Source organism: Burkholderia sp. Ap-955, assembly GCF_011753045.1.
Taxonomy (GTDB): domain Bacteria; phylum Pseudomonadota; class Gammaproteobacteria; order Burkholderiales; family Burkholderiaceae; genus Burkholderia; species Burkholderia lata_D.
The window spans coordinates 1-48810 of sequence record NZ_VWWH01000056.1; the positions used below are offsets into that span (position 1 = coordinate 1).

42 protein-coding genes, 1 pseudogene and 1 riboswitch are annotated in these 48810 nt (G+C 64.1%); of the genes and pseudogenes, 16 read left to right on the forward strand and 27 right to left on the reverse strand.

Annotation, left to right across the window (positions count from 1 at the left end; genetic code table 11):
- The first annotated feature begins 168 nt into the window (after positions 1 to 168).
- Together F3J15_RS24855 and F3J15_RS24860 are read left to right on the forward strand one after the other, a co-directional pair.
- Complete coding sequence (locus F3J15_RS24855) at positions 169 to 2283, forward strand: TonB-dependent receptor (protein ID WP_166894619.1); 2115 nt, start codon at positions 169 to 171, stop codon at positions 2281 to 2283.
- A gap of 53 nt (positions 2284 to 2336) precedes the next feature.
- Positions 2337 to 4454, forward strand: a complete 2118-nt coding sequence (locus tag F3J15_RS24860; RefSeq protein WP_166894621.1) for a TonB-dependent receptor — start codon at positions 2337 to 2339, stop codon at positions 4452 to 4454.
- A 168-nt stretch (positions 4455 to 4622) separates the two neighbouring features.
- Here F3J15_RS24860 and F3J15_RS24865 read toward each other — a convergent pair whose 3' ends face one another.
- On the reverse strand, positions 4623 to 5867 hold the full coding sequence (locus F3J15_RS24865; RefSeq protein WP_166894623.1) for an NADH:flavin oxidoreductase/NADH oxidase family protein: 1245 nt from the start codon (positions 5865 to 5867) through the stop codon (positions 4623 to 4625).
- A 77-nt stretch (positions 5868 to 5944) separates the two neighbouring features.
- Between F3J15_RS24865 and F3J15_RS24870 the strand changes: the two genes are divergently transcribed.
- The 3 genes from F3J15_RS24870 to F3J15_RS24880 all read left to right on the forward strand — a co-directional run bounded on the left by F3J15_RS24870 (position 5945) and on the right by F3J15_RS24880 (position 7764).
- Entirely contained in the window at positions 5945 to 6415 is a 471-nt protein-coding gene (locus F3J15_RS24870) for a MerR family transcriptional regulator (protein WP_166894625.1), read from the forward strand.
- Positions 6416 to 6519: 104 nt separating this feature from the next.
- Positions 6520 to 7224 carry a hypothetical protein gene (locus F3J15_RS24875; RefSeq protein ID WP_166894627.1) on the forward strand — a complete coding sequence of 235 codons (705 nt, stop codon included), beginning with the start codon at positions 6520 to 6522 and terminating at the stop codon, positions 7222 to 7224.
- Positions 7225 to 7443: 219 nt separating this feature from the next.
- A complete protein-coding gene (locus F3J15_RS24880; protein WP_166894629.1) occupies positions 7444 to 7764 on the forward strand; it encodes a DUF1330 domain-containing protein in 321 nt (106 codons plus the stop codon).
- Positions 7765 to 7783: 19 nt separating this feature from the next.
- Here F3J15_RS24880 and F3J15_RS24885 read toward each other — a convergent pair whose 3' ends face one another.
- Positions 7784 to 8620 (reverse strand): NAD(P)-dependent oxidoreductase, encoded by an 837-nt coding sequence (locus F3J15_RS24885; RefSeq protein WP_069250721.1) that lies wholly within the window; start codon positions 8618 to 8620, stop codon positions 7784 to 7786.
- 82 nt (positions 8621 to 8702) lie between these two features.
- On the opposite strand from F3J15_RS24885, the gene F3J15_RS24890 reads away from it, so the two are divergent.
- Complete coding sequence (locus F3J15_RS24890) at positions 8703 to 9806, forward strand: LacI family DNA-binding transcriptional regulator (RefSeq protein ID WP_166894631.1); 1104 nt, start codon at positions 8703 to 8705, stop codon at positions 9804 to 9806.
- A gap of 79 nt (positions 9807 to 9885) precedes the next feature.
- Here F3J15_RS24890 and F3J15_RS24895 read toward each other — a convergent pair whose 3' ends face one another.
- Complete coding sequence (locus F3J15_RS24895) at positions 9886 to 11178, reverse strand: MFS transporter (RefSeq protein WP_166894633.1); 1293 nt, start codon at positions 11176 to 11178, stop codon at positions 9886 to 9888.
- A 321-nt stretch (positions 11179 to 11499) separates the two neighbouring features.
- Here F3J15_RS24895 and F3J15_RS24900 point away from each other — a divergent pair, with 321 nt between their 5' ends.
- Positions 11500 to 12984 (forward strand): DNA-3-methyladenine glycosylase 2 family protein, encoded by a 1485-nt coding sequence (locus tag F3J15_RS24900; protein ID WP_166894635.1) that lies wholly within the window; start codon positions 11500 to 11502, stop codon positions 12982 to 12984.
- A complete protein-coding gene (locus tag F3J15_RS24905; RefSeq protein WP_089432112.1) occupies positions 12981 to 13514 on the forward strand; it encodes a methylated-DNA--[protein]-cysteine S-methyltransferase in 534 nt (177 codons plus the stop codon). Before F3J15_RS24900 ends, F3J15_RS24905 begins: the two co-directional genes overlap by 4 nt.
- A 19-nt stretch (positions 13515 to 13533) precedes the next feature.
- On the opposite strand, the gene F3J15_RS24910 is transcribed toward F3J15_RS24905, so the two are convergent.
- The gene (locus tag F3J15_RS24910) at positions 13534 to 14352 is read right to left on the reverse strand and encodes a helix-turn-helix transcriptional regulator (protein ID WP_166894636.1); all 819 of its coding nucleotides are present in this window, start codon (positions 14350 to 14352) and stop codon (positions 13534 to 13536) included.
- A 77-nt stretch (positions 14353 to 14429) separates the two neighbouring features.
- Here F3J15_RS24910 and panB point away from each other — a divergent pair, with 77 nt between their 5' ends.
- Positions 14430 to 15287: a 3-methyl-2-oxobutanoate hydroxymethyltransferase gene (gene panB / locus F3J15_RS24915; protein WP_166894638.1), complete on the forward strand. Its 858-nt coding sequence runs from the start codon at positions 14430 to 14432 to the stop codon at positions 15285 to 15287.
- 51 nt (positions 15288 to 15338) lie between these two features.
- Here the strand turns inward: panB and F3J15_RS24920 are convergent, their stop codons facing one another.
- The gene (locus F3J15_RS24920; protein ID WP_034181959.1) at positions 15339 to 15830 is read right to left on the reverse strand and encodes an Lrp/AsnC family transcriptional regulator; all 492 of its coding nucleotides are present in this window, start codon (positions 15828 to 15830) and stop codon (positions 15339 to 15341) included.
- Positions 15831 to 15986: 156 nt separating this feature from the next.
- On the opposite strand from F3J15_RS24920, the gene glmS reads away from it, so the two are divergent.
- The 4 genes from glmS (at position 15987) to F3J15_RS24940 (ending at position 25904) form a co-directional block, all read left to right on the forward strand.
- Positions 15987 to 17816 (forward strand): glutamine--fructose-6-phosphate transaminase (isomerizing), encoded by a 1830-nt coding sequence (gene glmS / locus F3J15_RS24925; RefSeq protein ID WP_166894640.1) that lies wholly within the window; start codon positions 15987 to 15989, stop codon positions 17814 to 17816.
- A 691-nt stretch (positions 17817 to 18507) separates the two neighbouring features.
- Positions 18508 to 22917 carry an ATP-binding protein gene (locus tag F3J15_RS24930; RefSeq protein WP_166894642.1) on the forward strand — a complete coding sequence of 1470 codons (4410 nt, stop codon included), beginning with the start codon at positions 18508 to 18510 and terminating at the stop codon, positions 22915 to 22917.
- Positions 22914 to 24359 (forward strand): multidrug DMT transporter permease, encoded by a 1446-nt coding sequence (locus F3J15_RS24935; RefSeq protein ID WP_166894644.1) that lies wholly within the window; start codon positions 22914 to 22916, stop codon positions 24357 to 24359. The genes F3J15_RS24930 and F3J15_RS24935 overlap by 4 nt, the downstream gene beginning before the upstream one ends.
- A gap of 123 nt (positions 24360 to 24482) precedes the next feature.
- Positions 24483 to 25904, forward strand: coding sequence for a hypothetical protein (locus F3J15_RS24940; protein WP_166894646.1), 1422 nt, complete (start codon positions 24483 to 24485; stop codon positions 25902 to 25904).
- A gap of 15 nt (positions 25905 to 25919) precedes the next feature.
- Here the strand turns inward: F3J15_RS24940 and F3J15_RS24945 are convergent, their stop codons facing one another.
- The 20 genes from F3J15_RS24945 to F3J15_RS25035 all read right to left on the reverse strand — a co-directional run bounded on the left by F3J15_RS24945 (position 25920) and on the right by F3J15_RS25035 (position 42458).
- Entirely contained in the window at positions 25920 to 26648 is a 729-nt protein-coding gene (locus tag F3J15_RS24945; protein WP_166894648.1) for a DUF2971 domain-containing protein, read from the reverse strand.
- A 221-nt stretch (positions 26649 to 26869) separates the two neighbouring features.
- A complete protein-coding gene (locus F3J15_RS24950) occupies positions 26870 to 27391 on the reverse strand; it encodes a hypothetical protein (protein ID WP_166894650.1) in 522 nt (173 codons plus the stop codon).
- Between the two features lie 27 nt (positions 27392 to 27418).
- Positions 27419 to 27649 carry a hypothetical protein gene (locus tag F3J15_RS37850; protein ID WP_240159025.1) on the reverse strand — a complete coding sequence of 77 codons (231 nt, stop codon included), beginning with the start codon at positions 27647 to 27649 and terminating at the stop codon, positions 27419 to 27421.
- Positions 27604 to 27771 carry a hypothetical protein gene (locus F3J15_RS37855; protein WP_240159023.1) on the reverse strand — a complete coding sequence of 56 codons (168 nt, stop codon included), beginning with the start codon at positions 27769 to 27771 and terminating at the stop codon, positions 27604 to 27606. Before F3J15_RS37855 ends, F3J15_RS37850 begins: the two co-directional genes overlap by 46 nt.
- Before the next feature lie 115 nt (positions 27772 to 27886).
- Entirely contained in the window at positions 27887 to 28699 is an 813-nt protein-coding gene (locus F3J15_RS24960; protein WP_166894680.1) for a hypothetical protein, read from the reverse strand.
- A gap of 218 nt (positions 28700 to 28917) precedes the next feature.
- Positions 28918 to 29253 (reverse strand): hypothetical protein, encoded by a 336-nt coding sequence (locus tag F3J15_RS24965; RefSeq protein ID WP_166894651.1) that lies wholly within the window; start codon positions 29251 to 29253, stop codon positions 28918 to 28920.
- A gap of 42 nt (positions 29254 to 29295) precedes the next feature.
- Positions 29296 to 29399: riboswitch (SAM-I-IV-variant riboswitch) on the reverse strand.
- A 150-nt stretch (positions 29400 to 29549) separates the two neighbouring features.
- Entirely contained in the window at positions 29550 to 30902 is a 1353-nt protein-coding gene (locus F3J15_RS24970; protein WP_166894653.1) for an ATP-binding protein, read from the reverse strand.
- A 48-nt stretch (positions 30903 to 30950) separates the two neighbouring features.
- Positions 30951 to 31625 (reverse strand): response regulator transcription factor, encoded by a 675-nt coding sequence (locus tag F3J15_RS24975; RefSeq protein WP_069250708.1) that lies wholly within the window; start codon positions 31623 to 31625, stop codon positions 30951 to 30953.
- A gap of 8 nt (positions 31626 to 31633) precedes the next feature.
- Complete coding sequence (locus tag F3J15_RS24980; RefSeq protein WP_166894655.1) at positions 31634 to 32449, reverse strand: MipA/OmpV family protein; 816 nt, start codon at positions 32447 to 32449, stop codon at positions 31634 to 31636.
- A 184-nt stretch (positions 32450 to 32633) separates the two neighbouring features.
- The gene (locus tag F3J15_RS24985; protein ID WP_166894682.1) at positions 32634 to 33722 is read right to left on the reverse strand and encodes a porin; all 1089 of its coding nucleotides are present in this window, start codon (positions 33720 to 33722) and stop codon (positions 32634 to 32636) included.
- Between the two features lie 194 nt (positions 33723 to 33916).
- Positions 33917 to 34252, reverse strand: coding sequence for a Rieske 2Fe-2S domain-containing protein (locus tag F3J15_RS24990; RefSeq protein ID WP_166894657.1), 336 nt, complete (start codon positions 34250 to 34252; stop codon positions 33917 to 33919).
- Between the two features lie 3 nt (positions 34253 to 34255).
- A complete protein-coding gene (locus tag F3J15_RS24995) occupies positions 34256 to 34567 on the reverse strand; it encodes a YciI family protein (protein WP_069250705.1) in 312 nt (103 codons plus the stop codon).
- A 5-nt stretch (positions 34568 to 34572) separates the two neighbouring features.
- A complete protein-coding gene (locus tag F3J15_RS25000) occupies positions 34573 to 34716 on the reverse strand; it encodes a hypothetical protein (protein WP_240159022.1) in 144 nt (47 codons plus the stop codon).
- A gap of 28 nt (positions 34717 to 34744) precedes the next feature.
- Entirely contained in the window at positions 34745 to 35812 is a 1068-nt protein-coding gene (locus F3J15_RS25005) for a maleylacetate reductase (RefSeq protein WP_166894659.1), read from the reverse strand.
- 8 nt (positions 35813 to 35820) lie between these two features.
- Positions 35821 to 37287 carry an aldehyde dehydrogenase family protein gene (locus F3J15_RS25010; RefSeq protein WP_166894661.1) on the reverse strand — a complete coding sequence of 489 codons (1467 nt, stop codon included), beginning with the start codon at positions 37285 to 37287 and terminating at the stop codon, positions 35821 to 35823.
- A gap of 51 nt (positions 37288 to 37338) precedes the next feature.
- Complete coding sequence (locus tag F3J15_RS25015) at positions 37339 to 38358, reverse strand: hydroxyquinol 1,2-dioxygenase (RefSeq protein ID WP_089447029.1); 1020 nt, start codon at positions 38356 to 38358, stop codon at positions 37339 to 37341.
- Between the two features lie 38 nt (positions 38359 to 38396).
- Positions 38397 to 38891 carry a hydroxyquinol 1,2-dioxygenase gene (locus F3J15_RS25020; RefSeq protein ID WP_166894663.1) on the reverse strand — a complete coding sequence of 165 codons (495 nt, stop codon included), beginning with the start codon at positions 38889 to 38891 and terminating at the stop codon, positions 38397 to 38399.
- A 115-nt stretch (positions 38892 to 39006) separates the two neighbouring features.
- Entirely contained in the window at positions 39007 to 39936 is a 930-nt protein-coding gene (locus tag F3J15_RS25025; protein WP_166894665.1) for a LysR family transcriptional regulator, read from the reverse strand.
- 146 nt (positions 39937 to 40082) lie between these two features.
- Complete coding sequence (locus F3J15_RS25030; RefSeq protein ID WP_166894667.1) at positions 40083 to 41336, reverse strand: MFS transporter; 1254 nt, start codon at positions 41334 to 41336, stop codon at positions 40083 to 40085.
- 507 nt (positions 41337 to 41843) lie between these two features.
- Entirely contained in the window at positions 41844 to 42458 is a 615-nt protein-coding gene (locus F3J15_RS25035; protein WP_166894670.1) for an NIPSNAP family protein, read from the reverse strand.
- 199 nt (positions 42459 to 42657) lie between these two features.
- Between F3J15_RS25035 and F3J15_RS25040 the strand changes: the two genes are divergently transcribed.
- Positions 42658 to 44154, forward strand: a complete 1497-nt coding sequence (locus tag F3J15_RS25040) for an aminotransferase class V-fold PLP-dependent enzyme (protein ID WP_166894672.1) — start codon at positions 42658 to 42660, stop codon at positions 44152 to 44154.
- Positions 44155 to 44309: 155 nt separating this feature from the next.
- Here the strand turns inward: F3J15_RS25040 and F3J15_RS25045 are convergent, their stop codons facing one another.
- Complete coding sequence (locus F3J15_RS25045; protein WP_166894674.1) at positions 44310 to 45410, reverse strand: DJ-1/PfpI family protein; 1101 nt, start codon at positions 45408 to 45410, stop codon at positions 44310 to 44312.
- Between the two features lie 88 nt (positions 45411 to 45498).
- Between F3J15_RS25045 and F3J15_RS25050 the strand changes: the two genes are divergently transcribed.
- Both F3J15_RS25050 and F3J15_RS25055 read left to right on the forward strand, forming a co-directional pair.
- On the forward strand, positions 45499 to 46509 hold the full coding sequence (locus F3J15_RS25050) for a helix-turn-helix domain-containing protein (RefSeq protein ID WP_166894676.1): 1011 nt from the start codon (positions 45499 to 45501) through the stop codon (positions 46507 to 46509).
- A 349-nt stretch (positions 46510 to 46858) separates the two neighbouring features.
- Positions 46859 to 48391, forward strand: a complete 1533-nt coding sequence (locus F3J15_RS25055) for an amino acid permease (protein WP_166894678.1) — start codon at positions 46859 to 46861, stop codon at positions 48389 to 48391.
- 121 nt (positions 48392 to 48512) lie between these two features.
- Here the strand turns inward: F3J15_RS25055 and glyA are convergent.
- A pseudogene (gene glyA, locus F3J15_RS25060) lies at positions 48513 to 48810 on the reverse strand (serine hydroxymethyltransferase); the annotation flags it as partial.

Below are 48810 nucleotides of genomic sequence, written 5' to 3' on the forward strand. Positions count from 1 at the left end.
CTCGCGACCGCGCCGCCGCATACCGCGCGGCGCCGTCCGCTTCGCCTGCCCGCCCTGCCGGTGCCCGATGCCGAACCCGCGCGCGTGACCACGCGCGGCGGCCGGCGCCGCGCATGGCGCGCATCGTGTCCGACTCGTCATCGTCACCATAACCATACGTACAACGACATGTTTACCTCGACCCGTATTGCCGCCGCGCTATCCGGCGCGATTTCCGTTCTCTTCGCGTCGGCCGCCTGCGCGCAAGGCGCCGACGCGCCCACCGATGCACCGGCCGCGTCGACGCTGCCCGCGATCCACGTCAACGCAACCCGCGAGATGGACTCGCTGACATCGACATCGACCGGCAAGCTGAAGCGCACGCTCGAGCAGACGGTCGGCTCGGTGGGCTTCGTCGATGCCGACAGCTACCGGAACACCTACGCGTTCACGCTGCGCGACGTGCTGAAGGACGTGCCCGGCGTGTTCGTCGAGAACCGCTACGGCCAGGAGCTGCGGCTGTCGATTCGCGGCTCGGGGATCGCCCGCTCGTACCATACGCGCGGCCTCGAGATTCTGCAGGACGGCATCCCGACCAACCTCGCGGACGGCAGCGGCGACTATTACCAGATCGATCCGCTCGCGCTGCAGGCGGTGCAGGTCTACAAGGGCGGCAACGGCCTCGCGTACGGGGCGTCGACACTCGGCGGCGCGATCGACTTCATCGCGCCGACCGCCCATACCGCCGACGCGCCGAACATCGTGCGCGTGGAAGGCGGCAGCTACGGCACGGTGCGCACCAGCGCGCAGATCTCGCGCGTGCTCGGCCCGCTCGACTTCCTCGCGAACTTCAGCGTCAATCACGCGGACGGCTACCGCGATCATTCGAAGGGGCAATACGAGCAGTTCAACGCGAACGTCGGCTACCGGTTCAGCCCGACGGTCGAGACGCGCTTCTACGTCGGCGTGTACGTCGTCGACCAGTTGCTGCCCGGCACGCTGTCGCTGTCCGACGCGCTGAACAATCCGACCCGGGCCGCGCCGAACGCGATATCGGGCGACCAGGCGCGCAACACCCGCACCGAGCGAATCGCGAACCGCACGACGGTGAAGCTCGATTCGGGCGAACTGCAGTTCGACACGTGGGCGATCCACAAAAGCCTCTATCACCCGATCTTCCAGGCGCTCGACCAGGACGGCTGGACCTACGGCTTCGCGCCGCGCTACACGGGCCACCTGACGCTCGGCGGGATGCGCAACGACCTGATCGTCGGTGCGCGCTTCTTCGGCGGCCGCACGCAGGCGAACCAGTACGTGAACGTCAACGGCAACAAGGGCGCGCAGACGCTCGACTCGACGCAGACGGCGTTCAACTACGAGGCGTACGTGGAGAACCGGCTGTTCTTCGTGCCGACGGTCGCGCTGATGACGGGCGTGAAGGTGCTGCACTCGGTGCGCGAGTACATCGACAACGGCGGGCTGCCGCGCGACCCGAACTACAAGTCGACGAACGCGAGCTACAGCGGCGTCAATCCGAAGCTCGGGCTGCTGTGGCAGCCGGATGCGAACACCCAGGCCTACGTCGACATCACGCGCAGCCAGGACGTGCCCGACTTCACCGACCTCACGCAGACCTTCTCGAACACGACGCGCTTCACGCCGCTCGCGGCGCAGCACGCGTGGACCCTCGAGTTCGGCACGCGCGGCTCGCGCGAGCGCGTGAGCTGGGACGTGACCGCCTATCGCTCGCTCGTGCGCGACCAGCTGCTGCAGTACACGACGAACCCGGATGTCCCGGCGTCGACGTTCAATGCGAACAAGACGGTGCTGCAAGGGATCGAGGCCGGCGCGTCGGTCGAGTTGCTGCGCAACGTCACCGGGCGCGGCGCGGGTGACAAGGTCACGCTGTCGGGCATCTGGAACCTGAACGACTTCCGCTTCAAGAACGACCCGCAGTACGGCAACAACCGGATCGCGGGCGTGCCGCTGAACGTGCTGCGCGCAACGCTGGGTTACGCGCGGCCGAGCGGCTTCCACATCGCGGCGACGCTTGACTGGGTGCCGTCGGGCGCGTGGGCCGACGATGCGAACACGTTGCGCGTGCCGAGCTACACGCTGCTCGGGCTGCAGGCCGGCTACGACTTCCGCAATGGCCTCTCGCTGTTCGTCGACGCGCGCAACCTGACCAACAAGCGCTATGTGAGCGACATCAGCACGGTCGCGGATGCGCGCACGGCGAACGCCGCGATCTTCTATCCGGGCGAAGGGCGCAGCGTGTTCGCCGGCATGCGGTACGCGTTCTGATGCCCGGCCTGACAAGAAACACCGCATTGAACAGATTCAAAGGATACCGAAACATGAAGTTCAGATTGATGCTGCCTGCCGCCGTCCTCGCGGCCTTCTCGCCCGCCGGGCAAGCACAGGAAAGCGATGCCGCGAGCACCGGCGCGACGCTCGCACCGATTCGCGTCAACGCCCAGAAGATGACACCGCTCACGCAGCCGCTCGACACCGGCAGCCGTCTCGGCCTGACTTCGCTCGAAACGCCCGCGAGCGTCGAGCAGATCGATCGCAAGACGCTCGACACGCGCGGCGACAGCGCGATCGTCGACGCGGTGAGCCGCGCCGCCGGCATCAGCGCGTCGCCGCATCCGGGCAACGGCGGCTCGGAGCTCGGCGCGCGCGGCTTCGTCGGCGCGTCGTCGGTCACGCAGCTCTATGACGGCGTGCGGCCGTACGGCGCGATCGGCATCACGTTTCCGTTCGACACGTGGTCGGTCGACCATATCGACGTGCTGCGCGGCCCGGCGTCGGTGATCTACGGCGAAGGCTCGATCGGCGGTGTCGTCAACATCGTGCCGAAGAAGCCGACGCGCGGCGCGATCCGGAACGAGCTGCAGGTCGGCGGCGGCACCGAGGGCACGGCGCGGGTTGCGTTCGGCAGCGGCGGCGCGATCAACGACAAGCTGTCGTACCGCTTCGACATCAGCGGCAACCGTTCGTCGAACTGGGTCGACCGCGGCAATTCGCGCAACCTGTCGATCTCCGGCGCGCTGCGCTACGACGTGACGTCCGACCTGTACGTGACCGCGTCGTACGCGCAGGGCTTCCAGCATCCGATGCAGTATTTCGGCGTGCCGCTCGTGAACGGCGCGCGCGATCGCGCACTCGACAAGAAGAACTACAACGTCGGCGACAGCGACATCGCGTTCCGCGACAGCTGGGCGACGGTGTCGGCGAACTGGCAGCCGAGCGACAGCCTGAACGTGACGAGCACGCTGTACCGGATGAAGAGCAACCGCCACTGGAAGGATGCGGAGTACTACACGTACCTGCCGTCGACCGCGCAAGTGCGGCGCAGCAGCTTCACGGAAATCTTCCACGACCAGGAGCAGTACGGCAACGTGACGGCGGCCACCGTCACCACCGCGCTGCTCGGGATGCGCAACACGTTCTCGATGGGCGTCGAGTTCAATCACACGACGTTCCAGCACGACAACAATTCGCCGTATTCGGGCACGTCGACGGTCGATCCGTTCAACTTCGATCCGGGCAGCTTCATCAACACGGCCGGCACCTATCCGAAGTACCGCAGCCAGGCGAATCAGTACGCGCTGTTCGCCGAGAACCGGCTGGAGATCACGCCGCGCTGGTCGGTGATCGGCGGGCTGCGCTACGACCACGCAAGCGTGAACCGCGACGATCTCGTGAACGGCGGCGCATTCACGAAGGTGTTCGCGAACACGGGCTGGCGCATCGGCACCGTGTACGACGTGCAGCCCGGCCTCGCCGTGTACGGCCAGTACTCGGTCGCGGCCGATCCGATCAGCTCGCTGCTGTCGCTGAATGCGTCGAAGGCGAACTTCACGCTCGCGACCGGCCGGCAGATCGAGATCGGCGTGAAGCAGTCGTTCCTCGGCGGCAAGGCGGAATGGACGCTGGCCGCGTACCGGATCGTCAAGAGCAATCTCCTGAGCGCCGATCCGCTGAACCCGAACCAGTCGATTCAGATCGGCCAGCAGTCGTCGCGCGGGCTCGAGGCCACGGTCGGCGCGGAGATCGCGAAGGATTGGCGGGTCGACGCGAACGTGTCGATCCTGCGCGCGAAATACGACGACTTCCAGCAGACGTCCGGCGGCACGACGGTGTCGCGCGCGGGCAACGTGCCGGTGTCGGTGCCGCAGCGGCTCGCGAACCTGTGGGTGAGCTGGCGTTTCGCGCCGGACTGGATGGGCATCGCGGGCGTCAAGTACGTCGGCAAGCGTTTCGCCGACACCGCGAACCAGCTCGTGATGCCGTCGTACACCACCGTCGACCTCGGCCTCGCGTGGAAGCCGCGCAAGGACACGACGATCACCGCACGTGCGTACAACGTATTCAACCGGCGCTTCGTGCAGTCCGCGTACTACAACGAGACGCAGTACCTGCTCGGCAACGACCGGCGGCTTGAAGTGGTGGCGAACTACCGGTTCTGATGCGGCACGGTGCAATGCGCCGCACCCGCCGCCAGTGCGCATGCACTGCGGCGGGGGCATGCATCGCGACCTCGCCGCGAATGCACGGCCACTCACGCAACCGCATGAACGCCCTGGATCGGCGAACAGCGGCCCGACGCACAACTCGCCGGGCCGCATGACCGCACGTCACGCACGCGTGCCCGCCGCGCGCCCCGCCATCCACTTCCGGTAGCGCCGCGTCTGGCACTGCGCGGCCAGTTGCTGCCTGACCAGCGCGCGCAGCGGCGACACCTGCGGGTGCGTGCGCCTGCCCTCGCTGAGCCGCGTGAGCTGGAACTTGACGACGGCCATGTTGGCCAGCGCGCCCAGCGCCTTGTTCTTCCAGCGGATCGGTTCCAGCACCGGCGCGCTGTCCTTGCCGGCCCGCCAGTCGCGCGGCAGGTTCGGCTCGATCGACAGCGCGGTCGCGATGCCGACCATCGCCACGCCGCTGTCGACCACCTGCTCGGCAACCACGCGACGCCGGATGCCGCCCGTGACCATCAGCGGCATCCGCGCGACGGCCGTGATGTCGCGCGCGAATTCGAGGAAATACGCTTCGCGGGCCAGCGTGCGCCCGTCGCGCGCCTCGCCCTGCATCGCCGGCACTTCATAGCTGCCGCCCGACAGTTCGACGAGATCGACGCCGAGCGGATTCAGCAGTTCGACCACGCGCTTCGCATCCTCCGCGCTGAAGCCGCCGCGCTGGAAATCGGCCGAGTTCAGCTTGACCGCGACCGCGAATTCCGGCGATACCGTCGCACGCACGTCCCGCACGATGTCGAGCAGCAGGCGTGCGCGATTCTCGATGCTGCCGCCCCACTGGTCCTGGCGGCGGTTCGTCAGCGGCGACAGGAACTGGCTCAGCAGATAGCCGTGCGCCGCGTGAATCTCCACGCCGGTGAAGCCGCTCTGCTCCGCGAGTTGCGCGGCACGCACGAAGCGCCGCTGCACGTCGGCGATATCGGCCGGCGTCATCTCCTTCGGCACCGGGAACTGCTTCGACAGCGCACCGAGCGCGAGCGGCACGGCCGACGGCGCGAGCGTCGTCTGGCCGAGCGCCGCCTGCATCTGGCGCCCCGGGTGATTGATCTGCATCCACACGTGCGCGCCGCCCGAGCGCGCCACCTGCGCCCAGCGGCGGAAGCGGTCGAGATGCGCATCGCTCTCGAGCACGACGCCGTTCGGCCCCGTCATCGCGCGGCCGTCCACCATCACGTTGCCGGTCAGGATCAGGCCGACCTGGCCGTCGGCCCACGCCTGGTACAGGCGCAGCAACGCGTCGGACGGTGCGTGGTTCGCATCGGCCATGTTCTCTTCCATCGCGGCCTTGGCCAGACGGTTCGGAATCACCGCCCCGTTGGGCAGTGTCAGCGGTGTAAACAGGTTCATGGAGGGCACCCTCGATTGACGATGCCCAACGATAACTTTAAAGTCAACTTCAAGGTCAAGCCCTTTTGGAGCACCGCATGAAAATCGGCGAACTGGCGAAGGCGAGCGGCCTCGCGGCGTCCCGCATCCGCTTCTACGAAGCGAGCGGGCTGCTCGAACCGGCCCGTCGGCAGGCCAACGGCTATCGGGAATACGGGTCGGAAGCGTTGATGCGGCTCGCGATCATCGACCGCGCGCAGCGCGCGGGCTTTACGCTCGACGAGATCCGCGCGGTGTGTCCGCCCGATCTCGGCGCGTGGCCGCGCGACGAGTTGCTGGTCGCGCTGCGGCACAAGGTCGAGGAAATCGTGCTGCTCGAACAGCGTCTCGCGCAGAACCGGCAACATCTGGAGGTGCTGATCGACGAGATCGAGAACAAGCCGGAGGGCGAGGATTGCGCGGAAACCGCGCAACGGATGCTCGACCGGCTGAGCGCGCAGGCCGACGAAGCGCCGGCGTCGGCACCGGCACCGCTGTCGGCCCCGCGGCCGACACGCAAGCGCGCATGACTGGTTACACTGCGTCACCTGACGAACAACCAACCTTCGCTGCGGCGAGACGGGTCGACGCGTGTGCGCCGGCTTCCGCAGCGCGACTTCAAGACCCGATTCGCATGACGATCCCCGGCATCAAAGGACTCCTCGTCGCCGCACTGCTGACGTTCGGCATCGGCATCGGCAGCGCTTGCGCCAGGACGTGCGCCGATACGCCTGCGTCGTTCGCGTGCCCCGCCGCCCCCGACCTTCCGGACGACATCGTCGCGCAGTTGCCCGCCGGCTACGAAGCGATGGATGCCGCGTCAGGACGACTGACCGACAGCCCCCATGTCGGCTATGTCGTCGTCGCGCATCGGGCCGACGACTCGACGCGCAAGGCGTCGCTGCGTCCGCTGATGATCTTCCTGCCGGGCAAGGACGGGCACTACCGGCTCGCAGCGCGCAACGACACCGTGATCATGAAAGCCGACGAAGGCGGGATGGGCGACCCGTATCTCGATGGCGTCGCCGAGAACGCGCTCACGATCGAACCGCGCACCTTCACGGTCGAACAGGGCGTATTCGCGGGCCATGACCACTGGCGCGACCGTGTCACGTTTCGCTACGACAACGCGCATCGCACGTGGGTGTTCCATCGCGAGGTGTTCCGGAACTGGCGCTTCAACGACGACCCGAACGGCGACGCGCTGAAAGCCGACCCGGTGCGCGTCACGCGCGCCGATGCGGCGAAAGCGGTCACGTTCGAAGCGTGGCGGCCGGGTTACTGGTGTGATTCGGCCGAGCGGCGAGGCACCGATCCGGCTTGCAGCAACGCGCATTGACGGCGACGCCACGCCGCCGCGCCGCGACTGGCGATGCGTGCGGACAAGCGGTATGCGCGGACACTGCCGTGCCGCACGCGCAGTATGTCTGCCGGCACGCGCCTGCCCCCTTTCGCAGCCGCGCAGATTTGCTTACGTCGCAGGTAATCGACGCGCACCGCCCGCGCCGCGATGATGGCTCCATCGACGCATGAACCGCATCACATCGAGGAGCCTGCCATGACCGCCTACGCCATCGCCCACCTGCACGACGTCGAGATGTGCGACGACATCGTCGAATACCTCGAACGCATCGACGGCACGCTCGCGCCGTACGACGGTCATTTCGTGATTCACGGCGCGCGGCCAGACGTGCGTGAAGGCGTGTGGCGCGGCGACCTGATCGCGATCGCGTTTCCCGATCCGGACACGGCGCGCGCGTGGTACGAATCGGATGCGTATCGGCAGATCCAGCCGCTGCGCGCGCGGCACGCGAGCGGCCCGCTGATCCTGATCGACGGCGTCGACGAGCGGCACAAGGCGACCGACATCCTGCGCTGAGGCGCGGCGCCGGCGACGCTTACGACGCGTTGCGCTCCATCGGCTCGCCGACGACGAACCCGCCGCCCTGGAACCGCTGCGCGGGATCGTCGTAGTCGGCAGTCGGCGCCGTCACCGGGAACAGCCCGGCGAACTGCTCGGAGCTGTCACGCGGGCGGAAGCCGAGGAAGCCGGCCTTCGTGTTGTCCCACCACTTCACCGGGTTGTCCGACGCGCCGTACACGATCGCGTGCCCGACGCGGTTCGTCAGCAGCGAGCAGCGCACCAGCTCGATGAAGTCGCGATAGCTGAGGAACGTCACGAGCATGCGCGGATTCTTCGGCACTTCGAACGATGAGCCGATCCGCAGGCACACGGTCTCGATCCCGAAGCGGTCGAAGTAGTAGCGCGACAGCGATTCGCCGAAGCACTTCGTCACGCCGTACAGGCTGTCGGGGCGCAGCGGCGAATCGGCGTCGAGCACTTCCGTGACCGGATGGAAACCGATCGCATGGTTCGAGCTCGCGAACACGACGCGCTTCACGCCGTGCTTGCGCGCGGCTTCGTACAGGTTGTACGTGCCGGTGATGTTCGCGCCGACGAGATCGTCGAACGGCGCGTCGACCGAAATGCCGCCGAGGTGGACGATCGCGTCCACGCCGTCGACCAGCTGCATCACCGCGGCCCGGTCGGCCAGGTCGACGACGCGGGTTTCTTCATGCGCGGCCGCGTCGCCGAGCGTCGCGATGTCGCTGACGCGCACGACGTCGGCCCAGTCGGCGAGCGCGCCGCGCAACTGGCGGCCGAGGTTGCCGGCCGCGCCCGTCAGCAGCAGGCGCCCGAACGGTTTGCGCGCGCCGGTGGATGAGGCGTTCATTGACTCTCCTTGAATCTGACCTGAATTCTGACTGAATCGGAAAACGTTTTCCAACTATACGCGGGCGCACCGCCGAACGTCAATGGCCGAACCCATCCGCAGCCATCCGCACTTTCCCGATATCGGCGCGTGGCCGCGCGCGCCCTTTTTCTGCCACAATCCGGCCTTACGGAACGAAAACGTTACCCTTCGAATGAAAAAAGTTTCCCCGACGATCCGCGACGTGGCGGCGGAAGCAGGCGTGTCGGTCGCGACGGTATCGAAGTACGTGAACGGCACGCAGCGCTTCTCGCCGACCGTCGAGGCACGGCTCAAGGAGGCGATCGACCGGCTCGGCTACCGTTCGAATCCGCTCGCGCGCTCGATGATCACCGGCCGCACGCGCACGATCGGCCTCGTGATCCTCGACATCAGCAACCCGCACTTCACGAACGTGGTGAAAGGCGCGAACCGCGTCGCGCTGCAGCACGACTACACGCTGCTGCTCGTCGATACTGAAGAGAGCCAGGCGCGCGAACGCTCGCTGATCGAGGCGCTCGCGCAGCGCGTCGACGGGCTGATCGTCAGCACGCGGATGCCGGATGAAGAAGCCGGCTGGATGCTCGATCTCAACAAACCGCTCGTGCTGCTGCGTCGCAGCCCCGGCCTGCCGATTCCGAGCGTCGGCATCGACAACCGGCTGTCGACCTACATGCTTGCGCGCCACCTGCTCAATCTCGGCCACACGCGCATCGCGTATCTCGGCTTCGGCACGGCGCGCGTGAACGATGAGCGGATCCAGGGCGCCCGCGACTGTCTCGCGGAAGCCGGGCTCACGCTCGACGTGCACGATGCGCATGCGCCGACCGCCGAAGCCGGCGAGCGTGCGTGTTCGCGCGTGATGCTCGGGCCGCAGCGCCCGCAAGCCGTGATCTGCTACAACGACCTGATCGCGCTCGGCTTCATGAAGGAGGCCACGTCGCTCGGTTTCCGGTTGCCGCAGGATGTGTCGGTCGCCGGCATCGACAACGTGCCGTACGGCGAATACGCGGCGCCCGCGCTGACGACCGTCGACATCCAGAGCGAGAACATGGGCGAGCTCGCGATGCAGAAGCTGATCGACGCGCTCGCGGGTCGCACCGATGCGAGCTATTCGACGTTCGAGCCGCGGCTGATCATGCGCGCGTCGACGGCCGCGGTCGGCTGAGTCCCCCGTTTTCGCGCCTGCAAAAGAAAACGCGCCGCCCAAGGGCGGCGCGTTCGTTTGCGGACACGCGATTACACGATTACGCGGCGAGTTGCGCAGGCTTCATCTTCGGCGTGAGCATGTGCATCACGCCCAACGCGATCAGGTAGGCCGACGCACCGATCGCGAACAGCACCCAGTAGTGGCCCGTGCGTTGCAGCACCTGGCCGATCACTTCCGAGAACAGCACGCCGCCGATCGAACCCGCCATCCCGCCGATGCCGACCACCGATGCCACCGCGCGGCGCGGGAACAGGTCGGACGCCGTCGTGAACAGGTTCGCCGACCAGCCCTGGTGCGCGGCGGCGGCGAGCCCGACGATCAGCACCGCGGCCCACAGGCTCTGCACCTGCGACACGAACGCGATCGGCAGCACGCAGCATGCGCAGATCAGCATCGCCGTCTTGCGCGCGCCGTTCACGCTCCAGCCCGCGCGCAGCAGCGTCGACGACAGCCAGCCGCCGCCGATGCTGCCGACCGTCGTCAGCGCATAGATGCAGACGAGCGGCAGGCCGATGTGCTGCATGTCCATCCCGCGTGATTCGTTGAGCCACTTCGGCAGCCAGAACAGGTAGAACCACCACACCGGGTCGGTCAGGAACTTGCCGATCAGGAACGCCCACGTCTCGCGCTTGCGGATCAGTTCGCCCCAGCGCGGCGCGCCGGCATTCGCGTTCGCCGCGTCGAGCGCTTCCGATTCGTCGCGCGGCTCGTCGTACTCCGCGGCGAGCGCGCGCGTATCGGCCTGACGATAGAGCACGAGCCACACCGCGAGCCACACGATGCCGATCGCGCCGACGATCACGAACGCCGCGCGCCAGCCGTAGGCCACCGCGATCGCCGGGATGATCGCCGGCGCGAACACCGCGCCGATGTTCGCGCCCGAGTTGAAGATGCCGGTGGCGAGCGCGCGTTCGCGGCGCGGAAACCATTCGGCCGTCGTCTTGATCGCGGCCGGGAAGTTGCCGCCCTCGCCGATCCCGAGCAGCGCGCGTACGAACGCGAAGCCCATCACCGAGCCGACCGCCGCGTGCAGCATTGCGGCGATGCTCCACACCAGCATCGCCAGCGCATACGAGATGCGCGTGCCGAGCCGGTCGACGATGCGCCCGAAGCCGAGCAGGCCCAGCGCATAGAACGCGGAAAACGCCATCACGATGCGGCCGTACTGCACCTGACTCCAGCCGATGTCGTGCTGGAGCATCGGCGCGAGCAGGCCGAGGATCTGCCGATCCATGTAGTTGATGACGGTCGCGAAAAACAGCAGCGCACAGACGGTCCAGCGGTAGCGGCTGGCGGCAGCGCGCACGGCGCCGACGACGGCAGATTGCATGAATGTCTCCGATTCGCGGCCGCGCCCGTCGCGCCGCACGATGTTCGTTGACCGGCGACCGGCGCCGGGACGGACAGCGGCGCGCCTGTCGCGCACGACCGATTCCGTCGATCAATCTGGAAAACGTTTTTCAAAGGATAGGTCGTGCGCCGGCGCCCTGTCAGTCGGGGATTTCGATGAGTCATCTCAAAATTGTCACGGCAAAAGAGACGACTGTTTCACTACATGGCATTAACCGTTTTTCCGGGATTTTCCTGGCCGGCGCACCCGAGGACGGCCGCCGAGACACATGTCCGATTCCAGCCAGAATCGGCGGGCGGGATGGTTTACAGTCGTCTCATGCGCCTCGATCCCGACACCTGCTACGACGCCCTGCTTTCGCGGAACCGCCGCTTCGACGGCTGGTTCTTCGTCGGCGTCGCGACGACGGGCGTGTATTGCCGCCCCGTCTGCCCGGTGAAGCCGCCGAAGGCGCAGAACTGCAGCTACTACCCGAGCGCCGCGGCCGCCGAGAAAGCCGGCTTTCGACCCTGCATGCGCTGCCGCCCCGAGCTCGCGCCCGGCCACGGGCTGCTCGACCTGTCCGGCACGCTCGCCGACGCGGCCGCCACGCTGATCGAGGACGGTTTCCTGAACGCCCATTCCGTCGATGCGCTCGCGCAGCGGGTCGGCGTGACCGAACGCCACTTGCGCCGGATCTTCGGCGCGCAGTTCGGCGTGTCGCCGGTCGAGTTCGCGCAAACGCACCGGCTGCTGATGGCCAAGCGGCTGCTGACCGATACCGCGCTGCCGGTGGCCGTCGTCGCGTCCACGGCCGGGTTCGGCAGCGTGCGGCGCTTCAACGACCTGTTCCTGCAGCGTTACGGCCTCAATCCACTCCGGCTGCGCAAAGGAGCCCGCGCGTCGGCCGATGGCGACATGACGTTTCCGCTGCCGTATCGCCCGCCGTTCGCTTGGGACGACCTGATGCGCTTTCTCGCGCAGCGGCAGATCGACGGTGTCGAGCGGATCGATGCGCAGGGTTATGTGCGTGTCGTCGAACTGCCGAACCGGAACGGGAGCACCAACGTCGATAACGGGCGCGTGGCCGGCTGGTTGTCCGTCGCGCACGTGCCGCAGCGCTTCGCGCTGGCCGTCACCGTATCGCCCGCGTTGACGCCGGTCGTACCGGCCGTGCTCGCGCGTGTGCGGCGGCTGTTCGATCTCGACAGCCGCCCCGACGTGATCGACGCGCATCTCGGCGAACTCGCCAGCGGCTCACCGGGCCTGCGTGTCCCCGGTGCGTTCGACGGCATCGAGATCGCGATCCGTGCGATCGCGGGCGAACGGCTTGCGGCGACGCATACGGGCACGCCGGTGCTGGCACGCATCGCCGAACGTTTCGGCACATCGATCGAAGGCGCGCCGCGCGGCCTCACACACGCGCTGCCCTCCGCCGCGACGCTGGCGGCCCTGCCGCCTTCCGCCCTCGAAACGATTGGCATCGCGCGCGAACCCGCACAGGCGATCGTGTCGCTCGCCCGCGCAGTCGACGACGGCACGCTCTCACTCGAACCGATGGCGCCGCTCGACACGACGCTTGATGCATTGCGCGCGCTACCCGGCTTCGACGAACACGCGGTGCAGTACGTCGCGATGCGCGCGATGGCCTGGCCGAATGCGTTCCCGGCCGACGATGCTTGGCTGCCCGCGCGCACCGAACGCGCCCGTGTGCCATCATCCGCGCCGCATGCGGCGCGCTGGGCGCCGTGGCGCGCGTATGCCGCACTGCACGTGTGGCGCCTTCATGGAGATGTGTTGCGATGACACCCGCTCACCTGATTCCGAGCCCGCTAGGCGACATCGCCGTGCGCATCGAGGACGATGCGCTGACGGGCCTCTACTTCGTCGGCCAGAAATACTTCCCGCCGGTTGCGATCGTGACCGAAGCAGACGCGCTCGCGATGTCGCCGCTGGCGCGCAAGGTCGCGGAAGAAGTTGCCGAGTACTTCACCGGCATGCGCGAAACGTTCTCGGTGCCGATACACCTGCGAGGCACCGCGTTTCAACGACGGGTATGGAAGGAACTGCTCGCGATTCCGTTCGGCGAACTCGTGACGTACGGCGACATCACCGAGCGCGTCGGGTTGCCGATGAGTGGCGCGCGCGCCGTGGGCGGTGCGGTCGGCCGGAACCCGGTGTCGATCATGGTGCCGTGCCATCGCGTGGTCGGCGCGTCGGGCAGCCTGACCGGCTATGCGGGCGGCATCGATCGCAAGCGCGCGCTGCTGTCGCTCGAAGGTGCGGGGTTCGAGCGCGGCGCCCACCATCCGGTGCAGCAGGCGCTCGCGTTCTGAGTGGAGGCGTGCGACCGCGTCATGCGTTCAGCACGGGCCGGCGCGCTTCACGCTTCGCATACGCGCCGGGCGTCACCTGGAATTTCGCCTGGAACAGCGCGATGAACGACGACGTCGAGTCGTAGCCCAGTTGCGCGGCCACCGCGCCGATCGGCTCGCCCGCATCGAGCAGCGGCAGCGACGCCAGCAGCCGCACCGCCTGCCGCCATTCGGTAAACGACAGCCCCGTGTCCTGCCGGAACAGCCGCGACAGCGTGCGTCGCGTCGCGCCGACCTGATGCCCCCATTCGTCGAGATTGCGCGTATCGCCCGGATCCGCATGCAGCGCACGCGCGATTTTCAGCAGACGCGGATCCCGCGGCAGCGGCACCGTCAGCGGCGCCTGCCGCATGCGAGCGATCCGGTCGGCGATCAGGCAGACGAGCGCACCGTCCGGCCCCGTCTCGTCGTAGTTCACCGGCAATTCGGCCGTGGCGAGCACCAGCTCGCGCAGCAGCGGCGTCATGCAGAGGATCGCGCAATCGTCGTGCACGTCGTCGCGCGCGATCGCCGCATCGAGATACAGGCTGTGGAACGCGACGCAATCGCGCGTCGACACCGCATGCGGCACGTGCGGCGGAATCCACATCGCATAGTGCGGCGGCAGCAGGTGCCGGCCCGACGGCGTCGATACTTCGAGCACGCCGCTCGTCGCATACATCAGCTGCGCCCACGGATGACTGTGCGCGTCGATGCTCACGTTGCCGGGAATCCCGAACGCACGCACATACAACGGCCTCGGCAGGCGCGCCATCGGCGGCACCGCGTAAGGGTCACCCGATTGTCCCGCCAGCAACATAAGACGTCCTCCGAAGGTCATTGCACGAACGAGCGCGATGCTACCGTGGCGGCTCTTCCTTCACACGGCTTCCGTTCATGAGCGCTCATACCCGCACCACCCGCAAGACCGTCACCGCGATCCGTTCGACCAAGGGCATCGGCAGCCTCGTGTCGCTGACCGCGTATTCCGCGCCGATGGCGAAGCTGGTCGACGAGGTGGCCGACGTGATCATCGTCGGCGACTCCGTCGGCATGGTGCTGTACGGAATGCCCGATACGCTGCGCGTCACGCTCGACATGATGATTGCACACGGTGCGGCCGTCGTGCGCGGCGCTGCGCAGGCATGTGTCGTCGTCGACCTGCCGTTCTCGACGTACCAGGAATCGCCCGCGCAAGCGTATCGCTCCGCCGCGCGCCTGCTCGCCGAAACCGGCGCGCAGGGCGTGAAGCTCGAAGGCGGCAGCGAGATGGCCGATACGATCCGCTTCCTGACCGAGCGCGGCATTCCGGTGATGGCGCACGTCGGCCTCATGCCGCAGCAGGCCAACGCGACGGGCGGCTTCCGCGCGCAGGGGATGGACCCGCGCTCGGCCGCGCAGGTGTTCGACGCCGCGTGTTCGGCGGAACAGGCCGGCGCGTTCAGCGTCGTCATCGAAGGGACGGCCGAAGCGCTTGCGCGCCATCTCACCGAAACGCTGACGATCCCGACGATCGGCATCGGCGCATCGCCCGCGTGCGACGGACAGGTGCTCGTGACGGAGGACATGATCGGCGCATTCGATGCGTACACGCCGCGTTTCGTGAAGCGCTATGCCGATGCGAATGCGGTGATGCGCGATGCGATCCGCCAGTACGCGCACGACGTGCGGCAGCATGTGTTTCCGGAGCCCGCGCATTGCTTCGGGTATGGCAAGCCGCTGCAATTGATGGGCGCGGCTGACGCTGCTGTGTGATGACGTCGCGGAGGCATTCGCGAACGCATGGCGAATGATGGTGCGATCACCTCATGCGCGCTTGCGCATCGCATGCGCGACTCGCGCGTTCGCTTCGAACTTCGCACGATGCGTCGAGAAGAACGTCCGCACGTTGCGGACGTTCGATGCGCCGGTGAACAGCCGTCGCGCGAATTCGTCGTATTCGGCGACGTCGGCCAGATCGGCCACCACCACGAAATCCGGCCCCGGCGACACGCGATAGCACTGCGTGACGGCCGGCTCCGCGCATACGTACGCTTCGAACGCGTCGTAGTCTTCGGCCGTCTGCCGGTCGAGGCTGATTTCGATCAGCGCGGTGACGGCCGTGCCGATCGCCACCGGGTCGAGCACCGCGACTTGCCGGCGAATCACGCCGGCCTCCGTCAGACGGCGCACGCGGCGCATGCAGGTGGGCGGCGACGACAGCGCTCGCTCGGCCAGTTGCAGGTTCGACACCGACGCGTCGTCCTGCAGGATCGCGAGGATGCGCAGGTCGAGATCGTCGAGGGTGATGCCGGCCATTCGCGGCTCCTTCTGGTCAGGACGTGAAATTTAATTTCAACATGATAGACGATCTACCATTTGTTTCATTTGTTCTTGTATTTTGAAATTTAATTCCATTTGGCTCGCCATACCATCGCTCTCACTGATCCAGACAGGACATTTACGGAGCGCGATATGTGTGGAATTGTCGGGGCGGTCGCCCAGCGGGACATCCTGCCGAACCTGGTCGACGGCCTGAAGCGGCTCGAATACCGCGGCTACGATTCGTGCGGCGTCGTGGTCTACCGCGACCGGGCGCTGGCGCGCGCCCGCAGCGTCGATCGTGTGGCCAATCTGCAGCGCGAGATCGCCGAGCATGCGCTGTCGGGCTACACCGGCATCGCGCATACGCGCTGGGCCACGCACGGCGCGCCTGTCACGCTCAACGCCCATCCGCACTTCTCGCCGAGCGACGCCAATGCGCGCATCGCGCTGTCGCACAACGGGATCATCGAGAACTGCGACCAACTGCGCGCGGAACTGCAGGCGCATGGCTATGTGTTCGCGAGCCAGACCGACAGCGAGGCGATCGCGCACTTGGTCGATCACCTGTACGACGGCGATCTGTTCGATGCGGTCCGGCGTGCGGTTGCGCGACTGCGCGGCAGTTATGCAATCGCGGTGATGTGTCGCGACGAGCCGCACCGGATCGTCGGTGCGCGTGATGGCATGCCGCTCGTCGTGGGTGTCGGCGAAGGCGAGAATTTTCTGGCGTCGGATGCGATTGCGCTGTCGGGGATTACCGATCGCATCGCTTACCTCGAGAACGGTGACGTTGCCGATATCCAACTGCATCGCTACTGGATCGTCGATGCGGCCGGCCAGCGTGTCGAGCGCGCGGTGCAGCGGGTCGCCGCGCATAACGGAGCGGCCGACCTCGGGTCGTATCGCTACTACATGCAGAAGGAGATCTTCGAGCAGCCGCAGGCGGTGGCCGATACGTTGCTCGATGTGTCTTCGATCATGCCGGAGTTGTTTGGTGATGGTGCCTGGCGCGTGTTCAATGATGTCGATTCAGTATTGCTGCTCGCGTGTGGTGGTAGCTATCACGCGGCGCTCACGGCGAAGTACTGGATCGAGAGCATCGCGAAGCTGCCGGCCAGCGTGGAAATTGCCAGCGAGTTTCGGTATCGCGATAGCGTGCCGAATCCGCGCACGCTCGTTGTCGCGGTGTCGCAAAGTGGCGAGACGGCCGATGTGCTGGGTGCGGTGCATGTCGCGAAGCGCAGCGGGATGATGCATACGCTCGCGATCTGCAACGTCGCGACGAGTGCTTTGATGCGGGAATGTGCGCTGCAGTTCGTCACGCGTGCGGGCGTCGAAATCGGGGTGGCGTCGACGAAGGCTTTTACGACGCAGCTCGTTGCGTTGTTTCTGCTGACGTTGTCGCTTGCGCAGGTGCGCGGGCGGTTGAGCGACGGCGAAGAGAAGGAGCATCTGCGTGCGCTGCGGCATCTGCCGGATGCAATGTCGAAAGTGCTCGCGCTCGAGCCGCAGATCATGGCTTGGTCGGAACTGCTCGCACGACGCGACAACATGCTGTTTCTCGGGCGCGGGATGCATTATCCGATCGCGCTCGAAGGCGCGCTGAAGATGAAGGAGATTTCGTATATTCACGCGGAGGCTTATCCGGCGGGGGAGCTGAAGCATGGGCCGCTGGCGTTGGTGAGTAACGAGATGCCGGTGATTGCGGTTGCGCCGAATGACATGCTGCTTGAAAAGCTCCGGTCGAACATGCATGAGGTCAGTGCGCGGAATGGACGGCTTTTTGTGTTCGCGGATGTGGACTGCGGACTCGTGCCGAGCGAAGGAATCGAGGTGATTCGGCTCAACGAATACTACGGGCCGCTTTCGCCGATTCTGCATACGGTGCCGATGCAACTGCTCGCGTATCACGCTGCGCTGGCGCGGGGGACGGATATCGATAAGCCGAGGAATCTGGCGAAGTCGGTGACGGTTGAGTGAGAGTCTCCGAATCAGCGATTCGGGTGCTGAGTTGCATTAATTCCGGTTACGGACACCCGATTCAGGTTTGGTTACGACGGTCTTTTGTGCTGCCAAGCCTTTCCTAACAAGGCGTAACTGAAACTGTTGTCAAAGTGGCGCCGGAGCTTTTTTCGGCGCCACTTTATTGCGATTGTCTTGCAGATTTCACAAATTCCACAGGAGCGACGCCCCACTAAGCGGACGTTCGCGGCCTCGTTGCCTGAGCTACCCCTCCGGCCTTTCAACCCCCAATGCCCGTCACCTAGCCGTCAAAGGGCGCCGCCGCTAACGCAGCCCGCACCTTCGGTGCACAGTCATGCTCCGAGCGTGGTGATTGTCTCAAGACGCTCCTTGGCGTTTCAGTCGTGCTCAACTGCGCTCGATGCATTGCATTACTTGCGACGGCCACTTAGGTTTGCTCTCGGGTGCAGTTGTGCCGCGGCCGTCAAAGTGGAAGTCCGTGCCACCGCCGAGGATACCGCAATCGCGCCCCCTTTCGCTCCGGCTCCATGACCGAAGGCACCTTGCGCTTCACCGTTGAATTGTTTGTTCGTCGTCTGTAGCGTCTCGGGGACCTTGACCTTAGAAGGCATGCTAGGGCACATTTCCATTCGATTGCACATCAACTGGCGAGACGAACGTTCTATCAGCGTATGCCGTTATTTTCTCGATGACCTCAGATATCAAGAACACAGCCATACCCGCTGCAGGGTACGTATACCAGACCATGCAGGGCGTGAATTTGTTGTGTGACTGGTTGGACTCTCCCACGCGCTACACGCGCATTCGTTTCGAGTGCGATGAGGATGCTGTAGCACCCCAAGGCCTTGACGACTTGGTCGCTGAACGTCCCGACGGTCGATTTGACCTGTGGCAGGTAAAGTTCACGCCGTCCCCAGATAAGCATGCGTTGGATTGGGAATGGCTACTCGATAAGCCGGGCAAGGCAGGTGGGAGGTCTCGGTCGAACCTTCGCAAGTGGTTCGATGCGTTTGAAGCCATCGAGCGGTCTCGGGTCGGCGAAATCCGTCTACTTACAAACAGGGTTCCGGACCTTCCGATGGAAGCATGCCTAGCCGGCAACTTCATCGACTACAAGTGCGCGCCAAGCGAGGTTCGAAACAAGATTGAGCAGGAACTCAACGGAGCCGATAACGCAGAGCGGCTCTTCAAGGTGTTGGAGGTTCGGCATAGCGATAAGGGCTTTAGTAGCATCGAGGCCCACGTCACGCAAAGACTTAGACGTTATGCCACTGTCGAGGGCACGGAGACGCTCAAGAACAGGGCCGTCCATTGGTCCATTGAGAAGAACCAGCCAGCACCAGATGGTTGGATTACCTTCGACCTGTTGAAGGCCACGTTGAAGGTCGTTGCACCCGAACCGCTCCCCGAAAACTTCGCCATCCCGCCTGGGTATCGGGTGCCTGACAACGCATTCTACCTTTCGTTCATCGCCGCCATTGAGTCAACGCCAAAACAACCGATTGTATTGACGGGTCCACCTGGTCGCGGCAAGAGCACATTCCTGAGCAAGGTATGCGAGCTCTTGCAAAAGAAGGGTATCCCCTTCGCTCGACACCACTACTATCTGTCCCAGACCGACCGCTCGCTCGACCGCCACACCAGTTTTATTGTTGAGGAATCCTTGTTAGCTCAGGTCGATAACTTCCACAGCGAGGTTGTCGTTCACGACAGGACGCTGCGTGCTGCTCTGGCGACCTGTGCCGTTCACTACAAGTCGAAGGGGAAGCCCTTTGTCGTCGTCCTAGACGGCCTGGACCATGTCTGGCGGAACCAGGGACATGACAAGCGTCCTCTCGACGAAGTATTCAACCAAGTTCTGCCGGCCGTTGAGAATCTGGTGATTGTCGTCGGAACTCAACCAGTCGAAGACGTCCAGCTACCGAACCGGCTGCTGACGGAAGCGCCTCGCAGTACGTGGAGAGAACTTCCACCAATGTCAGGCGACGCTGTGCTCCAGTACCTACGGAAGGAGCTTAGCCAGGGACGTCTGCAGATGGACATCAAGGGGGGGCGGGCCGAAGAGGAACTGCAAGCTGCAGCGGCCGAGATGCGTGCACGGACTAACGGCCATCCTCTGCATGTAATTTATGCGACAGAGGAACTCGTCCGCTCCGGCCGCTTGCTGTCCAAGTGGAGTGTCGAACAGCTAGCCGGCGACCTTAGTCATGATGTAAAGAGCTACTACGGTTCCCTCTGGCAACTGCTCACCGCAAGTCAGAAGGATATTCTGAGACTGATTTGCGAGTTCTCGTTCTTCTGGCCCAAGTCGGCGTTTGTCGACATTCCCAGACTTGCCGGCCTTCCCGTTCCCGCAGTGACCGCTGTTGAGCACTTGTTGCACCATTCAGCGGCTGGCCTCAAGGCGTTTCATGAGAGCCTTGTCGTTTTCGTCAAACAGACCGATGAATACAACCGGCGCGTCGCCGCGCTGACGCCTCACGTGGAGACTTGGCTCAGCCAAGCAGCCCCCAACGCTCTGCGCGTCAACTGGTTATGGGCGGTGAAGGCCAAGCAAGGGCGTCCGGAAGAGCTAATCGCTGGTCTCCAGCGCGACTGGGTAATGGAACGGCTTCAGGAGGGTTACCCCACCGAGCTTTTTGAAGGCCTGCTTGGTGAGGCCGAAGAGCACGCCATCCAGCGCGCACAGTACGCGGCAGCGTATCGTCTTCGTCATCTCAAGACGAGGTTGCTGAACAGTTTGTCATACCAGCTCTCAGGTGCGGACGCCGCTCGTCTGAAGGCCTGCACATGGACGCTTGCTCCCGACGTCAGCGTGATTGAAGAGGCAGTCGCGTCGCGACACGAAATGCCAATCGTAGACATGGCTGCCCTTAGTCTGGCACTCGACGCAAGAGGTGACTCGCCGACTGCCGCCAAGTGCGCGGAAGAAGCCTTTCGGCGGTACCGTGGCGAAAGCCGCTTTGTCAGCGGGAACAGGAGCTACGAAGCGCGTGACCAGATGCTTTATCTGGCGAAATCATTTTCCACTCTTGGTGTAATTGGAACTAGCCTGGGTTGGGCGGTTGAAATTGTGGGCGAGCGCAGCCCATCAATTGCGCGCAAGTTTCTGGAAGCGCAAGTCGAGCAAACGAACTTGCGAATACTCGTGAACATCGCAGTCGCGGTCCCGGAGGGCAAGGCCAAGCTGATGGTGTGTGATGCCGCTGTGCGCGCAGCGGCGATGGCAGAGGCAGACCTCACGGCCTGGAACGAGTTCCCGCACCTGAACTGCGGTGTGCTCATCAGTTGCCTGGCGGCACTGGCGGGGAAGGATATGGCTTTCTGGATGAGGCCTCTTGAAGTTGACTGGCTCGGTCGTGACTACGAGGGGCGGCGCGACTCCCTCGCCAGACTTGCATATGACTGGTTCTTTGGTGCGGCGCGCCTCGCGCTCACCGCGAAGGACGATGACTTCTGCCTACTCAATGCTCCGCAATTCAAGGAGCGGAAGAACGTCTCGGACTATCTGAATCGGTTAGGGGAGCTGGCGCGTGACGTCGCCCGACGATGGGCAGCTCGAGAGGCAGTTTCCTTCTCATACGTCTATGAGGCGTTCGATAGCATCGCAGTCCCGGATTTTCGCAACTACGAGCGCGGCCAAGGAGCCTCCGATTTTCGACGTGCTCTGCATACCATTGCGACCGACTTACACCTCCTCGGCTCAAGACTCGGCGCGAGCCCGCAGGTCGGTGCGAGTGAAATGCAGCGCGCCATGAACCTGTCCTGGTTCGATGGAGCCCAGTTCCGGACGCAGTACGTGTCCGGCGGCGTCAAGGCACTTTCCGATGAGGCGGCCGACTTCTTCATTCGGAGCCAGTTGACGGCACTGGATGAGAGCGTCGATGAGGAAACCGGCGTACGCATGATGGCCGTCCTCGAGCTGTGCGAGATGGCGCTGCGACACAACCTCAATTCGCTCGCTGCAGACCTGTGCCGCAGGACATGGGAGCTGGCGCTGGGCTATGGGCAACGGAAGGACCCGGCACTCTCGGATGTCATGGATGCGCTGGAGTACCTTCAGCCTATCGCTCCTGATGAAACTCGCCGGCTTCTGGCCGATATTGCCCCCCAGGTGCACAACGTTTTGGCCTACACGGACGGCAAAGGCACCCGACACGTCCTTGCACAGGCGGATGAACTTCTTGCGAAGTTGAATCGAAGCGCCCTCACGGAGAAGTACAGAGAGCATACGGAAGTCGGCGACTGGTATCACGCGGAAAACAGCCTCAAGGCTTACGTCATAACGGGCGACTCAAGTTCCCCGGTGCTGAAGGCAGTGGTTAGAACTGGGCTTCATGCAGACGCCATAGATTCACTGAAAAAGGCGGCTGCAAATGGGGATTCGGGCGCAGCACAGATGCTTGCTGAGGTCCACACGCATATCGGCGCCGATGTCGGTCAAATCGCCGGGCCTCGGTCGGGCAACTCGGCAGAAGACTGGAAGAAGCCTTTCGCGGGTGACGTGAAAACCTATGCGGTGGACGACCTGCTGCGACTGCAATCAGACCTGAGGGAGCATTACGGTGTCCGCCGGGACGTCCTGCGCGAATGGTACGCCCATTGGGAGACGCAGGGGAATGGCTCGCAGCTCATCGCAGTGCTCGAGCCGAAGTTGCTGTCAGAAAATTGCCGTGACGATGACCTGGCCGGACTGCTCGACTTAGCATTTGCGACAAAGCTGAGGCTTGAGGGCGCCGCTGCCGCGTTTCCATACATCGTGCAGGCACAGCTTTTCAATGGCGGCTGGCTGGGCTCAATGTCCGAGCGCCGAGAAGTGACCGAAGCACGGTTGAGACTCGTGGTTGACAAGTACCATCGACGGTGCGATGAGTTCTTCTTGAAGTCAGCGTTCAGCTGGTACTCCGTGCCTCGTCTGACACGTGTCATCCCGAGCGACATGATGGTCTTCTTTCTGGGTCTTCAACGTCGGACAGCTGAGGCAGTTCAGTTTACTGAGGCCATGGTGCGGAGCGTTCAGGAGGATACGAGGACCTTGCGCCTTGAGCGACCGGACTGGGCGAAAACACTTGCCGGGGCGAAGGGAGGCGCAGCTTGAGCCTGGACCTCGAAATTCTAATTGCTCGTCTTCGCTGGCCAATCGCGTCGACACGATGGTGGGCGATGCAGGAGCTTGCAGCGTTGCTCCTCTCCCCGGAGACCCAGGAGGAGGTAGAAAAGCAACTAATGATGGAGTTGGCCCGCTGTCGCCTGGAAGCTGAGACGGTCGAAGTAATCTGCGTCTTCTGGATGGCAGCGAGGCAGGGCTACACGCCACCGTCGAACTTCGCGTCGATAGTGTCCCACCCGTCGTTGCTAGCGGCGCTCCTGCTGAGCGACATGGGGCGTATGTTAAGTACGGCGCCGAACCCACCACTAGAGATGGTTCCCGAACACTTCAAAGCGCCGGCAAGATTTCGGGAGCTTCAAGGTTTCGACGTACCCCCGATTTACTTCACGCGTCTGGCGCAACTGGAGCGAGAATCGGGACTTCCGTTCGTACGGCAGTGTGCCTTTGAGTGGTCTAGGACGGAGGGGGTATACCCAAACGCGCCTCTCCAAGGTGACCTGGCTTTCTTCGTACGTCCAGTTGGCGATGGCATGGCAGGAGCCTTCGCGGCCAGAGCGATGCTGCGCATGCTGACCGCCTATCAGCGCACACTCGACGTGGCAAGAGCCTACGGGAGCATGCCTGACGAAGCAGCCGTACATTTTGCGGTCGACGCACTCCCCGTTGACCCTACCTTGGCGTTTCTGCGTCCAGTGCGCCCGTCGTGGTTGCCTGCCTTAGGCAAGCAGGTCACCGCTGACTCTACATCGGTAGAAACCTTCATTCGGAGTGCGCTCACCTCGCTAGCCGCGGCTGAGCCCAAGGCAGTGCTGTTATCTTTGGTGTCGCCGACTTATGCGGATGACAAGGAAATCGTCGAACTATCTGTAGTTAGATGGCGTCGCTGGGGAGCCACTGCCGTCGATGCCCGCGATCTGGCCGCCCGCTTCTTTGACAGACAAAAGCATTGGGGTTACGGCACTTGCCAGTCTCCTGGTTGGGGAATGACTACTTTCGTGCCGGTGGCAGACCTTGAAAGCGTACTGGACCATGACGCAAACGCCGCGCCGATGGCTGCTGTGTATGGATTCGACCGAATCGGGTATCTTCAGCGGGACCTGTACCCCACTCGTCTCTACTACCCCGTTGCAACGGGTCTTGACAGTCGACTGACTGTCGAACCACGAGGCGGTGAACTACAAATTTCGTCTGCAAACGGACCAATTGCGACGGCCAGCTATTGGAACGCCGCGTGGTCCCCAGTTCATCCTGCCGCTATGTGCGGATTCTGCGGCACTGCACTGGTCGGAACGGCTGATAGTCTGCAAGCCCAGTCGGAGCCCCCTCCTGATGGCCACTTTTACCTATGGCAGGTCAGTCGACTGCAGCGCTCAAACGGTCATGAACCGTTTGTGGCAGGCGAGCCTGAATGCGGTGTGCTCTTCATTTGAGCACCACGGGTTCTGCTCTATCGCTTATAGCAGGAGCGCGCAGTTCGAAGAGTCTTCGCGTATCGCATCAACAATTGCAGAACTGACGCTATAGTTTGGTTTTTGAAGCGTTAGAGACAGACGATGAGTGGCGTCAAAAAGAAGACTTCGTGGCAAAAGCGAGGGGACGGTCGGAAAGCAGCAGCGAAAGGGGGCGCAGGCCTACTCGTACCAGTGACCTTCATGCGCAACGCGTCACCAACGCCGACGTCAAGTTCAGTCGATTTAGCTGCGCATCTGCGCGACGAGCACACTATTAGCAAGTACGAAACGGTACAACCCGCTGTTCAATACAACGGGGGCGCACTGAGCGTAGATAATATCCGACGCACACCAACTATTCACGCGGTACCTCTGGACGACATTCATTCGCCACCTTACGCCATCGAACCAGACGAAGTCTTTGTAAGGCAGTACGCGAACTATATCCGAGGGCGTACGAACGCCTACTACACCCGGATATGCGAAAAGGACATCTTCGCAGGCTACTATCGAGATGATGCCGAGGCTGCGCCAGTCATACAGTCCACGCCTGACGAAATTGTCGACGCACGATGTGCCCAGATACGGAGTGGCCGGCGTCCGACTATCTTATTGCGCGAGAATCATGGCATTGCGAACGCTCCGCGTTTCTTCTGCTGTGATTCATTAACGGCCCTTGCTGCATATCGCCGGCTAGGCTTTTCGTTGGTTCCCGCCGCGATATTTTCCACCCAGGTTCCACCGGGATTGACGCATTCGGCGTTTGAAGTGAGTATCGCGACAAACTGGGGCGATACAAGTCCGCGCGTTGCGGGATTTCGCCCGTGCAACGTGGATTCCTTATTTGCCACTCGCTTGGACGACCTCACATTTCCAGATGCGCTAGCATTTCTCGAACAACGTGTTGAAAACGTACTCCAAAAGTTGCAGTCATTTCATGCTGAAGGATACGAAACACTACACTATCACGATACGTTGCATTCGACGCTTGTGCGTACGCGCGACTATCTGTCCGGCGCACGACTCCTGCTAAACGCGGGTCTACATAGTCAGGCTGTTTCCCTCTATCGCAGCCTATATGAATTGCACCTCAACTTCTATGTTGATTGGCTGGCCCCCGAAAATTCATGGATGGAATTGGCGTATGCCGTGAATGCAGACAATCTATACCTTAAGCGACTCGTTATGAAACTCTCGGAGGGCTTCTCACAAGGTCGACCGAAACAACAGGCAGACCAACTGACTAAGCGTGCATTACTTCTCGCTCGCTGGTTGGGCGTAGTAGCGAACAAGGCTTCTTTCGCCCCTGTCGGCATTGGGTTGCATGGCGTCTACTACGGCTATCTGTCGAGTGTGCAGCACCAAGACTTCCGTGAAGCTGCAAGCCACGCAAATCGATTTCGATCAGAGCATTATCAAGTCATCGACGAGGGTCGACAAAACTGGCTTCGCCAGCTTGTAAACATCACCGTTACTGAAACACTGGACCTCATCGAGTCGGATATTGGTACGACGGCTCCCTAGCTCGTGGTAGCACGTCTACGTCTTCCGATTAGAACTGGAAATCCTTCCGGTCGCGTTGCGCGAATCGAACTCGAACTCGTCAAATGCGAAATGGGTCGACTCGCTCACACCGAACAGCTCAATTTCGGCAGGGTCGACGTCGTACCTGCTTAGCTTGAAACCATCATCGCGTGAATTCATGCAATAGAACGCAATGTCGTGTTGACCTGCCAGGAGCTTCACGACTGTCGTGATAACAGCCGGGTCACAGCGCAGCCCGAAGTGCACAGAACTCAGATGGAATGGCCGGTCGGCTGCACCGCTTGTCTCCGTGACAGCACGCCATTCCTTTTCATACTTCCATTCGCGCGCCTTCGCGAAGAAATACTGGTTGAAAATCGTCCGCTCAGCGTTAGCAGAGTCGCCGATGAACCAATTGATAAGGTCGCTGACTTTGAGGTAGCGAGTCGAGTCGTAGTTGACTGGCTCGAGTACATCACACCGGTGGTCCTCGGTCGAGTAGCCGATGCAAATGCCCTTATGCTCGTCTGCATAGTGACTCCACATGAGGGGGCAATCCCATTTGGCGGCCAACGAAAGCACGCCGCGCTTGCCGAAGCCCTCCTTTACGTACGTCTCGATATCACAACACAAGCGCGCCACGTAAATGTTTGTCCCGTGGCCACCGTCATCGAAACAGCCACCGTATTCAGTTGCGAAGTAACGATGACGACCAAGGTCTGCTGCAGCTTTGGCCTTAGTCATGCGTGTAGATGCAAGGTGCTTCCAAAGGCGCTCAACTTCTCTTGGCGCAACATCTGACCGGACTGTGGGATTGCAATCAAAAGGGTCATTGAAGGTTGAGGGCTTCGCGAAATACAGCTCAGCCTCGCTCAGCATGCGCAGGGTATTAGTACTGAAAGCCCGGTACTTGAATAGGGTTCGAGGAAGGCGCACGGCAGTCATCGAGAGTGGAGGCTTCGGAATTAGGAAGTGCGCGCGTCCTCGCGCGAGACTCCCCGGGGAACGTTTCGCCTAAAGAGCGTAAACCCGTAACAGCCCGCCGCAAGGTGCCAAGCGGGGCCGAACGGAGACGGCGGCAGCTGACGATAGAAGTTTGAAACGCCGTACAGCGAGAACGCCAAAAATAGCAAACCTGCGAAAGGCAGAACGCAATCTTCAAACGTGTACGTATCGATGTAAACGACAACGTAATCGACCACAAGGACCAGTGCGACGGCCGATACGAACATTGATAAGAGCCAACTGAGCCAATTCAGTGTGGAATACGGTTGGTGAAAGCCAGCCAACGGATGGTCAATCATTAATGCAACTGTACAGAGCGGAATCAACAGAACGAAGGCCATCTTGTCCATGCTCTTGAACATGCTGAATGAGAACATATAAGCTTCCAAAGGCGAGTGTGTGCGCGACGGCCAAATCACGTATGGGCCAAGAAATTCTCGGTCACCTTCCCAAGTCGCAGTGCTGGGGAAATGCGGCTCCACCGATTACTTCTCCGATTCTAGCCTAGACTACTCGGTAAAAAAGTCGCCAGTGTTGAGCGAGTAGTTGCAGTCAACTTCGAGCAGCATCGGCAGTGATGCTGCTCGAATCGCCGATATCGGGCGCAGCGTGGACCGACGGTTATGCAGTGGTGGGGTGGTCGTCGCCACGGCCGCCTGCACCGGCTCGACCGCGCCTACCGCGTTCTTAGCTGCTACTTTCCTAGTATTCCCCGCCAGCTTGCGGATATCGCGCGCCAAGCGCGCCTGATCGAGATACCCGAGAGGGCATGAGCCCGTTCCGCGAGATCGACCGGCTCGCCGCCGGCGAGCCGGTCGGTGGCCTCATGCAATCGGTATCGAGAGATCACCCGCTTCGGCATCACTCCCACATCACTGGAAAAGCACTGCTGCAGCGTGCGCTTGCTCAACCCCGCACGCTCGAAATGTTCCGTTGCGGCGCCCCCTTACCGCCCAAAGACTCGCGCAAGCAACCCGCTATTTCGAGAGACTCAGCTTCTTCAACAACACCGCACCACTCGCCCGACTCACGAGTGAAATGGATTCGATATCCAGGTACAACCTCGAAGTCCTCGTCGTGATGTCGGTCGGCTCGTCGTTGCTCGGCTCGGCGTGCTCGATGTGTTCGGTCAGGTACGGCCGGGCCAGGCGCCCGGAAAGCGCCAACACGAACCCGCCCTGCGTTTGCGCGTACGCAGCGGGTGACAGCCTCACGCTGCCGCGCACGGTGGACTTCCCGCCTTTTCCGGGATCGAGTTCGATGATGTCGATCTGCTGGATATAGCCTTTTGCCTTCGCCTCGGGTGCGATCACGAGCCCTTGCCCTCGCGGCCCGGTAATGACCTTTCTGAGCAGAATGCCTGTCCGGCCTTCGCCGTCGGCGTCGACCAGGTCGACATTCACCTTCAACAAATGCTTCTGCGACTGATATCGCAGCCCGTACGACACCGGCACCAGGAAAGTCACCTCACGATCCAGGTTGACCGCGGCCAGGTCGGCGTTCTGGCCATGCTTGTCGGCGACGATGGGGATCAGGCTGCGGACGCGATCGCTCAGGGACGGGGACGCGCTCTTGACGTGCAGCTTCTCCAGTGCTTCCCGAATCGCAACCGGATCGTCGCCGACAATCGGCCGTGTGAGCGACGTGTTGGCCGAAACGGCAGGCGCGACGCCCGCCGTTTCGTTGACATTGTCGGCCGCTGCACGCGTCGCGACCGGGGCCAGCATGATCGCCACGGCGACGACGCACGCGACATTCGGACGGCTCAACATGGATTTCCGGTGAAGCACGACAAACTCCTGATTTTCTGGCGAATCGGTCGACGATGAGATCGGCAGGATCAAACGATCGGTGACGGACCACCCGTTCGGGTCCACCGATCGCCTGCGCGACACATCATAGGTTCATTGTCAGTTCGGCGGCAGGCCGGCGCACCACACTATCGTATTGCCGAGACTACAACAATCCATGACAAGCGAGCACGGGCAACGGGCGGAGGCAGTGACATTCAGTTGCCCGTCGCCGACCCACCCCGCACGAAATGATGCTCCACCCTCGTGCGCAGTACGCCATCGAGCGCGGCCAGTCGTTCGCGCAGTCGAACCGCTTGCCCTTCCGTCATTTCCCCGAGAACGATTTTCTGCTCGAGAACGTCACCACAGCGGGTGATGGCCCAACGGTCAACCGTGGCGGTTTCACCTTCGAGCACAGCCGCCGCGGTCGCGACGATGCCCGGATTCCGTCTCGACACGAGATGAACCGTATGCGTCAGCGTGAAACCGGGGAGGAAGTGTGACCAGTCTTCACAGACTGTCGGACAGGAGGCAGAGGTAGCTTGACGCATGGTTGCTCCGGATGAGTGGTTATCGAACCGGTGCCAGCCATGCTGCTCCCGCTTCGTTGCCGTAAATCGGCCGCATCGCCTCAGAGGCGTCCACCTTGCCCGGGAGGGCAGGTTGGCGTCGGAGAATCCGACTCTGGATGCTTGACTTCTCGCGTTCGACATTCCGAACGTTGGTTCATTATACCGAAAAATAAACCTCGAACAAGGGACCCCGGGAAAGCCTCCTTCGACCAGGCGGAACCTCCGATCCGGCCCTTGTACTGCGGGAACCCGGCCCGGCACGACAACCGTGCAGACTAAAACCACACACTGAACCGCGTCCCCGTGGCCAGCACATCGACCGTCAGTTTCCACTGATGCGCCACCGCAATTTCCTTGCAGATTGCCAGCCCGAGGCCGGCACCGTCATACCGTGAATCCGGCGCCCGCCAATATCGGTCGAAAAGCAGCGGGACATGCTCCCGCTGAATGCCCGGCCCCTCGTCGTCGATATGAATCGCCGTATCGAGTACGGTCAGCACGACCACGCCAGCCGTGGGCGATGCGTTGATCGCGTTCTCGAGAATGTTCTTGAGCAGGATGAAAAGCGCCCCGCCATCAGCCCGGATGGGTGACGCGGAGTCGCGCGCTTCGATATGGAGCTTCACCTGCTTCGCATCGGCCTTGCCGGCCAGCAAGCCAACGGCGTCCCGCGCGATTTCGACGCTGTTCACGTCGTCGAAGCTGAAGTTTTGCGCTTCGCTGACTTCCGCCAGGTGCAGCAACTGCTTGACCTGCCGAGCCATCAGGTCGATCTCGCGAAGCAGAAGCGCCTTCTGCCGGATGTCGGGCTGCAGCTCGATCTGGCCTCTGACCAGCGTGAGCGGTGTCTGCAACTCATGCGCGGCGTCGGCCAGAAACCGCTGCTGAACGGCGAAGCCATTCTCGAGTCGCGTCAACGCGTCGTTGAACGCATCGATCAGCGGCTTGATCTCGCTCGGAATCCCGTCCGAAGACAGTCGCGTCTTCAGGTTGCGCGGCTCGATTCCGCTCGCGGCACGCGATACCTCCCGCAACGGCTTCAACACGCGGCTGATCGTCAACGGCAGCGTCAGCCCGAAAATGATGGTCGCGATGAGCAGCACATAGCCGACGGTCTTCGGTATCGGCTCGATCTTCGACACGACAAGCGCATCGACAAGCTGCCTGCTTTGTGCAACCTGCACGTAATAATCGACGCCCCCTTTCGACATGCGCCGTGTGGCGACGGCGTATACCTTGCCATCGATCGTGGCGGACACCACCTTGCCGGCCGCCTTCGCGAGGTCTTCCGTCAGCCACGGCCGATTCCCGTTCGAAGGCACCGACGCCAGCCACAACCGCCCGGTCGAATCGAGCACGCGATACTTCACCTCGCTCGACAAGAGCCGGAACATCAGCGCCGGACGCTCGCCCAATTGCACGGATACCGGACGCCCGGCGTCGTCGAAGCTCAACCCGGTCACGACATGACCGATGATCTCCATCTGCTGCCGCCGCCCCAGGAACTCCGGATAGCGGTCGAGGACATACACGGCGAGCGCAGACAGCAGCGCCAGGCTGATGGCGAACGCAACGACGTTGGTCATCCACAGACGCGTCGACAGGCGTCGAATCCAATGATGGAACATGGTTGCTTTCTTACCCAGAAGCGGCAACGAGCAAGACGCGGCGAAGCGTCATGCGTCCCGCAGCGCGAAGCCGGCACCGCGAATATTGGTCAGCCGCATCGTTGCACCGATCGCCGCCAGTTTCTTGCGCAAGCGATGCACGGTCACCTCGAGCGCGTTCGGCGTGACCGCCTCCCCGAGCCCCCACGCGGCATGCTCGAGTATCGAATGCCGCACCGTCCGGCCCGCGGCTTCCATCAGGCAAAGCATGACCTGCAACTCGGCCGGCGCAAGCGGTATCGTCCGGTTACCGCAGCACATCGCGCGCTGCGGCGGGTCTACCGTCACATCCGCGAACGATGCGACGAGCGTCGTCAGCAGCGCCGGGCGCCGCATCAGCGTACGCACGCGGGCGACGAGTTCGCTCATTTCGAACGGCTTGGTCACATAGTCGTCCGCCCCGCTTTCGAGTCCGTCGATGCGGTCATGCAACGCATCGCGTGCCGTCAGCATCAGGCAAGGCATCATGCGCCCCGCCGCGCGCAGCGTCCGCAGGAACGCCAGGCCGTCGCCGTCGGGCAATCCGCGGTCGATGATCAGCAGAGCGTAGTCGGCCTGGTCGACACCGTAGGCGGCTTCACTGACATTGCCGAAACGATCGGATTCGATTCCCGCGCCGGCCAACGCCTGGCACAACATGTCGGCAAGGCGTTCATGATCCTCGACAATCGCAACTCTCGGCATACCCGCTCTCACTTGAATCGGTACATATAGCCCACTCTGGCTTCGGGAACGAACCGTCTTCCGACGATCGGACTGTCGGTGATGGCGTCGCCGAGACGCGACACGCCGACGTCCAGAAATATCGTCTGCTGCTGCGTCGGCCGGTAGTCGATACGCGTGCCGACCGACACGTTCACTGTCGAACCCGCGCTGTAGGCGGCGCGTCCCGCGCGCGCCTCCGATGGTCGCACGCCGTAATAGTAGTCGACGTACTTGTTGCTCAGCCATTCCGCGCCGACATGCGGCGCGATCGAGAATTGGCCGAAAGCAAATGCCTTCTCGAAGCCGATTTTCGCGCGCTCGCCCTTGTTTCCGCCGAACAGGAAGCTGCCCGACAACGTACCGAACCCGGTGCCCCATGACAGTGCAGGCCCGTACCAGAATGCGCCCCTGCGATTTTCCATGCCGTTCAGGATCGGTGCGTCAGAGCCCTTGTATCCGTCGAAAAGCGAGAACTGGCCACGAAGCGCGACACTGACGCTGTTCCAGCTCCCGATTTTCAGATCGGCCGTGGTACCGATGACCTGTACCCATTTGTTGTCGAAATAGACCAGCGGAAACGGCAATACGCGAGTGCTGTCGCCCTTGTAGGTCGACGGCGCGAAGCCGACTCCGGCACCCAACCCCCAGCGCGTCACATTGGTCGCGTTGTTGAGGATGGTCAGCCCCGAATTATCGGCATCGGGCGGGATCATGCCGTCGTCCGCCCAGGCGGAAGCAGACGCAAATGCGAATGAAACGGCAAGCAGCAGTAACGGACGTTCGCGGCGGGAGGCTGTTTTCACAATCATTTTCCTGGAGTCGACGATCGAAACGGGGGCTACTGTAGGACCAGTCGACTTACCGCTCACTTACCAGGAAAATATCGTCGTGCTGCAAACCCTGCGGGAAATATCGGAGATGGGGAATATCAATGCAGGGCGAGCATGGGTCGCCCTGCGCGCTCGAAGAACGGGGCACCACACCCCGTCAGAACACCGTATGCAGCCCCACCCGCGCCACCGTCTGGCTCGCGGAACTCGACGCCCCGTTCGCATCGAGCACGCCATTGACCTGCGCATTCGCGCCATTGTTCGCACGCTGATAATCCGCCGACACATAAACCATCGTCCGCTTCGAGAACAAGTACTGAAGCGCCACGCTGACCTGATGCGCGTGGTTGTCGTTCACCGCTTCATTACCTTTCATGTACATGTACTTCGCGCCCAGCACGACATCCGGCCTGACGTGCCACAGCCCGCCTGCTTCGGCCATCCACACGCCGGCATCGTTGAATGAATTGCGCACGGTGGTCATCAGCGCATTCGCGGTGACGACACCAAAGTCGTAATGCATCCCGACGCCCCAGTTGCGCACGCTGGTGGACGGCACGCCGGGCGCGGGGCCGTACTTCTCGTTCGTGTAGGCCGCGCCCACCCCGAACGGCCCCATCTCATAGTTCAATCCTGCACTGACCGCATTGTCCGCCCCGACCGACCCGGCCACCCCACCGAACGCATACATCGCGCCACCGGAAAAACCCGACACCGTCGGCGAGCTGTACTTGACGGAATTCGCGATCGGTTTGCTACCCGCCGTGCGATCCCAATCGAATGCACCGGTCGGATTATCCGGAAGCGCGAGACGCTGGAACGGCCCATTGCGAAAGCCGTACAGCCCCGAGATATCCCGCGAAATCGCGTTGTTCTTCGAAAACAGCGAATCCACCATGAAGTCGTACTGATTACCCAGCGTGATACTGCCGAACCGGTTGCTTTCAAGGCCCACGTACGCATTGCGCCCGAAAATCCCCGTCCCGATGATCGCGCCGTTCGCCATCGAGAACTGGTTCACGAGCGCGAAGATCGCGCGATATCCGCCGCCGAGGTCTTCCGTGCCGCGAAAGCCGAAGAGATTGGGCGCGAATATGCCGTCGTCGAACTTGACGTTCTTCCCGCCCCCCTCGTTGCTGACATAAGAGACGCCGGCGTCGATCAGCCCGAACATCGTCACGCTGCTCTGCGCCCATGCGCCCTGCGCCACGGCGAGAATCGCCACTGCTCCAAACCTGAGTTTCATTTTGTCTCCGTCTTTTTTATGACAAAGCGAGGCCACCACCTGCTACGTGGCAGGTGCTCGCTCGGTACTGCACAAGGGATCGCCGTCATTCAGGCATCGATTACCGGACACCTGAAATATGATTAGCTTTACTGATTTAAAAACACGATAACGGACGCACTAACCGCCCGCCTACTCGTCGAAACACACGCGAATCAAGCGCCTCGACAGACGACCCACGCGGCGGCATCCACCTCGACCGCCACGGCCTCCAGCGCCGAGCCCGAGCAAGGCCCGTCGATGCACACGCCATCGTCGAACCGGAACAGCGCGCTGTGATGGGCGCACATCAGCACCTGCGACCGGTAACAGGAAACGCTACCCGGCACGAAATCGAGCGGCACCGAAAAGTGCGGGCAACGATTCACATAAGCCCACACCTGCTCACCGCGTCTCACCACAATCACGGGACGTCCGATACATGCTTCGTCGACGACCCGCGCGCCGCCGTCGGGCACGTCGGAAAAGTGGCAGAGTTGTCGTGCGTCCATGATTCACACTCTCTGCTCGGGGTTGCCGAGGCTCCAGTCCCACGGACGCACTTCCACGTGCGAGAACAACCCTTCCTTCACGTACGGATCGTTGCCGATGAACTGCATCACCGCCTGAATGTCGTCCGCCTCAATGACGAGCAGCGTGCCGTTCATCGCATCGCCGTGCGGGTCCAGCGTCGGGCCGCCGAGCCGCACCACCACGCCGTGCTGGTCGGCCGAGCGCAGGTAAGTCCGGTGAATCGGCCGCACGCGATCGCGCACGTCGCGCATGCCCGGCTGGTCCGTCGCAAACACCGCAAAAAATCTTGCCATGGCGGTCAGCTCCAATCGAGGACGAACGCATGCTGATGCCGCGCGAGGCGCCGCATCAGCATGCGCAAGCGCGGGCTCGGCGTGCCGTCGAAGCTGGCGACGACCGGCTCGGTCAGCGTGGCGTCACCGTCATGGTGGTCATGGCTCATGGTTGTCTCCGTTGGCGCATCCGGCCATTCATTGCGGCGCGCGCCCTTCCCATGCGCGCTGAAGCAGCGCGCGAATCGCGTCGCGTTCGATCGGCCGCGGATTCGCATACGGGTTGCGGCACGCGAGGTCGGCCGCTTCGTCGAGGCCAGCCTCCGGCATCCCGAGGTCGGCCAGCGCCGGCGCGATGCCGAGCCGTGCGTTCAGCGAAAACAGCAGCGGGCCAGCTTCGGCCGCGTCGTTCCCGCCCAGCGCACGCGCCACGCGGCGCAACGCATCGGGCGCGGCGGCGTGGTTGTAGTGCGCGGTATGCGGCAGCATCGCCGCATGCGTCTGCGCGTGCGGCAGATTGAAGGTGCCGCCGAGCGTGTGACACAGCTTGTGATGCAGCGCCATGCCGACCGCGCCCAGGCAGGTTCCCGCGAGCCACGCGCCGTACAACGCGCGGCTGCGCGCGTCGCGGTTCGCCGGATCGCGCACGACCACGGGCAGCGCTTCGCCGAGCGCTCGGATCGATTCTTCCGCCATCAGGCTGATCACCGGGTTCGCGTCTTCCGCATAGAGCGCCTCGACGGCATGCGCCATCGCATTGATGCCCGATGCCGCGGAAATGTCCGGCGGCAGCGACAACGTCAGCGACGGGTCGTAGAGCACCGTCCGCGGCAGCACGCGCGCGTCGCGCCCGGTGCGCTTCAGCCGGCCTTCCGTGAGCCCGAAGATCGGCGTCATCTCCGAGCCCGCGTAAGTCGTCGGTACCGCCAGGATCGGCAGCACCGATTCGAGCGCGATCGCCTTGCCCAGCCCGATCGTCGACCCGCCACCGATCGCGACGCAGCAGTCCGCTTCCAGCTCGCCGGCCATCTCGCGCGCCGCGTGCGCGACCTCGATCGGCACGTGCATGACCGCCTGCGCGCAGATGCCGGCCGCACGCTCGCCCAGGATCGCCTCCACGCGCTCGGCGAGCGACCGCTGTTCGGGCGTGGACAGGATCAGCGCGCGGCGGGCGCCGAGCGTCGACAGCTCGTCCGGCAGCCTGGCGAGCGCGCCCCATTCGAATACCACGCGGGACGGGGTGCCCTGATAGACGAAGCGATCCATGGCGAACCTCAGCGCTTGAAGTGCGGCGGCACGTTGCCGTCGACGTTGACCCACACCGACCGCGCCTCGGTGTAGTCGTGCATCGCCTCGAAGCCCATCTCGCGGCCGTAGCCCGACTGGCCCACGCCGCCGAACGGGCTGCCCGGATTGACGCGCTTGTAGCAGTTGATCCAGCACATGCCTGCGTTGATCTGCGACGCCATCTTGTGTGCGCGGGAAAGATCCTTCGTCCACAGGCCGCTGCCCAGCCCGTATTCGGTTGCGTTCGCAATGGCCAGCGCTTCGTCGTCGCTGCCGAAGCGCAGCACCGTGACGAACGGGCCGAACACTTCCTCCTGCGCGACGCGGTCGGTCGCGCGCTTGGCCTCGACGACCGTCGGGCACACGTAGTAGCCGTTGGCGAGCGCCGGGTCCTGCGGCGCGCTGCCGCCGGTGAGCACACGGCCGCCCTGCTCGCGCGCGACATCGACGAACGACAGCACGCGATCGAGGTGTTGCTTCGAGGTGAGCGGCCCCATCTCGGTGTTCGCATCGAGCGGGTTGCCGATCCGGATCGACGACGCGAGCGCCACGAAGCGCTCGAGGAACGCATCCGCGATGCGTTCGTGCAGCACGAGACGCGAGCCGGCGATGCACGCCTGCCCCTGGTTGTGGAAGATCGCCCACGCGGCGCCGTTGATGGCCGCGTCGAGATCGGCATCGTCGAACACGATGTTGGCGCCCTTGCCGCCCAGCTCGAGCTGCACGCGCTTCAGGTTGCCCTGCGACGCTTCGACGATCCGGCGGCCGGTGGCCGTCGAGCCGGTGAACGCGATCTTGCCGACGCCCGGATGGTCGGCGAGCCGCTGGCCGGCCGTGTGCCCGTAGCCGGGGACGATGTTGACGACGCCGGCCGGAAACCCGACCTCGGCCATCAGCTCGACGATGCGCAGCGTCGACAGCGGCGTGATTTCCGACGGCTTGAGCACCACCGTGTTGCCGGCCGCGAGCGCCGGGCCCATCTTCCAGCTCGTGAACATCAGCGGAAAATTCCACGGCACGATCTGGCCGACGACACCGATCGGCGCGCGCTGCACGTAGTTCAGGAAGCCGGTTTCGACAGGGATCACCGAGCCTTGCAGCTTGTCGGCCATGCCGCCGAAGTAGCGGAAGCACGCAGCCGTGCGCGGCACGTCGAGCGCGCGCGAATCGCGGATCGGGTGGCCGGTGTCCAGCGATTCGAGCTGCGCCAGCTCCTCCGCATTGGCCTCGATCGCGTCGGCCAGGCGCAGCAGCAACCGACCGCGTTCGGCGGCCGGCAACGCCGACCATTTGGGGAACGCGCGCGTCGCGGCTTCGACGGCCAGATCGACGTCCGCCGCGGTGGCGGCCGCGATCTTCGTGATGACGGAGCCGTCGTGCGGGTTCAGCACGTCGATCGTGCCGCGGTCGACGGCGTCAACGAAGCGCCCGCCGATGAAGAGTTGGGTTTGCATGAATCGTCCTCGGTGTATGGCGTGAAGCGCAAGCGGAAACTGACGCGCCGCTCAGAACGCGATCGGATACGGCGCGAGCTCGCCGCTCTCGTAGCGTTGCGGCAGGTTCGGTGTCGCGTTTTCCCAGACCAGCAGCATCGACCGCTTCGTGGAATAGCCCTGATGCCGGATGTCGGCGGGCATCGCGCAGATGTCGCCGGCGCGCATCGTCACGCGGGCGCGCGGCGCGCCGGTGTTCTTGTCGCCGATGTCCCACACGATTTCGTCGGACAGTTGCAGGAACCATTCGACACGGTCGTTGCCATGAAACACCGGCAGGATGAATTCCTCGGTGGTCGGGCAGAACAGGCTGCGCCCGCACACCGACGTGACCGACGGATTCCACGTCACGTCCGAACGCGACAGGTACTTGAACAGGTTGAACGCGTGCAGCTCGCCTTCGAAGCCCGGCTCGACATGCACTTCCGGTTCATCCTGCGCGACGTCGAGGAACGCGCGGTTGACCGGCAGGTCGTCGCGCAGCGGCGAATCGCCTTCGAGGCCCGGCATGCGGCGCGTCGCGATCCGCGTGCGCTCGATCGCCGAGCCGTTCTCGCCGTGCTTGCGTCCGAACGCGGTGCCGGTTTCCTCTGGCGCCGCGAACGGATCGAAGCCTTCGTTCGTCCAGTCGTGCAGCATCGCCTTGAAGGTCGCCATGATCGTGGGCGTTTCGAAGGTCTCGGTGTAGTCCACGCCGGCGTCCTTCAGGATGCCGTTGAAGGTGCCCGCATACATGTCCACCTTGCCGTAGTGATTGCGCGTGCCGAACACGTGGTCGAAGTTCACCCAGCCGTAGAAGAAGCCCCATGCCACGTCGCGCATCATCGCGCGCAGGAACGCGTCCGCCGGCATCGCGTGCGTGCGGGTCTGGCCTTTCGCGGGCCAGCTGATCTTCACGAAATACTCGTCGCGCTGGAATTCGAATGCGCCGAGCTGGAAGCGGCGGTAGCCGGTGACGGCATCGGCTTCGGTCGATCGCACCAGATCGGCGGCAAAGCCCGCGGAAGTGTCGAAAGTGTCGAGGGTGGCCATAACGTGTCTCCTGGAAGTGTCGAATGAGGTTGGACGAATCAGTGCAGGCAGATGTCGGCCCACTTCTCCACGGACAGCTCGCCCAGGACGGTCTGCACGAGTGCGACGCCCGGCCGGCTGGCGGTGAAGCGGTATGCACAGCCGGCCGGCAGCAGCGCCTGATGGCCCTGGCGCAATACCACGTAGCCCATCTTGCGGCCGGCCGGTTGCGTGCCGGCGTTCACGGTGCCGTGCCCCGATTGCGGCGGCGTATCGAGCTTGATGAATTCGATCCGGACTTCGCCATCCATCTGGATCACGAATTCGTCGTGCGCGCAGGCGAACCACGGCGACTGGCCGTCGGTCCGCAGCACTTCGATCACGTATTCGAGGTTCTTGCCGGCGACGACCTTTTCGTAAGGGGCCGACTTCGATGCGACCTCGAAGACATTCGAGAACGCGTAGTGTTGAGCGCTGCCGCTCGTGATTTCGATCTCGCCTTTCCGGTAATGGTCGAGCGAGCCAAAGACGGTGTGGAATGCCGTGTCGGTCATTTCTGTCTCCTGAGTTGAACCGCTTGTTGGATTCCACTCTAGGGGCAAGGACCCACCGCAACAAGGCACGGGACGGCGACTACGGCATTTGCGTTTCGCGAATAATCCGCGCGGTTCAACGCACCCAGCCGCGCTCCAGAAGGGGACGATCCCACGGCGATTCGTCGCCGATGGTTTCCGCGAGAAATTCGACGAGCGCCTTCACCTTCAACGCCTGTCGCTGCGTTGCGGGATAAACCGCGGCAAAGCTCAGCGGCGCGAGTTGGAAGTCGGTGAGGATCGGAACCAGCCGGCCGGCGACGAGCGCCTTGCTCGCGACGAGCGTGGGCAGGCACACGACACCGCCGCCTGACAGCGCGTACTCGCGCAGCAGGTGCACGGAGTTCGAGCGGATCATGCCGGGCAGCTCCATTTCGACGACTTCGTCGCCGCGCGTCATCGTCCAGCGGTTGCGCGACGGATAGCCCGAATAGAGCGCGGTGGTGTGCTGCAGCAGGTCGCGCGGATGTTGTGGCGCACCATGCGTGTCGAGGTACGCTGGCGACGCGCAGAAGAGGCGCCTGACGGTGAACAGCCGCCGTTCGATCAGCGACTCGGAGATCGGCGGAAAAATCTGGAACGCGATGTCGAACCCTTCTTCGACAGGGTCCACGACACGGTCATTGACGATGACGTCGAGCTGGATGCCCGGGTAGCGCCGGTTGAATTCCATCAGCGGCGCGCCGAAGTGATCGAGCGCGAAACCGGGCAGCATCTGGATGCGCAGCCGCCCGGTCGGGGTCGCGCGAAGCTCGCGCATCTGGTCGGTCAGCTCGTTGACGCGCCCCACCACCTCCGCGCACTCGCGATAGAACGCCTCGCCCACTTCGGACAGGCGCACGTGGCGCGTGCTGCGATGGAACAGCGGCGCGTTGACGAACTTCTCGAGCTGCTGGATGCGGTTCGTCACGACCGAGCTGGTCACGCCGAGCTGCCGCGCCGCCTCGGCGAAGCTGCTGGCCTCCGCCACCCGGACAAATGCCTCGATGCTCAGGAACCGGTCCATACCGCGCCCTTTTTCGACAGCGAAACCGGCAGTCTACCCGTGCGGATAACGGGCTGGGTCATGCTGGAAGCGTCACTCTGTCACCCAATCGATGTCAATCGCCGATGACACCCGCCCCCGCATGCGCCGCCGTGCCCGCACGGGCCTTACCGCGATTGCTCGCCGGCCGCCAGCTCCGGTTGCACCGCCAAGCGACGCTGCAGCACGGCCGGCGCGGTTTCCTTCAGCAGCAGGCTGACCACGATGCCCAGCATGACCGCGCACATCGGCAGCCACAGAATGTTCTGGATGCCAAAGTGTGCAGCAACGTAGCCGCCCATCGCCGGCGCGATGCCGCCGCCGAAGATCTCGCCGACACCGACCACCACGCCGATCGACGTCGACACGAGCCCGATGGGCGCGGCCTCGGTCGCCACCGGGCCGGACAGCAGCGACACCAGCCCGAGCGTGAAGAATGACGCGATGAACAGCACCCCGAACAGCGCGAGCGGCTGCGGGCCGAGGCCGCGGAAGATATAGAGCATCACGGCCGTCCCCGCGAAGCCGACGATGCTCGCGAGGCGGCGGCCGACCAGGTCGGACAGGCCCGGCAACCCGAACTGCCCGAGAAAACCGCCGAAGCCGATCGCCGACACGACGAGGCCCATCTTCTGCGTGCCGAGCGCCAGGTAGTCGGTCAGGTACAGCGGCAGCAGCGCGCCGAGCACGAATACGCCCGTCATCGCGCAGCACAGCGCGGCCATCGCCACGAGGATGTTGCGGCTCTTGAGCACATGGCCGAGCGACGCCGGCGCATGCTCCGACGCGACGGCCTTCGTGACCTTCGGCTCGCGGATCACGAAGAACATGATCGCGCCGAGGATCAGGCCGGGTACGGCTACGAGCGCAAAGACCCAGCGCCACGACACGAAGCCGAGCAGCTGCGTCGCGATGATCGGCGACAGCGCGAGCCCGAACAGCGCGAAGCCGCTTTGCTGCAGGCCGAGGTTCAGCCCGCGCCGCCGCGGATGCGACGCGTCGGCCGTCGCGGCAAAGCTCGTCGGGCAGAACGAGCCCTCCGCGACGCCCATCAGGCCGCGAATCGCCATCAGCCCGAGCAGGCCGCCCGCGAGCCCCGAGAAGCAAGACAGCAGCGAGAACGCGACGATGGCCGGAATCAGCACCTTGCGGCGGCCGATCTTGTCGGAGATGCCGCCCATCAGCGCCGCGAAGATGCCCCACGACAGGCCGAGCACGCCGATGCAGTTGCCGACGTCCTGCGCGTTCAGGTTGAGGTCCTTCATGATCGAAGGGAACAGCGGCGCGATCAGCCAGCGATCGAGGCCGACCAGCCCGAAGCCGAGCGCCAGCAGCGTGACCGCCTTCCACTCGTATGAGGTATCCCACTCGTTTGCTTTCATGTCCGTCTCCGTGGACACAGGTTCGCCTGCGCGCGCCGCAGCGCCTGCGCATGAACCAGGTCCGATGTCTTTTGTGTGCGACGCGAATCGCGAGGAAGTGCCGGCCGGCGTTCGGGTGCGACGCGTTGGGTTCAATCAGCCGACGTCACCACGATAGGGGCACGGCCGCCAAACGGGTATGGAACAACCGGCGAACGCGCCATTCGCGAAACGCAAATAATCGCGGGCGGTGGGCGGGAAGCATCGACGGAGCAGCGCGGAGCGAACGAAAGCGGCGTTGAAGCGGCGCTCATTCGCGTGTTACGGGGGAATCCCTCATAGACAGGGCGGCGTCGGCATTTCGCCGCATGAACACGGCGTACCGCCATTCGAGAACGCCCCGGCAGTGGCTGGCTTGCCGCAGCTCCGCTGCGATGCGCGGCACGCCAGCCGCTGCCGGCAATCGATACGGCAGCTGCCTTCGCATCGTGCGGGGCAGCGCGATTGCCGCGACGCTTCACCGGGCATTCAACCCAGCGGAGACCACGCTTCCGGCAGGCAAATCGTCGACGTAGCCCGCTCGATCTGCTGCGGTCCGCCCTTCGGCGGCCAGAGCCCTTCGGCATAGTGGCGCGCGCGCAATGCCATGCGCTCCTCCAGGCTCGAGAACCCCCAGATATGGGCGATGCGAGGCGGGCCGTCGATCGCGTACATGTTGGCGACGAGATGAGACGTATAGGCTTCGGCCGGGCCGACGGCCTGTTCCCACGCGGCGATCGTCGGCGCGATCCCGGCCGGTTTGAGCCAATAGCGGCGGAATTCGTAGAACCTGCCGAGTGTCGACGGCTCGATCTCGGGCAGGAACGGAAACAGTTCGTAGGTTTCCATGCTGAGCCCCACATGGGCACCGCCGATATTGAACGGCCCGCCGCTCATCAACGCACGACGGCGCTCCTGCTGCAGTTCGTCGATTTCGTCGAAGCCTCGCAGCACGACGATCTGCCCCAATTCGCCGATTTCTGAACGCCATGCGCCGAGGAGACGCCCCGCGGCCCCCGGATCCGTTACCCATCGGTGCGCCCCAGCCGAAACGGCATCCTGCTCCAGCAGCAAACACGACAACGTCGTCAGTTCATACTGCATCTCGACAATCCCTCGCAAAATGGGCCGTGGACACGCAAATCGCACCCGCCTGCCCCGATAAAAATAAATTCCTCCAATCCGCATTCCGATAAAACGTTATTCCATATCAAGCTGAATCGCCAGCCAACTTTGGATCCTTTTTCCCTTCTGTCCCCCGTATCATTTCTTCCATTCCGAAAGAAACGAGCATGAGAAGGACATGAGCGACACCACCACGCTGCACTACCTCGACTACGCTGCCACGACGCCCGCCGATCCGCGCGTGATCGAAGCGATGACGGCCTGCCTCGGCTTCGACGGCATCTTCGGCAACCCCGCATCGAGTTCGCATGCCGCCGGCCGGCGCGCGAAAGACAAGGTCGAGCAAGCCCGCGCGCAAGTCGCCGCGCTGATCGGCGCGGACGCCGACGAGATCGTCTGGACGTCGGGTGCCACCGAATCGAACAACCTCGCGCTGAAGGGCTATGCGGAAAACGCGACCGGCAAGCGCCACCTGATCACGAGCCGCATCGAGCACAAGGCCATTCTCGACACGATGGCGAACCTGGCGAAGCACGGCGCGTCGGTCACGTTCCTGACGCCCACGCGCGACGGCGAGATCACCGCCGACGCGGTCGCTGCCGCCATCGGCCCCGATACGGGCCTCGTGTCGCTGATGCTCGTGAACAACGAGCTCGGCACGCTGACCGATATTGGCGCAATCTCCCGCATCGTGCATGCCGCGGGCGCGCTGCTCCACGTCGACGCCGCGCAGGCGCTCGGCAAGACGCCGATCGACGTGCGCGCGCTCGGCATCGACATGCTGTCGATGTCCGCGCACAAGGTGTACGGCCCGAAGGGGATCGGCGCGCTGTTCGTGCGCCGCGACATCGCAGACCGGATCGCCCCGCAGATTCATGGCGGCGGGCATGAGCGCGGCTTGCGTTCGGGCACGCTCGCGACCCATCAGATCGTCGGCATGGGTGTTGCCTGCGAACTGGCCGCTGAAAAGCTCGACGGCGAAGCCGCACGGATCGCGGCGCTCGGCGCGCGCCTGACGGACGCACTGGTCGCACTCGGCGATGTCACGCAGAACGCGGCCGCCGCGCGCCGCATCCCGCACACGCTGAGCCTGACGGTGAATACGCCGGGCTTCTTCCCCTTCATGCTCGGTGAAGCGCTCGCGGTGTCGTCGACGTCCGCATGCAACTCGACCAGCGGCGCACCGTCCCACGTGCTGACCGCGATCGGCCTCGATGCGGAAACGGCAGGCCGCACCGTGCGCGTGAGCTTCGGCCGCTTTACGACGGAGCAGGATGTCGACTTCGCGATCGCCTGTTTCCGCCACGCGATCGAACAGTGTCGTGCGACGGCGGCGAACGGGTTCTCCGCGTCGCGGCAGATCACGCCGGCCGACCTGAAGGCGATCCGCAATGCCGGCTTCCGCTCGGTCATCTGCAACCGGCCGGACGGCGAAGGCGACGCCCATCCGGCGTTCGACGAAATCGCCGCGGCGGCCCGCGAACTGGGCCTCGAAGCGCGCTACCTGCCGGTCGAGCGCGACGGCATCGGCGATGCGGAAATCGATGCCTTCGGTGCACTGGTCGACACGCTGCAGAAGCCGGTGCTCGCGTACTGCCGTAGCGGCAATCGCTCCGGCATGCTGTGGAGTCGGCTGTCCGCCCGGCGGACGGCCGAAGCCCCGGCCTCTGTCTGATCGATCAGGAACGTCGCCCCGCCAGCGCATGAGCGGCACACCGTTCGCGAGGAGATCGACATGAAACTGCCATGCCTCGACATCCCGCTGCCCGGCGCCGGAGAACTCCGTCACAAGCGCGGCACGCAATGCCTGCATGCCGCGCACGACGGTTGCTACCTCGGATACTCCAGCTGCAGCGCGACCCAGCCTGACGTCGCATCGCCGTAGCGTGCCGCGATGTCGCCGAGCACACCGGGCAGCACCGCTTCCCCACGCCGGTCAGCCGGCATCGTCACACGCGCGTGCCGAACGTTCGCCGGTTGCGCCAGCAACCGCAGCCCGTGCCTCGACTCGATCACGCGCGCGTCTGCCGTCGCGACGACGTCACTGCGCCAGGTCCGCGCCCACGCGTCGGCGGTCAACGCAACCGGAAGCTCGTCGAACCCGGTTTCGACCGGAAGATCGAACGTCTCGTGCCGCCAGAACGCGACGCGGTTCGTCAACGCAACCGCCACCGCGCGCGCCGTCAACGCGAACCGGCTTCCGTCGTGAACGTCGCTCCATGCGTGCGCGCCGACGCGCCGCGCCGTCTCGCGCGCCGCTGCCGGCCCGGCCAGCGCATTCACCAACGCCAGCGAAGCGGGCATCGACGCCGACACGCCGGTCGTCGTCATGACGTTGCCGTCCATCACATAGCGGCGATCGTCGACCCACGTCGTATCGGCAAAGCGGCGACGCAGGCCGTCGCGCGAATACCAGTGGGACGTCGCCGTGCGATGCCGCAGCAGGCCGGCGTTCGCGAGCACTTCCGCGCCATCGCAGATCGCCACCATCGTCGCGCCGGCGGCGGCCTGCTTGCGCAACCATGCCAGCACCGCCGGGCTGTCCGCGCGATGCAGCGCGGGCACGATCACCACGTCGGCCCCCGCAGGCGTCGCGGCATCGAACCGGTCGAACGTCGTATCGGCCAGCATGCGCAGCGCGGGCATCAGCTCGACCTCGCCTTCGTCGGCCGATACGGCGACGACATCGACCGCCCCGGACGTCTTCAGCATCGCGTAGGGCACGATGAAATCGGTCGTCTCCGTTCCGGCGTTGTCCGCGACGATCGCCACGAGCGGCCGCGTGCGGCCCGCCTTCGGCGCGCCGATCGTCAGCGCTTGTGTGACCGGCAGGGTGTCCTCCGCCTTCACCGGCACATGCCACCCCGCTGCACACGCGCCCAGCATCGCGCACACGAGCAGCACTGCCCTGCCTGTCTTCCGTCCCCGCATCGTTCACCCGCATCCGTCGATTGCATGTCCGGAAAATTACAAGGATCATGCTCGCGGTCACAAGGACAACTCCACCGCACTTTCCGCCATGTCCCAGTCAACCTGTTCGGCACGCGACATCGTCGTCGTCGGCTTCGAAGGCGTCCAGTCGCTCGACATCACGGGCCCGATGGAAGTGTTCGCGGTCGCGAACCGTCACCGTCCCGACCATGCCGTGCCGTACCGGCTCACACTCGCGTCGCAACACGGCGGCGACATCGTCACGCACGCGGGCCTGCGCCTCGCCGGCACGGCCGCGCTCGCGGCGCTGCCCGAGCGGATCGACACGATCATCGTCGCCGGCGGCGATGAAGCAGCGCTGCGCCACGCCGCGTCGGAAGCCGGCGTGCTGCCGTGGCTGCGCACGCGTATCGCTGGCACGCGGCGCATCGCGAGCATCTGCACGGGCGCGTTCGTGCTGGCGGCGGGCGGATGGCTGGACGGCAAGCGCGCGACCACGCACTGGAACCAGTGCGCGATGCTGCAGGCGCTCCGTCCCGACGCGCGGATCGAACCGGACGCGATCTACGTCAGCGATCCGCCGTTCCATACGTCGGCCGGCGTGACGGCCGGCATCGATCTGTGTCTTGCACTCGTCGAAGCAGATTGCGGTGCGCCGACCGCGCTCGCGGTCGCACGCGAACTCGTGCTGTTCATGCACCGTCCCGGCGGACAGGCGCAGTTCAGCGTCGGGCTCGGCTCGCTGGCCAACGCAACGCCGCGCATGCGCGCCCTGCTCGCCGAGATCGCCGACGATCCGGCCGGCGATCTCGGCGTCGCCGCGCTGGCCGCGCGGATGCACATGAGCGAGCGCACGTTTGCGCGTAATTTCCTCAAGGAGACCGGACGATCGCCGGCGCAGTTCGTGCTGGCAGCACGCGTCGAGCGCGCGAAGGCGCTGCTGGAGCGGGCCGACTGGCCGCTCGAACGCATCGCCGAGCGGTCGGGATTCGGCAGCGTCGACGCGCTGCAGCGCGCGTTCGCGAAGCAGGTCGGCGTATCCCCGCGCGACTATCGCGCGCGCTTCGGACCGCGACACGACAAGCCGCAAACGGAATAGGCCATCGCGGGCTCCGGCGTGCGTCCGGGGCCGCCTGCGAGGCGGCGCCCCGGCGCCCCGTCGATCGCCCCTCGCCACCGGCCGAGCCTCCGTCACGCTCCCGGTCCTCCCGGCGGCGAAACGGGCCGACAAGCCCTGTTCCGGTGCATCCGTCCGGATTTTCACTACATTGCCGAAATCTGATAGAGCCGGGAAATTTGATTTCATACCGTTCACGCATCGGACTGGAAAGCGATGGCCGCTCGACACGGCATCGCGAGCCGCCGACGAATCCCAGGAGCGGGCCAGGTTCCTTGGCCCTGGCGGCGATGACGGTCCTGCCACGCAGGACATTCGTGACGGAGCGACCATGGATGCAAAACTCCAGCCTGATTCAGGCACCGACAGTGATGTAAGCCTGCTGCACAAGATGGGCTATGCGCAGGAACTGTCGAGACGTATGAGCGGTTTCTCGAACTTCGCGGTTTCGTTTTCCGTGATCTGCATCCTGTCGGGCGGCATTACCGCGTTCCAGCTCGCGTTTTCCGCGACCGGCGGCGCGTCGATCGGTCTCGGCTGGCCGTTGGGCTCGCTGTTCGCGCTGATCGTCGCGGTGTCGATGTCGCAGATCGCGTCCGCGTTTCCGACGGCCGGCGGCCTCTATCACTGGGGCGCGATCCTCGGCGGGAAGAAATGGGGGTGGATGACGGCGTGGCTCAACCTGATCGGCCTGATCTTCGTGATCGCCGCGATCAACTTCGGCACCTACGATCCGTTCTTCAAGACGCTGATCGCGCCGATGTTCGGCGTCAGCCCGGACAGCCTGACCTGGTGGCATCAGACGGCATTCATCGCGTTCATCACGATCTCGCAGGCGATCCTGAATGCGCGCGGCATCAGGATCGCGAGCAAGATCACCGACCTGTCGGGCTACCTCATCTTCGTGGTGACGATCGCGCTCGTGGTGTCGCTGCTCGTCTACTCGCCGGTCGCGTTCGACGCGCACCGGCTGGTGACCTTCACCAATTTCACCGGCGTCGATGGCGGCGCATGGCCAAAGCAGGCCACACCGCTCGCGTTCCTGTCCGGCCTGTTGCTCGTGACCTACACGATCACCGGCTTCGACGCTTCCGCGCACACGTCGGAAGAGACGCACGATGCGGCCACGAACGTGCCGCGCGGCATCATCGGGTCGGTGTTCTGGTCCGCGGTGTTCGGCTACGTGATGGTGTGCGCGTTCGTGCTGGTGATGCCCGACCTGACCGCCAGCATGAAGCAGGGCACCGGCTTTTTCGAGGCGATTCTCGCGCCGATTCCGAAGACGCTGCGCGTCACCCTCGAGCTCGCGATGTTCTTCATCAACTACGTGTGCGGGCTCGCGGCGATCATGTCGACGTCGCGGATGGTGTATGCATTCGCACGCGACGGCGGGCTGCCGGCGTCGAAGCTGCTGCGCAGCGTGAGCCCGACGCACCGGACGCCCGGCCCCGCGATCTGGACGTGTGCGGTGCTCGCGATCGTCATCACGCTGTACGGAGACGCATTCTCGGTGCTGAGCGCCGGCAGCGCGGTGTTCCTGTTCATCTCGTATGCGATGCCGATCGGCGCCGGGATGCTGGCCGAAGGCCGCTCGTGGACCGACAAGGGCCCGTTTCAGCTGGGGATCTGGTCGAAGCCGTGTGCGCTGCTCGCGCTGGTCGGCGCCTGCGTGCTCGCGTATGTCGGCATCCAGCCGCCGAACGAGAAGGTGCTGTACGTACTCGTCGGCTTCGTGGTGGCGCTGATGGTGATCTGGTACGGCTTCGGCGTGCGAAACACGTTCGCGGGTCCACCGGTGCTGAAGGACACGCGCAATCTCGACCGCATCCGCGAACTCGAGGCGAACGTCGATCCGACTGTCTGAAGCGGCTTCGAAGCAGGTTAAAAAAAACCGACTCGCTGGCGCAATGCCGCGAGTCGGTTTTTTCATGTCCACGCGCAACGACGAGATTCAACCGCGTTGCAGCGGTTGAATCTTGCGGGCATCAGCCGTAGACGGGGAAACGCTTCGTCAGTTCGGCAACCTGCCCGCGCACGCGCTCGAGCGTGGCCGCATCTTCCGGCGCTTCCAGCACATCGGCGATCAGGTTGCCGACGATCTCCGCTTCCTTCACGCCGAAACCGCGGGTCGTCATCGCCGGGGAGCCGAGACGAATGCCGCTCGTCACGAACGGCTTTTCCGGATCGTTCGGGATCGCGTTCTTGTTCACCGTGATGTGCGCCGCGCCCAGTGCCGCTTCCGCTGCCTTGCCCGTGATGTTCTTTGCACGCAGGTCCACCAGC

Excerpts from the sequence above, each read along its gene's own strand:
- F3J15_RS24905 (WP_089432112.1), top strand. The coding sequence starts at position 12,981 with ATGACACCCGCTCACCTGATTCCGAGCCCGCTAGGCGACATCGCCGTG.
- F3J15_RS24995 (WP_069250705.1), bottom strand. The coding sequence starts at position 34,567 with ATGGCAAGATTTTTTGCGGTGTTTGCGACGGACCAGCCGGGCATGCGC.
- F3J15_RS24880 (WP_166894629.1), top strand. The coding sequence starts at position 7,444 with ATGACCGCCTACGCCATCGCCCACCTGCACGACGTCGAGATGTGCGAC.
- F3J15_RS24985 (WP_166894682.1), bottom strand. The coding sequence starts at position 33,722 with ATGAAACTCAGGTTTGGAGCAGTGGCGATTCTCGCCGTGGCGCAGGGC.
- F3J15_RS24890 (WP_166894631.1), top strand. The coding sequence starts at position 8,703 with ATGGCCGAACCCATCCGCAGCCATCCGCACTTTCCCGATATCGGCGCG.
- F3J15_RS24860 (WP_166894621.1), top strand. The coding sequence starts at position 2,337 with ATGAAGTTCAGATTGATGCTGCCTGCCGCCGTCCTCGCGGCCTTCTCG.
- F3J15_RS25010 (WP_166894661.1), bottom strand. The coding sequence starts at position 37,287 with ATGCAAACCCAACTCTTCATCGGCGGGCGCTTCGTTGACGCCGTCGAC.
- F3J15_RS24885 (WP_069250721.1), bottom strand. The coding sequence starts at position 8,620 with ATGAACGCCTCATCCACCGGCGCGCGCAAACCGTTCGGGCGCCTGCTG.
- F3J15_RS24920 (WP_034181959.1), bottom strand. The coding sequence starts at position 15,830 with ATGGCCGGCATCACCCTCGACGATCTCGACCTGCGCATCCTCGCGATC.
- F3J15_RS24900 (WP_166894635.1), top strand. The coding sequence starts at position 11,500 with ATGGTTTACAGTCGTCTCATGCGCCTCGATCCCGACACCTGCTACGAC.
- F3J15_RS24990 (WP_166894657.1), bottom strand. The coding sequence starts at position 34,252 with ATGGACGCACGACAACTCTGCCACTTTTCCGACGTGCCCGACGGCGGC.
- F3J15_RS24870 (WP_166894625.1), top strand. The coding sequence starts at position 5,945 with ATGAAAATCGGCGAACTGGCGAAGGCGAGCGGCCTCGCGGCGTCCCGC.
- F3J15_RS24895 (WP_166894633.1), bottom strand. The coding sequence starts at position 11,178 with ATGCAATCTGCCGTCGTCGGCGCCGTGCGCGCTGCCGCCAGCCGCTAC.
- F3J15_RS25055 (WP_166894678.1), top strand. The coding sequence starts at position 46,859 with ATGGATGCAAAACTCCAGCCTGATTCAGGCACCGACAGTGATGTAAGC.
- F3J15_RS24940 (WP_166894646.1), top strand. The coding sequence starts at position 24,483 with ATGAGTGGCGTCAAAAAGAAGACTTCGTGGCAAAAGCGAGGGGACGGT.
- F3J15_RS37855 (WP_240159023.1), bottom strand. The coding sequence starts at position 27,771 with ATGCCGAAGCGGGTGATCTCTCGATACCGATTGCATGAGGCCACCGAC.
- F3J15_RS24945 (WP_166894648.1), bottom strand. The coding sequence starts at position 26,648 with ATGACTAAGGCCAAAGCTGCAGCAGACCTTGGTCGTCATCGTTACTTC.
- F3J15_RS25005 (WP_166894659.1), bottom strand. The coding sequence starts at position 35,812 with ATGGATCGCTTCGTCTATCAGGGCACCCCGTCCCGCGTGGTATTCGAA.
- F3J15_RS25015 (WP_089447029.1), bottom strand. The coding sequence starts at position 38,358 with ATGGCCACCCTCGACACTTTCGACACTTCCGCGGGCTTTGCCGCCGAT.
- F3J15_RS25030 (WP_166894667.1), bottom strand. The coding sequence starts at position 41,336 with ATGAAAGCAAACGAGTGGGATACCTCATACGAGTGGAAGGCGGTCACG.
- F3J15_RS25025 (WP_166894665.1), bottom strand. The coding sequence starts at position 39,936 with ATGGACCGGTTCCTGAGCATCGAGGCATTTGTCCGGGTGGCGGAGGCC.
- F3J15_RS24855 (WP_166894619.1), top strand. The coding sequence starts at position 169 with ATGTTTACCTCGACCCGTATTGCCGCCGCGCTATCCGGCGCGATTTCC.
- F3J15_RS25035 (WP_166894670.1), bottom strand. The coding sequence starts at position 42,458 with ATGCAGTATGAACTGACGACGTTGTCGTGTTTGCTGCTGGAGCAGGAT.
- F3J15_RS24975 (WP_069250708.1), bottom strand. The coding sequence starts at position 31,625 with ATGCCGAGAGTTGCGATTGTCGAGGATCATGAACGCCTTGCCGACATG.
- F3J15_RS24910 (WP_166894636.1), bottom strand. The coding sequence starts at position 14,352 with ATGTTGCTGGCGGGACAATCGGGTGACCCTTACGCGGTGCCGCCGATG.
- F3J15_RS24865 (WP_166894623.1), bottom strand. The coding sequence starts at position 5,867 with ATGAACCTGTTTACACCGCTGACACTGCCCAACGGGGCGGTGATTCCG.
- F3J15_RS25045 (WP_166894674.1), bottom strand. The coding sequence starts at position 45,410 with ATGCGGGGACGGAAGACAGGCAGGGCAGTGCTGCTCGTGTGCGCGATG.
- F3J15_RS24875 (WP_166894627.1), top strand. The coding sequence starts at position 6,520 with ATGACGATCCCCGGCATCAAAGGACTCCTCGTCGCCGCACTGCTGACG.
- F3J15_RS25050 (WP_166894676.1), top strand. The coding sequence starts at position 45,499 with ATGTCCCAGTCAACCTGTTCGGCACGCGACATCGTCGTCGTCGGCTTC.
- panB (WP_166894638.1), top strand. The coding sequence starts at position 14,430 with ATGAGCGCTCATACCCGCACCACCCGCAAGACCGTCACCGCGATCCGT.
- glmS (WP_166894640.1), top strand. The coding sequence starts at position 15,987 with ATGTGTGGAATTGTCGGGGCGGTCGCCCAGCGGGACATCCTGCCGAAC.
- F3J15_RS24970 (WP_166894653.1), bottom strand. The coding sequence starts at position 30,902 with ATGTTCCATCATTGGATTCGACGCCTGTCGACGCGTCTGTGGATGACC.
- F3J15_RS25040 (WP_166894672.1), top strand. The coding sequence starts at position 42,658 with ATGAGCGACACCACCACGCTGCACTACCTCGACTACGCTGCCACGACG.
- F3J15_RS24965 (WP_166894651.1), bottom strand. The coding sequence starts at position 29,253 with ATGCGTCAAGCTACCTCTGCCTCCTGTCCGACAGTCTGTGAAGACTGG.
- F3J15_RS24930 (WP_166894642.1), top strand. The coding sequence starts at position 18,508 with ATGACCTCAGATATCAAGAACACAGCCATACCCGCTGCAGGGTACGTA.
- F3J15_RS25020 (WP_166894663.1), bottom strand. The coding sequence starts at position 38,891 with ATGACCGACACGGCATTCCACACCGTCTTTGGCTCGCTCGACCATTAC.
- F3J15_RS25000 (WP_240159022.1), bottom strand. The coding sequence starts at position 34,716 with ATGAGCCATGACCACCATGACGGTGACGCCACGCTGACCGAGCCGGTC.